Source organism: Yersinia massiliensis CCUG 53443, from assembly GCF_000312485.1.
GTDB classification, from domain to species: Bacteria; Pseudomonadota; Gammaproteobacteria; order Enterobacterales; family Enterobacteriaceae; genus Yersinia; species Yersinia massiliensis.
The window spans coordinates 1-57,671 of record NZ_HE997648.1; the positions used below are offsets into that span (position 1 = coordinate 1).

The following is a 57,671-nucleotide window of genomic DNA, read 5'->3' on the forward strand; positions in this document are numbered from 1 at the left end:
CCCAGTCAGTGGAGGCGCATTATAGGGAGTTCCTGACAGGCTGCAACCCTTAATTTCAAAAAAGTTTTCAACCGTGTTTTTTTTCAGCAATAATGAAGTAATAGGCGGGTTTTTAAACAATTATTACGCTAAACATTCAATCTATGAATGAAACAGTAGAGTAAAATAGAAGTATAAGAAGACAGATAGGACAAATCACCATGCAACTCAATACCCAACAACAAGCCGCCCAACGCAATCTTTCATATCTGTTGGCCGAAAAAATTGGTCAGCGCATTCTAATAGGTGAATATGAGGCCGGTAGCATCTTGCCTGGCGAAATAGAGTTGGGTGAACAGTTTGGTGTCAGTCGTACAGCAGTGCGTGAAGCGGTGAAAATGCTCGCAGCAAAAGGGATGTTATTACCACGCCCCCGTATTGGTACCCGAGTGATGCCCAAAACAAATTGGAACTACCTTGATCAGGAATTATTGACCTGGTGGATGAACAAAGAGAATTTCGATCAAGTGATGCAGCACTTCCTTATATTAAGGACATCACTTGAGCCGCAAGCTTGTTCACTCGCCGCAATAAATGCCAATGAGGAACAGCGCGTGCTGTTAGCTTCATTAATTGCAGAGATGCGGGCGCTACATAACCACTTTAACCGTGAGCGATGGATTCAGGTGGATGCTCAGTTTCATCAGTTAATCTATGAAGCCAGTGGTAATCCATTCTTGACGTCTTTCGCTAATTTGTTCAGTTCGGTATATCACAGTTATTTTCGTGCCATTACCGGCGATGAAGTGCTTCAGTTGCAACACCATCAGGATATTGTTGATGCCATTCTCGCCAGTGATAGCCAAGGAGCCTTATTAGCCTGCCAAGTGTTATTAAAAGAGAAAGATTAGCGGCGAGATGTTATTTATATCTCTATATAGAAAGAGGGTACTAAGGCTCACTCGATAAAATCAGGACGAACAATGATAAAATCTGCGCGTAGCATGGCGGGTCTTCCTTGGATAGCCGCCATGGCTTTCTTTATGCAGGCTTTGGATGCCACCATACTGAATACCGCTTTGCCATCAATCGCGGAAAGCCTCAACAGGTCACCATTGACCATGCAATCTGCCATTATCAGCTATACCCTAACCGTCGCCATGTTGATTCCTGTTAGTGGATGGTTGGCAGATCGTTTTGGCACTCGGCGGGTTTTTATTTTAGCGGTATCTCTCTTTACGCTGGGATCGCTTTTGTGCGCACTGTCAGACTCATTGCCATTTCTCGTTGCCTCACGCGTGATTCAAGGTGTCGGTGGGGCGATGATGATGCCCGTCGCTCGACTTGCACTTATTCGAGCCTATCCGCGTAGTGAACTGTTACCGGTACTCAATTTTGTCACGATTCCTGGATTAATTGGGCCAGTTTTGGGGCCGCTATTGGGCGGGCTACTGGTGACTTACGCCACTTGGCACTGGATTTTTATCCTTAATATCCCTATCGGCATATTAGGTATTATTTACGCACGTAAATTCATGCCTGACTTCACCATGCCTAAGCGCGCTTTTGATTTTATCGGCTTCCTGCTATTCGGTAGCAGTTTGGTGCTCATTTCCGTCAGTCTGGAGATTATGGGGCGACCCGACATTGCCAGTTACCTACCAGCCCTAACGCTAATTAGCGGTTTGTTGATGCTTCTCTTCTATATATTCCACGCCAAAGGCCACCCGAATCCATTAATTGGTTTGCCGCTATTCAAAACCAGAACCTTTTCGGTGGGTATTGCGGGGAACGTAGCCTCACGATTAGGGACTGGTTGCGTACCGTTCTTAATGCCACTGATGTTACAGGTTGGATTTGGTTACTCCGCTATTATTGCCGGTTGCATGATGGCACCCACGGCCATTGGTTCGATGATGGCGAAATCAGCCGTGACGCAGGTATTACGTTCGCTGGGTTATCGCAAAGTCTTAGTGAGTGTCACTGCCATTATCGGTGTGCTAATTGCATTATTTGCGTTGCAATCACCGGGCATGTCGCCTTGGTTGATGATCTTGCCGCTCTTTGTTTTGGGTATGGCGATGTCGACTCAGTTCACGGCCATGAATACCATCACCTTGGCAGACTTAACCGATAACAATGCCAGTTCAGGCAACAGTGTTCTGGCTGTCACTCAACAATTAGCTATCAGCTTTGGGGTTGCCATCAGTGCGGTGGTATTGCGGTTTTACGATGGGATGTCGTTTGGCGATAATGTCGATCACTTCCATTACACCTTTATTACCATGGGCGTGGTGACATTATTCTCCTCAGCGGTGTTCTTATTACTCAAACCCAAAGATGGCGACAACTTAATTCAGGGCCGCAATGTTAAAAAAGTCTCGCGCCCTGCAGAGAGTGAAATTTAACGAATAGCGACCGACCCACGCTCGATCAACTCGGGAGTGAGAATCAAGACTTGTGGTTCCGCTTCCGGGTTATTCAACCGATGAATTAGCGTATCAATGGCCAGTTCGCCAAGGTCATCTTTTGGCTGATGAATCGTGGTTAAAGGTGGGGTCATGTATTGTGCGATTTCAATATCATCGTAGCCGATAACCGCCATATCTTGCGGAATCGATAATCCAGCCTGATGCAAAGCCTGATAGACCCCAACAGCCATGGCATCATTACTGGTAAACACAGCGTCAGGTGGCTCCGGCAGTGCAAGTAACTGCTGCATGGCGGCCAAACCACCCCCAAATTCAAAATCACTGGCAACTTCATAGCCATTCGGCACCGGTAAACCCGCACGTGTCATGGCTTGACGGTAACCTTCCAAACGTTCTTTCGCTGGAGTTTTATCCTGCGGCCCGGCAATACAGGCGATTCGGGTATAGCCTCTGGCAATCAGATATGAGGTTGCCATTTCTCCGCCAAATAACGAGTTATCTTGAATGACATCGTTCACGCCCTCGAACGGTGCCCAGTCCATCATAATGATCGGTAACGAGGGATAACAACGCAGAATATCTTGGGAAGGGCGGTGACTTTCGGTACACATCAACAACAGACCATCGACCCGCTTTTGCATTAAGGTTTCAAGACTACGGCTCATGCGATCGATATCGCCTTCGGTATTACACAAAATCAAACTGTAACCGCGCTCATAACAACTGCGTTCTACACCACGAACCACTTCAGCATAAAAGGGGTTACTACTGGCGGTGACCAGCATGCCGATAGTCTGAGTTTGTTTCAGTTTTAGGCTACGGGCCAACGCAGAAGGGGCATAGTTGAGTTGACGAATAGCCGATTGCACTTTGTCGCGGATAGGGTCGCTGACAAAGCGATTTTTGTTAATCACATGGGAAACAGTCGATGTTGAGACGCCCGCTAAACGGGCGACATCTTTCATGGTGGCCAAAGTTATACCTGGCCTTGTAAGAAGCGGTCGATCTCAGCTCGCCATGGAATCGAGGGTTGCGCGCCAGCACGAGTCACCGCAATTGCAGCGGCTGCATGAGCAAAACGCACTGCGAGGCCCATTGTTTGGCCTTCTAATAATGCAGTGAGTAAAGCACCATTAAACGTATCACCAGCAGCAATGGTATCTACCGCATTCACTTTGAAACCCGCAACCAATTGACCTTTACCTTGTTCGCTGAGCCAGACGCCTCGGCTACCCAAAGTAATGATCACCGTTGCAATCCCTTTATCATGCAAAATTTGTGCGGCTTTCGCGGCATCATCATCCTGCTCAATATGAATACCGGTTAAACGCTCAGCTTCGGTTTCATTCGGGGTAATCATATCCACCAGCGTTAACAACTCATCGGGAAGCTTACGCGCAGGGGCCGGATTTAGAATCACCTTCGTCTGATGCTGCTTCGCCAATTTAGCCGCAGCAATCACTGTCTCGAGTGGGGATTCTAATTGCATGAGTAATGCTTCAGCATCAATAACTTGTTGCTGGTAACGGCTGAGGTATTCAGGTGTCACAGCAGCGTTAGCACCCGCGTTGATACCAATAACGTTCTCACCTTCACCATTGACGAAAATCAGTGCCACACCCGTAGTCGTTCCAACAACAGCCTCGATTGGGGTGGTATCAATCTCATCGCTGGCTAATTGCCGACGTACTCGTTCACCAATATCATCTTCACCCACACAGGCAATAAACGCGATATTCGCCCCACTACGGCCAGCGGCAACAGCCTGATTCGCGCCTTTGCCACCGAAAGCAACGTTATACTGCTTCCCGATCACCGTTTCACCCGGACGTGGAAACTGCTCAATGTTCAGAATATGGTCGGCATTGATACTGCCGAGGACCACCAGCTTACCTGTTTCCATCGTATTTATTCCTTTGTCCTTGAAGTTGCAGGATTGTTTCCTGCAACTTCAATTACCATGGGTATTTTAATTGATCTTTATTTGGTGACTAACTTCAAGTCAACAGGGATAACAGCCTGTACTTTTTCGCCTTTTAAGACTTTATCTGCTGTTTCAACGCCAATCACACCAATTTGGTCAGGGCGTTGAGCGATAGTTGCGCCCAGTTTACCGCTTTCAACCGCTTTAATCCCATCGTCGGTGCCGTCAAACCCTACCACTAACACATCTGTTTTGCCTGCGGTCTGCAAGGCACGTAATGCACCCAGTGCCATTTCATCGTTCTGAGCAAAAACAGCCTGCACGGTCGGATGCGCAGTCAGCAAGTTTTGCATGACGTTCAAGCCCTTAGTGCGGTCAAAATCAGCAGGCTGGCTGGCCAGCAATTGGAATTTGTTCTTTTCCATCGACTGTTTAAAGCCTTCACCACGTTCACGGGCCGCAGATGCTCCAGCGATCCCTTCTAACTGAATAACTTTGGCATCACTACCCAATTTCTTAGCAATAAAGTCACCGGCCATTTTGCCGCCAAAACGGTTATCAGATGCGACGTGGCTCACCACAGTGCCAGCGTTAGCCAGACGGTCAAGAGTGATAACCGGAATGTTCGCCTGATTTGCCATTTTCACTGCGTTACCGACAGCATCTGAGTCTGTTGGGTTAATCAGCAGAATTTTGGTGCCACGAACGGTTAAGTCCTGCACGTTCGCCAGCTCTTTCGCAGGGTTGTTTTGCGAATCCAAGACCACCAAGTTGTAACCCAGTTTGTCTGCTTCTTTTTGGGCACCCTCTTTCATTGAAACAAAGAACGGGTTATTCAGCGTGGAAACAACCAATGCGATAGTGTCTTTTGCCAGCGCGTTAGCACTGACGGTAGCGCTTAATGCAACAACTGAGATCAAGGTAGCCAGTTTCTTCATTTTCATGGTCACTATTCCTGTAGGGAGTTAGCAAATTCAACTTAGTAGGCATTATTGCTGCGTAAAATAGCCTACTGCTTTTTGTTATCTACCAACACCGCAAGCAAGATAACCACTGCTTTCACGATCATTTGGTAGTAAGAGGAGACGCCCAATAAATTCAAACCGTTATTCAAGAAACCGAGGATTAATGCCCCTATCAGGGTGCCGACGATCCGCCCTTTCCCGCCCGCAAGGCTTGTACCACCTAGAACGACGGCCGCAATGGCGTCCAGTTCATAACCTGTACCGGCAGTGGGTTGTGCAGACGACAAGCGGGCCACTTCGATAATCCCCGCCAATGCCGCTAATAATCCGCAGAGTGAATAAACAATAATTTTAACTTTGTCGACACTGATACCAGAGAGCCGTGTGGCAGACTCATTACCGCCTAACGCATAGATATAGCGACCTAAACGGGTGTGATGCAGCATGTACCAAGCGGCAATAAAGACGATAGCCATCAACCAGATAGGGGTTGGTATACCGAATGGACGACCAATACCGAACCAGCCAAAGGTGTCCGCTACATCGGTAAAACCGGTATTGATCGGGCTACCATTGGTGTAAACCATGGTCACGCCACGCAATAACAACATCATGACCAGTGTGGCGATAAACGCCTGTACTTTACCTTTGGCGACGATGACGCCAGTAATACCACCAATGAATGCCCCCAGCGCCAGTGCTGCGGCAACGGCTACCAAGGCATTAACTTCTAATCCGACAATCGAGGCGGCCACTGCACCGGTCAGTGCCAATAATGATCCCACAGACAGATCAATACCGGAAGTCAGGATAACCAGTGTCATCCCAACGGCCATAATGGCGTTGACAGATGTCTGCTGGAGAATGTTAAACAAGTTATTGACGGTAAAAAAGTTTGGGCTTAGTGACGAAACCACAGCAATCAGCACCAGCAGCGCAATCAGTGATTTTTGTTCTAATAACCATTCTTTACTGAACCAGCGTTTTGTCTGGATCGTTTGGGAACTCATATCTGGTTACTCCTGCTCTACGCGCTATGACCGATTAATAATCAGCGAATTGATGATCGACTGATGAATAATGGGCTTATTGATAATCTACTTATCAGTAAATTGTTTGCCGACGGCGGCTGCCATCAACACTTCTTGGGTAGCCTGTTCAATCGAGAACTCGCCGCTTAACTGGCCTTCATGCATTACAAGGATACGGTCACTCATACCGAGCACTTCTGGCATTTCTGAGGAAACAAGAATGATGCTCAACCCTTCTTCTTTGAATTGATTAATTAACTGGTAAATCTCTTTTTTAGCCCCGACGTCAACGCCACGCGTAGGCTCATCAAGGATCAACACCTTCGGACGAGTCATCAAACCGCGCGCAATCGCGACTTTCTGCTGATTACCACCGGATAACAAACCAATAGGCTGTTCCATGGAAGGTGTTTTGATATTAAATAAGCGAATGAAATCGGCGACTGCCTGCTGTTCGTCCGCATGTTTGAGTGAACCACCTGTGCGGCTGAAATAACGTAGTGCCGTCAAAGACATATTCTCTTTAACTGACATGCCAAGCACTAAGCCATCCCGCTTACGATCTTCAGAAATGTAAACGATGCCGTTTGCTAAACCATCCTGAGGTGAATGCGTAACCACTTCACGGCCATCCAACATAATAAATCCGGATTTACGTGGTAGTGCGCCATAGATGATTTTCATCAATTCCGTGCGACCCGCGCCCATCAAACCCGCCACGCCGAGGATCTCTCCACGATGCAAGGTAAAACTGACATTACTCACGCCTGGGCCACACAGCTGTTTGACCTGTAAGCGCTTTTCACCGCGGGGTAAATTCAGGCGTGGATATTGCTCTTCTAACTTGCGGCCAACCATCATCTCAATCAGTGTATTCTCGGTCAGCTCGCTAACCGGTTTTTCTGCGATAAACTGCCCATCACGGAAAACGGTAACGTCATCGCAAATTTCAAAGATTTCTTTTAGCCGATGAGAGATATAAACGATGCCACGGCCTTCAGCTTTCAACTCTTTAATGACGTTAAATAATGAAGCGGTTTCGGTATCAGTAAGGGCGTCAGTGGGTTCGTCCATAATGATGACTTTGGATTCAAAGCTCAGCACTTTGGCAATTTCCACCATTTGCTGATCACCGATGGACAATTCCCCCACCAGCCGGTGGCTGCTGTAATGAATATTGAGGCGTGCTAACAGTAAATCAGCTTCGGCATACATCTTTTTCCAATCGATGCCACCAAAGCGATTAACGAACTCGCGCCCTAAAAAGATGTTTTCTGCGATGGTTAACTGTGGGATCAGGTTAAGTTCCTGATGAATAATGCCAATGCCCGCTTCCTGCGAGTCTTTTGGGCCATTAAACACCACTTCTTTACCCATGAAATGCTGACTGCCGGCATCCTTACTGTAGATGCCAGTCAGCACTTTCATCATGGTCGATTTTCCAGCCCCATTTTCGCCCACCAGTGCCATCACCCTGCCAGGATAGACACTGAGCGCGGCACCGGAGAGTGCTTTGACGCCGGGAAAGGCTTTATCAATCCCTTTCAGTTGCAGCAAAGGTTGCATAAATGCCTCAGAAGGTTACGCCGGAGCAGAGAATGATGTTAGCAAAGGGGGAACATTCCCCGCTACGAATCACTGCCCGGCTTTGTTTAGTTTGTTCTTTAAAAGCTTCATGGCTGATATAGCGTAAAACTATTTGGTTTCCCTGGTGCTGCTCAAGTCGTGTTAACTGGGCGAGTAACGCTTCATGGAGTTGCGGATTATTTTTGACGATCTCCTGTGCAAGGTACGCAATCTCAACCTGCATTTCTTGTGTTACCACCTCAAGAACCTGTAGGAAACCAGGGACACCTTGCGTCAGTGCCAGATCGATACGTGTGGTGGTTGCCGGTATCGGCAGCCCCGCATCACCTATCACAAGCTGATCGGTATGACCCAAGCGGGAGATAACAGCAGAAATTTCAGAATTCAGTAATGCGCCTTTTTTCATTTTCAACTCCAACAGCGAAACGTTTCGCTGATACTGAGTTTAGGAAAAATAGCGCAGAAGGCAAATCTCATTTGATGAAATTGTGATCGCCATCGAAACGTTTCGCTGAATGAATAAATGAGAGGGAACATTGAAAAGAGAAAGGCCGCAATAATAAGCGGCCTCTTGGTTAAATCTCGACTTGCGTCCCGAGCTCAATCACTCGATTAGGGGGGATCTCAAACTGATCGGCAGCCCGCAGCGCATTGCGGCTAAGGGCAATAAACAATTTGCCTCTCAGGAATAGATACCAAGGTCGCCGAGTTAATATGAGCGATTCGTGGGACATAAAGAACGAAGTTTCCATCATCTGACACGGCAAGCCCTCTAGACCGCAGCGGTGGAAGATTTCCTCCACATTCGGTGTTTCACGCCAACCGTAGCTGGCAACCACTCGCCAGAAAGTCGGCGAGAGCTGCTCGATAGTCACCCGTTTTACGTTATGTACGTAAGGGGCATCTTCGGTTCGCAACGTCAGTAACACCACCCGCTCATGTAGCACTTTGTTATGTTTAAGGTTATGCAGTAACGCAAAAGGAATGACATTCATTGCCCGAGACATGTACACCGCAGTGCCTGTCACCCGTACTGGTGGTGATTTCTCTAAAGACGCAATCATTGCCTCCAGTGAATTACCGTGCTCGTGCATACGCCGTAGTAAGCTGAAACGCTCGCTCTTCCATGTAGTCATGATGATAAACATCACGAGACCGAGAGAAAGTGGCAACCAACCGCCCGAGAACAATTTCAATGCATTTGCTGAGAACATCGGAACATCGATAAGCAGCAAAACCACCAGCAGGCATCCGACAAAAGCACGGTTCCAGTGCCAGTTTTTCAGCGCCACCGTACAAAACAGAATACTGGTGATCACCATCGTTCCCGTTACGGCAATACCGTAAGCGGCAGCCAAATTGCTGGAGCGTTCGAAGCCGACAATCACCAGTACGACCGCCAGATACAGCGTCCAGTTAATGACTGGAATGTAAATCTGGCCAGACTCCATTTCGGAAGTATGGATAATGCGCATCGGCGGTAAGTAGCCTAAACGTACAGCCTGCCGAGTAAGCGAGAAAACGCCGGAAATAACAGCCTGTGAGGCAATCACTGTCGCCAGTGTCGCCAGCACTAACAGTGGGATTAATGCCCAATCAGGCGCTAACAGGAAGAAGGGGTTTTTGATGGCTTCAGGGTTTTTCAGTAATAGTGCACCCTGCCCAAAATAGTTCAGTACCAATGACGGTAACACCACGGTAAACCACGCCAACCGGATAGGGAATTTACCGAAATGCCCCATATCTGCATACAGCGCTTCCACCCCAGTTATCGCCAGTACCACTGCGCCAAGAGCATAAAATGAGACCGTTTTATATTCCGTAAAGAATGCTATCGCCCATTTTGGATTCAATGCCGATAAAACTTCGGGATTGGCGATAATACTGCGCAAACCCAGTAATGCCAGCGTTAGGAACCACACCAGCATGACGGGGGCAAAGAGTTTCCCGACGCTACCCGTGCCGTGTTTTTGAATCACAAAAAGCAGTGTTAATACCGCAATAGAGCAGGGGACAATATAAGGATCAAGCGCAGGCGCGGCGATTTCCAACCCTTCGATAGCTGACATGACCGATATTGCTGGCGTGATAACGACTTCACCATAGAAGAAGCTGCCGCCAATCAGCCCAAGAATGACCAGTATTGATGTGGTTCGGGAAGAGGTATTGCGCCCCGCTAAGGACATTAACGTTAAAATGCCCCCTTCACCGGCGTTATCCGCGCGCATCACGTAGGTGAGATATTTAACCGAGACGATCAGGATGAGCATCCAGAAAATCAGCGATAAAAAACCAAACACCACATCTGGGCGGACATCAAATCCATAATGACCAGAAAAGCACTCTCTCAAAGTATAGAGCGGGCTAGTCCCTATATCCCCGTAAACGACCCCAATTGCTGCTAAGGTTACCGCCGATAAAGACTGTTTATGGTCTGTGCTCATAGTTGATTTCTTTTTGCTAGAACGTCCATAGCCTGATGTGTGCGTTAAGAACCGCGAAACCCCGTTCTTTACCCCGTTCATTTTGATGATGGGTATAACTTGACGCCCACTAAAAGGCGCACAGTATGCACCATTTCAATAGATTGCCTACTCTTAAATAGTAATATGATGATGGTCAAAATGAGTCGGCGACAAATGTTCTGTAATATAAATATATTAGTAATCAAAGCGCTATCTTACTCAGAAAAAGAGGATTTATTTGCTCTTATCAGGTAAAAATCAATCAACTAACGGAACATGTAGAACAATTATGGCGCAATCATCGCAATTAGCTGAAAGAATCTCTCGCTTGAGCAGTGCCCTTGAAAGTGGTCTGTATGAAAGACAGGAAGCTATCCGCCTGTGCTTATTAGCTGCGCTCAGTGGTGAGAGTGTCTTCCTACTCGGTCCGCCGGGTATCGCTAAAAGCTTGATTGCTCGCCGCCTGAAATTTGCCTTCCGTCATGCCAGAGCATTTGAATATCTGATGACACGCTTTTCCACGCCAGAAGAGGTGTTTGGCCCACTGTCTATTCAGGCGCTAAAAGAAGAAGGGCGCTATCAACGCATGACCGGTGGTTACTTACCAGAAGCTGAAATCGTCTTCCTTGATGAGATTTGGAAAGCTGGCCCCGCTATCCTGAATACCTTGTTGACGGCCATTAACGAACGGCGTTTTCGTAATGGTGACCGAGAAGACAGTATCCCGATGCGATTACTGGTGACCGCGTCCAATGAGCTACCCGATGCTGACAGCAGCCTAGAAGCACTTTATGACCGAATGCTGATCCGCCTATGGCTAGATCGCGTACAAGAGAAGCAAAATTTCCGCTCACTGCTGCTCAGTCGACAAAACGAAAATCATAATCCGGTGGCAGAAAACCTCAGTATCAGCGATGAAGAGTTCCAACAGTGGCAGCCTTTAATCGACAAAATTGCCTTACCCGACCACTGTTTCGAGCTTATTTTTCAATTACGTCAGCAACTCAGTGCACAAGAACATGCGCCTTACGTCTCTGATCGCCGTTGGAAAAAAGCATTGCGCCTACTGCAAGCCAGCGCTTTTTTCAGTGGCCGAACTGAAGTTACCCCGATTGACTTAATTCTATTGAAAGATTGCCTGTGGCATGATCTCAGTTCCCTAAAACTGTTGCAACAACAGCTTGAGCAACTGTTAACGGAGCAGGGATATCAGCAGCACAGCTTATTAATGAAGTTACAAAACATTCATGGCCAATGGTTACAGCATCAACAACAACAAAGCGACCATCAAGCACTCATCGTAACGAAACAAAATGGTATGTTCAGCCGAAAACAGCAATATGTACTGCCAGAATCACTCACCGACAGTACGCTAACACTTTTGCTGCAAAAACCGCTTAACTTGCATGATATTCAGGTCAATCACTTACAAATTGAGAAAGATGCTCTCGCTCAATGGTTAAGTAAAGGGGGCGTTCTACGCGCGAAGTTAAATGGTATCGGTTATGCCCAATCCATCGATGCAGAAATTGATGATCAGCTACACATCACCGTATTAGATGTTAGTCGGCAGTCATCAATCCTCTCACAACCTGGCGCGGTGACTAACAGCGTGCCGCCAGAATTGCTGGTGGCATTAGCAGAATTGGAAAATAGTCTGAACGAGCAACGGCGGTTATTCAGCCAGCATCAACCCTGCTTGTTTACTCCCTCTGCGTGGCTGGCAAAAATAGAAGCGAGTCTGTTGCAGGTTGCGGAACAACTGAAGCAACAGCAACAAAAATTAAGTGGGCATTGATCTATGCTCAGCTTGGCAACACTCGATCTGCTGCTTTCCATCAGTGAAAGTGAGCTAATTGAAGAGGTGGTGGTGGGATTACTGGCATCACCGCAATTGGCGCTATTTTTGAAAAATTCCCGCGTATCAAACGTGCCTTGATGAAGGATATTCCCGGCTGGAAGCAAAACTTGCAGCAACGTATCCGTGAGGCGAAAGTTCCCCCAAGCCTAGCGAATGAATTTGTCTTATATCAACAGAGCCTATTGGAGAGCAGTCCGCAATTTTATGCTCACCTGCCAGAGATAGTAGCGCAGTTGCAACAGATGCATTCTCCCTTCGCAGCACAGGCGAATACATTGCTACAATCCGCTGATTTAGCAAGAAATCCACAAGTTGGCGATAGCCTACAAACGCTATTTTTGCAGCGTTGGCGCATCAGCCTCACGTTACAAACCATCACGATTCATCACCAACTGCTAGAGCAAGAACGAGAACAACTTTTAGCCGAATTACAGCAGCGGCTTGCATTGAGTGGCGCGCTGGAACCTATATTAGCCACTAATGATGGTGCAGCAGGGCGGCTTTGGGATATGAGTCAAAGCCATTTACAGCGCGGTGATTATCAATTACTGCTGCAATACGGTGATTTTTTACAGCATCAACCTGAATTGCAGCAACTTGCTGAGCAATTGGGCCGTAGCCGTTCAGCTAAAGCACAACCCACGCCCGATGCACGTTACGAGCCCTATACCCTAATGGTGCGTCAGCCCGATACCGTGCCAGAAGAAGTTAGTGGCATTCATCAAAGCAATGATATTTTGCGGCTACTACCAACAGAATTGGTGATGTTGGGGATGAGTGAACTGGAATTTGAGTTTTACCGCCGTTTACTGGAACGACGTTTGTTGACCTACCGCTTGCAGGGGGATAACTGGCAGGAAAAAACCTTACAACGACCCGTTAGCCTGACGAGTCACGATGAACAACCGCGCGGCCCTTTTATTGTTTGCGTGGATACTTCAGGCTCCATGGGAGGATTTAACGAACAGTGCGCCAAGGCATTTTGCTTGGCACTACTGCGTATTGCTTTGGCTGATAATCGCCGCTGTTACATCATGCTATTTGCTAGCGAAATCATTCACTACGAATTATCGTCAGCCAGCGGCATTGAACAAGCGATACGTTTTCTCAGCCAGCATTTTCATGGTGGTACTGATTTAGCGGCTTGCCTCGCCAGTACGTTAAACAAAATGGAGGAGAGAGAGTGGTATGACGCTGATGCAGTGATCATTTCAGACTTCATTGCCCAACGGCTACCCGATGAGTTGATCCGCAAGATAAAAATCCAGCAGCAAGCACACCAACACCGCTTCCATGCTGTGGCAATGTCGGCCTATGGCAAGCCCGGTATCATGCGTATTTTTGATCATATCTGGCGCTTTGATACTGGCTTAAAAAGCCGATTAATGCGCCGCTGGAAACGTTAATTCAATAAGCCTGCACCGACGTTAATCGATAGCCCTAATATCGTCATATTAAAAATAAAGGATAAGACAGACTGCAATAACACCACGCGGCGAATATCCGACGTCCCAGTCGAAACGTCCGCGGTTTGCGAAGCTACCCCAATCGTGAATGAGAAATAAAGAAAATCCCAATAGGAAGGGGTGGCAACCTCTTTAGGGAAAAGCAAAGGAAGAATGGTTTCTGACTTATCCCGAGGGAGATAAAATAAATGGGCGTAATGCATGGTAAATGCCGTCGGGAGTAATAACCACGACACCAACAGCGTCAGCCCCGTCAGGATTAAATGAAATGCTTTGGCTGAACCTGACAATTGGTTTGCCGTACTCAATTCAAACAAAATCACCAGAATACTGGCTAAACACGCCATACTGACGATCGTCAAAACCATGGTGGCACTTTCATCTTGCACCTTGGCTATTTTGCCGATTTGAGCAGGACTAGTACGTAACAGTTGCAACCATAGAAAGAGTAAATAGAGCCAAGCGGAAACATTCCAACTCACCATCAAGCGCAATAATAACGTGTAATGCGTAGGTAGCAGAAAATAAGCGATGACACCCGCGCCAACTGAAAACAACAATCTTGGGCGAGCATGTAAATAATGATGAAAGGGGTGAATTAGGGCCATAACGTCAGCGACCTTGCATGTAGTGATATAAAAAACATGATACGAGGCATGTCATTATGCCACCTACAGCATAGAGTAAAAAACGACTTATGTTAAAAAAACCCGCTATAGCTTATGCAGCGATAGCAGGTCGAAGGAGAAAATATCCCTAAAATACTTAACGTTGCAGCTAACCCCTCTGCGACGCCAAGTATGAAGCGTATTACAGCAGACCAGCAACTTTCTCGCTAATCTCAGGCCCCCACACACCACATTGAACTTGACCAATGTGTTGTTGTTGCAGCAATAACATCACTAAACGGGATTGACCGATACCGCCACCGATGGTTTGTGGCATTTCACCCTTGAGCAGTGATTGGTGCCATTCCAGCTTCAATCTATCTTCATCAGCCGTGAGGGCGAGTTGACGTTTAAGAGCCTCAGCATCGACGCGAATCCCCATCGACGAAATTTCGAAAGCATCTTCCAGCACAGGGTTCCAGACAATAATGTCACCGTTTAAGCCAGCAAAACCTTCTGCGCTTGGCGACGTCCAGTCATCATAATCGGGTGCTCGCACATCATGAGATTGACCATCGGCTAACTTACCACCGATACCGATGAGGAAAACTGCGCCCAACTCTTTAGCGATGGCACGTTCACGACCTTTCGCATCCAAATCAGGGAAGCGAGAACGCAGGGTTTCGCTGTGCACAAAATGAATCTGCTCTGGCAAGAATGGTTTAATACCAAATTCAGCGCTTGCAGCAGCTTCAGTTTCTTTTATAGCGGTATAAATCTTGTTGACGGTGGATTTCAGGTAGGCCAGGTTACGTTCGCCATCACCCATGACGCGCTCCCAATCCCACTGATCAACATACACTGAATGAATAGCACTCAGGCGATCTTCATCAGGACGTAATGCTTTCATATGGGTGTACAGACCTTGATCAGCACCAAAATCAAAACGCCCTAAGGTTTTTCGTTTCCACTTCGCCAATGAATGAACCACTTCAAAAGTGGCATCAGGTAAGGTTTTCACTTTGACCTGAACGGCTTTCTCAGAACCTGAAAGGTTATCTTGAGTACCATCGCCCACGCGGCTCAGAATGGGTGCCTGAACTTCAATCAGACCCAATTGCTGCTCCAATTGGCGAGAAAAGAAGGATTTTACGAAGCTGATTTGTTGTTGTTTTTGAATAAATTGTTTTTTCATTGCCGTCTTCTCAATTCGTGGTTGCGTGTTATGCAAATTTGGTTATGCCGTTTGGCTTGTCATCGATTAAGCAACAGAATGAGTGTTAAATTCAATATCCAACAATAAATATTACCGTTACAGTTTTAATCATTCATTTTTTTAGCGCTATAATTGAATAATCAATAAAAAAAGGGAGCTATTATGGGCGAAATTTATCAGATCGATAATCTCGATCGCGGCATCCTCAACGCATTAATGGAAAATGCACGTACACCCTATGCTGAATTAGCAAAAAATTTTGGTGTCAGTCCTGGCACCATTCATGTACGAGTAGAGAAGATGCGCCAGGCCGGCATCATCACCGCGGCTTGCGTGCATGTAAACCCAAAGCAACTGGGTTATGACGTGTGCTGTTTTATCGGCATTATTTTAAAAAGTGCCAAGGATTACCCTTCAGCACTGAAAAAACTAGAAAGTTTAGAGGAAGTCACGGAGGCTTATTACACAACAGGGCATTACAGCATCTTTATCAAAGTGATGTGTAAATCAATCGACGCCCTCCAACAAGTACTTATCAACAAGATCCAGACGATTGACGAGATCCAATCTACAGAGACGCTTATTTCCCTGCAAAACCCCATCATGCGGACCATCGTGCCGTAATGTCATAATAACTATACCCACATTATCCACAGGTAGATCCCAGCTGATTCACAGCGTACAATACCGGCTCATTACTTCGGTTGGGTTCTATATGGCTGACATTACTTTGATCAGTGGCAGTACACTTGGCAGTGCGGAATACGTTGCTGAACATTTAGCTGAGAAATTAGAAGAAGCGGGTTTCACCACAGAAACGCTTCATGGTCCGGAGTTAGATGAACTCACGCTCGGTGGTATGTGGCTAATTGTTACATCAACCCATGGCGCAGGTGATCTACCCGATAACCTACAACCATTATTAGAACAAATCGAACAACAGAAACCGGATCTGTCTCAGGTCAGTTTTGGGGCAGTTGGTTTGGGCAGTTCAGAATATGACACTTTCTGCGGTGCCGTAAGACGATTAGATCAACAGTTGATCGCTCAGGGAGCAAAAAGGTTGGGTGATATTTTAGAAATTGACGTCATTCAACACGAAATTCCTGAGGATCCAGCTGAGGTATGGGTTAAAAATTGGATTAATTTGCTCTAATTTGCTTAAAGATCACGCGAACGAATGTGTATAAGTATACTTAAAAGCAGGGTAAAACCAGTATATATCCACATAACAACCTTGTGACCTCAAAGTGCCTGTGCATAACAGGCTATTTAGATCCCAGCTTATACGCAATAGGATCACCGATCATTCACAGCAATAGATCGTCCTTAATCCTATGATCTTTCATGTGAATAATCACTTATCCACAGAGGATCATGATCCTAATAAGAGATCTAATAAAGAGATCTTTAAATAAAAAGATCTTCTTTTAATTAGAGGCGATCCTAAGCTACTTGGTCGATCGTCTAAACTTGAGTAGAATCCCCCACCCCAGGGCAAACACAAAAATTCGCATAACGGCGAGGTGCAGTACCATGTTTTATCCAGATCAATTTGACGTCATCATCATTGGTGGTGGCCATGCCGGCACGGAAGCTGCAATGGCAGCAGCACGCATGGGACGTCAGACCTTATTGCTGACGCATAACATCGACACACTGGGACAGATGTCTTGTAACCCAGCGATTGGCGGTATCGGTAAGGGACATTTGGTCAAAGAGATCGATGCTCTGGGTGGCTTAATGGCAAAAGCAACCGACCTTGCTGGGATTCAGTTTAGGATACTAAACGGCAGTAAAGGACCAGCGGTACGAGCGACTCGTGCACAAGCAGACCGAGTGCTATATCGACAAGCTGTCCGTACGGCACTAGAAAATCAGCCTAACCTGATGATCTTCCAGCAACCGGTAGAAGATCTCATCGTTGAGAATGATCGTGTTGTAGGTGCGGTCACTAAAATGGGCCTGAAATTCCGTGCTAAAGCGGTTGTCCTCACGGTTGGGACTTTCCTTGATGGCAAAATTCATATTGGGCTAGAAAATTACAGTGGTGGCCGAGCTGGTGATCCGCCGTCAATCTCACTGTCACAGCGCCTCAGAGAATTACCACTACGTGTTAATCGCCTGAAGACAGGTACGCCGCCACGTATTGATGCGCGAACAATCGATTTTAGCCAGTTGACTCCTCAGCTAGGTGATACACCTATTCCCGTATTTTCTTTCCTTGGTCATGCAGAACAGCACCCAGAACAGATGGCGTGCCACATCACTTATACCAATGAAAAAACACATGATGTGATCCGTAACAATCTCGATCGTAGCCCGATGTATGCAGGGATCATTGAAGGGATCGGGCCACGTTACTGCCCATCGATCGAAGACAAAGTCATGCGTTTTGCTGATCGTAACTCACATCAGATCTTCCTTGAACCTGAAGGCTTAACAAGTAACGAGATCTATCCGAATGGTATTTCAACCAGCTTGCCTTTCGATGTTCAAATGCAAATTGTCCGTTCGATGAAAGGGCTTGAAAACGCGCGTATTGTTCGGCCTGGCTATGCCATTGAGTATGATTTCTTCGATCCACGTGATCTGAAGCCAACGCTGGAAAGCAAATACATTCAAGGCTTGTTCTTTGCTGGGCAAATCAATGGAACAACCGGCTATGAAGAAGCGGCGGCTCAAGGGCTGCTTGCAGGGCTTAATGCGGGCCGTTTTGCGAACGATGAAGATGGATGGTCACCTCGTCGTGATGAAGCTTACCTTGGCGTGCTGGTGGACGATTTGAGCACCTTAGGCACCAAAGAGCCCTATCGCATGTTTACCTCACGTGCAGAATACCGTTTGATGCTACGTGAAGATAATGCCGATTTACGCCTGACTGAGATGGGCCGTAAGTTAGGATTGGTTGACGATGCGCGTTGGGCTCACTTTAGTCAGAAAATTGAGCAGATTGAAAAAGAGCGTCAGCGCTTGCGTGATATTTGGGTGCACCCTAACTCAGAGAACGTTAACGAGATCAATGCATTATTGAAAGCACCATTGTCAAAAGAAGCGAATGGGGAAGAACTACTACGTCGCCCTGAAATTGACTACCGTTTGTTGACGACTTTGCCTTCTTTTGGTCCAACGCTAACGGATCCTCAGGCTGCGGATCAAGTTGAAATCCAAGTAAAATATGAAGGCTATATCGCTCGTCAGCAGGAAGAGATTGAAAAGCAGTTACGCAATGAAAATACCTTATTGCCAGCCGATCTCGATTATCGTCAGGTCTCTGGCTTATCTAATGAAGTCATTGCTAAGCTTAATGACCACAAACCTAACTCGATTGGGCAGGCTTCACGCATTTCTGGTATCACACCAGCCGCTATCTCGATTTTGTTAGTCTGGTTAAAAAAACAGGGATTGTTGCGCCGCAGTGCATAACAATCAAATCTGGCTGTATCATGAGAGAATAATCAGTACAGCCAGATTGTGTTTAGCCTTTAAGCTAAACGAACGATACAAACCTTCACCAAGCTCGATTATCATTTCCGTATTGGCCCATTAGATACTGACTGAACGTTTTGTCAGGGGATATTGTTGTGTTAAAAAAATTAGATTCGCTGCTCAACTCGGCAGGTATTGAGTTACCCGATCAGCAAAAATTACAGCTCATCGGTTATGTCGAACTGCTGCATAAGTGGAACAAGGCTTATAATCTGACCTCGGTTCGTGATCCCATACAGATGCTGGTACGACATATTTTGGACAGTATTGTGGTTAATCCGTACTTACAAGGTCAGCGTTTTATCGATGTAGGGACAGGGCCCGGGCTTCCAGGGATCCCTTTAGCCATTGTGCGTCCTAATGCTCATTTTACGTTGCTTGATAGCTTGGGTAAGCGAGTACGGTTTTTGAGACAAGTACAGCATGAACTGGGTTTAAGTAATATTGAGCCAGTACAAAGTCGAGTTGAAGATTTCGTTGCTGAACCGCCATTTGATGGTGTGATAAGCCGTGCATTTGCATCACTACAAGATATGTTGTCTTGGTGCCACCATTTACCAGCTAAACCTGAAGGGCGATTTTATGCGCTTAAAGGGGTAAGGCCAGACGATGAATTATTGACCTTGCCAGAAGGCATCATTCTCGAGTCTGTTGTTCGTTTGCAAGTACCTGAGTTGGATGGTGAACGTCATTTGGTCATTCTTAAGTCAAACTAACTTTGCTATTTATCAAAAAAAGGTAATAAATTTTTGGGTGACTACGCTCACTTTACCTGGTCTATTGTTTTTACGTTTGATGAGTATTTATTCTTTTACTCTGCTTCTAAATGATTATATTTTACTTTTTGGTTACAAAACCGACGGTGACATGTGACATAACTATATCGGAATCGGGTGAATAATAACTTTGGTCATTATTTTTCCGATAATATGATGTTTTTTATGTATCTGAAGTGTTGCAAGAATATTATCTGAAATGTCAATGGGACGTTTTTACTAAGTAGACGAATTGTTTGATAATAGTTTTAATTTAACATTATGATTTATAGAAGTTTTTATTCGCTCTTTTCGTTAAAGACAAAGCGGGTCGTTATGGGCTATAAATTTATTCGTTTTAATTTTTGTGATCCAATACACGCTTTGTTGATAATAATTGGAATCATAGGACAATTAAAATGAGGTTATATTCCGAGAGCAATCTTGTGAAAAAAGCCTAAAAGTAAAAAAATTGAATAATTGTTCACCTTTTCGTTACTTATCGATTGAATTCGTTTGAGTGGCCCGTATAATTTGCACGTTTTTTGCTGCTTGACTCAATGGGGTAAAAAGCAGTTTTATACCCCACTCAGTACACCCTAAGTGTGGTTCAGAGAGAACAAACGTCATGCCTGTGTCCCTGTATAGTGGGAAAATCGCGCGAAAGTTACTGTTGTTGCAGTTAATGACTTTTGTTGTTCTCAGTGCTGCTTTTGGTTTGAAAAGCCTGGAATGGAGTGTATCTGCTCTGGCAGGTGGATTGGCAGCATGGTTACCTAATGCCGTGTTTATGTTGTTTGCTAGTCGTCATCAAGCAAAAACAGCTGCTCCAGGTCGTGTTGCATGGTCGTTCGCCATTGGTGAAGGGTTAAAAGTTATCGTGACGATAATTTTGCTGATTGTGGCGTTAGGGCTGCTTAAAGCAGCGTTTGCACCACTAGGCTTAACCTATTTAGCGGTGCTAATTGTGCAGATATTGGCACCGGCCGTGATAAGCGGCTACCGTACTTAACAGTTATCGTATTTAGCGGTTATCGCATTTAACTACAAAAGGGTAAGAGGCATCATGTCTGCATCAGGAGAAATCTCTACTCCAAGGGATTACATAGGACACCACCTGAATAACCTTCAGTTGGACCTGCGTACCTTTGAGTTGGTCAATCCCCACTCACCTGGCCCTGCAACGTTCTGGACGTTGAACATCGACTCTTTGTTCTTCTCTGTCGTGCTGGGGTTAGCTTTTCTGTTTATTTTCCGCAAAGTTGCGGCGGGTGCCACTAGTGGCGTACCGGGTAAATTGCAGACAGCAGTTGAGCTCATTATCGGATTTGTCGATAACAGCGTTCGGGATATGTACCACGGCAAAAGTAAAGTCATCGCACCATTAGCCCTGACCGTGTTTGTTTGGGTGTTATTGATGAACATGATGGACTTACTGCCAATCGATTTACTGCCTTACATCGGTGAACATGTCTTTGGGTTACCAGCACTGCGTGTGGTACCTACGGCTGATGTGAGTATTACCTTGTCCATGGCATTGGGTGTATTCATCCTGATCCTGTTCTATAGCATTAAAATGAAAGGTGTAGGCGGCTTCGTAAAAGAATTAACGATGCAGCCGTTCAATCACCCGATATTCATTCCAGTTAACTTAATTCTGGAAGGTGTCAGCCTGCTGTCCAAACCTGTTTCTCTCGGTCTGCGACTGTTCGGCAACATGTATGCGGGTGAGTTGATCTTCATCCTGATTGCTGGCCTGTTGCCGTGGTGGTCACAGTGGATGCTCAGTTTACCTTGGGCTATCTTCCACATACTGATCATTACGTTACAAGCCTTTATCTTCATGGTTCTGACGATTGTCTATCTATCGATGGCATCCGAAGAGCACTGATTTTCTTATAACACTACTGCGTTTTAACTGAAATAAACTGGAGACTGTCATGGAAAACCTGAATATGGATCTGCTGTACATGGCTGCCGCTATAATGATGGGTTTAGCGGCAATCGGTGCTGCGATCGGTATCGGCATCCTGGGTGGTAAATTTTTGGAAGGCGCTGCACGTCAGCCTGACCTGATTCCTCTGCTGCGTACACAGTTCTTTATCGTCATGGGTCTGGTTGACGCCATCCCAATGATCGCTGTTGGTCTGGGCCTGTACGTGATGTTTGCTGTCGCGTAAGTAGAGTTTTCTCTACTGTGAAACTACACCAAACTATTAACTTTGAAAGAGGCATTGTGCTGTGAATCTTAACGCAACAATCCTCGGCCAGGCCATCGCGTTTGTCCTGTTTGTCCTGTTCTGCATGAAGTACATATGGCCGCCGATTATGGCTGCCATAGAGAAGCGTCAAAAAGAAATTGCTGACGGTCTCTCTTCTGCAGAGCGTGCCAAAAAAGATTTGGACTTAGCGCAAGCCAATGCGACCGACCAACTGAAGAAAGCGAAAGCAGAAGCACAGGTGATCATTGAGCAGGCAAGTAAACGCAAAGCTCAGATCCTTGATGAAGCTAAAGCAGAAGCTGAACAGGAACGTAACAAAATCGTGGCGCAAGCGCAGGCAGAGATCGACGCCGAACGTAAGCGCGCTCGTGAAGAGTTGCGTAAGCAAGTCGCGATGTTGGCTATAGCTGGCGCCGAGAAGATCATCGAACGTTCCGTGGATGAAGCTGCTAACAGCGACATCGTTGATAAACTGGTCGCTGAACTGTAAGGAGGGAGGGGCTGATGTCTGAATTTGTAACTGTAGCTCGCCCCTACGCCAAAGCAGCTTTTGACTTTGCTGTTGAGCACCAAGCGGTGGATCGTTGGCAGAATATGCTAGCGTTTACTGCCCAAGTGACTTGCAATGAACAAATCGCTGAATTGCTTTCCGGTGCGGTAGCACCAGAAACAATGTCTAAGACGTTTATTGCAGTTTGTGGTGATCAGCTCGATGAACCCGCACAGAACTTCATTCGAGTTATGGCGGAGAATGGCCGTTTACTGGTTCTTCCTGAGGTGTTGCAGCAGTTTATTCAACTGCGTGCCTCGCTGGAGTCAACCGTCGACGTTGAAGTGAGCTCTGCGAGCCCACTGAATGACGAACAGCTGGCTAAAATTGCCGCTGCGATGGAAAAACGTCTGTCACGCAAAGTTAAGCTGAATTGCAAAATTGATAAGTCTGTAATGGCCGGCGTAGTAATACGTGCAGGCGATATGGTGATAGATGGCAGCGTTCGCGGTCGTCTAGAACGCCTGGCGGACGTCTTGCAGTCTTAAGGGGACTGGAGCATATGCAACTGAATTCCACCGAAATCAGCGAACTGATCAAGCAGCGCATTGCTCAGTTCAATGTAGTGAGCGAAGCTCACAATGAAGGTACTATTGTTTCCGTCAGTGACGGGATCATCCGCGTACACGGTCTGGCCGATGTTATGCAGGGCGAGATGATCGCACTGCCAGGCAACCGTTATGCAATCGCACTGAACTTGGAGCGCGACTCCGTTGGTGCAGTCGTTATGGGTCCGTACGCCGATCTTGCCGAAGGCATGAAGGTTAAATGTACTGGCCGTATCCTAGAAGTTCCAGTCGGTCGTGGCCTGTTGGGTCGCGTCGTCAATACTCTGGGTGAACCTGTTGATGGTAAAGGTCCGGTAGAAAACGACGGCTTCTCAGCTGTTGAAGCTATCGCACCAGGCGTTATTGAACGTCAGTCCGTTGATGAGCCTGTCCAGACTGGCTATAAGTCAGTCGATGCCATGATCCCAATTGGTCGTGGTCAGCGTGAACTGATCATCGGTGACCGCCAGACAGGTAAAACTGCACTGGCGATTGATGCGATCATCAATCAGCGCGATTCCGGCATCAAGTGTGTGTATGTTGCTATCGGTCAGAAAGCCTCTACAGTTTCCAACGTAGTACGTAAACTGGAAGAGCATGGCGCATTGGCTAACACCATTGTGGTTGTCGCGACGGCTTCTGAATCAGCAGCATTACAATACTTGGCACCGTACTCCGGTTGTGCCATGGGTGAATACTTCCGTGACCGTGGTGAAGATGCTCTGATTATTTATGACGACCTGTCTAAACAGGCTGTTGCATATCGTCAAATCTCCTTGCTGCTTCGTCGTCCACCAGGTCGTGAAGCTTATCCTGGCGACGTATTCTATCTCCACTCCCGTTTGCTGGAACGTGCTGCGCGTGTTAACGCTGAATACGTTGAAGCCTTTACCAAGGGTGAAGTGAAAGGTAAAACTGGTTCTTTGACCGCTCTGCCAATCATTGAAACTCAAGCAGGGGACGTTTCCGCGTTCGTTCCGACCAACGTAATTTCGATTACCGATGGTCAGATCTTCTTGGAATCTAGCTTGTTTAACGCCGGTATTCGTCCTGCGGTTAACCCAGGTATCTCCGTATCCCGTGTGGGTGGTGCAGCGCAAACCAAGATCATGAAAAAATTGTCCGGTGGTATTCGTACTGCTCTGGCACAGTATCGTGAACTTGCTGCGTTCTCCCAGTTCGCATCCGATTTGGATGATGCAACACGTAAACAGTTGAGCCATGGTCAGAAAGTGACCGAGCTTCTGAAACAGAAACAGTATGCGCCGATGTCTGTCGCGCAACAGTCTCTGGTTCTGTTCGCGGCTGAACGTGGTTATCTGGGTGATATCGAGTTGGCGAAGGTAGGTAGCTTTGAAGCTGCGCTGTTGGCATTTGCTGACCGCGAGCATGCCGAGCTTCTGCAACAAATCAACCAAACTGGCGCGTATAACGATGAGATCGAGGCCAAGCTGAAAGGCATCCTTGATACATTTAAGGCAACCCAGTCCTGGTAACGCTATGCGGCCCTGCTTTTCATTAGGAAAGCAGGCCGTCTGGCAATGAGGAGAAGCAGAAATGGCCGGCGCAAAAGAGATACGTTCCAAGATCGCCAGCGTGCAAAACACGCAAAAGATCACCAAAGCCATGGAGATGGTCGCCGCCTCCAAAATGCGTAAATCGCAGGAACGCATGGCGGCTAGCCGTCCTTATGCAGAAACTATGCGTAGTGTGATTGGTCACCTCGCGTTAGGTAATCTGGAATATAAACATCCGTACCTGGAAGAGCGCGACGTTAAGCGTGTCGGGTATCTGGTGGTTTCTACAGACCGTGGCTTGTGCGGTGGTTTGAACATTAACCTGTTCAAAAAACTGTTGTCTGAGATGAAAGGTTGGTCTGAAAAAGGCGTTGAATGTGATTTAGCGCTGATCGGGTCAAAAGCAGCCTCTTTCTTTGGTTCCGTGGGCGGCAAAATTGTTGCTCAGGTCACTGGCATGGGGGATAACCCCTCTCTGTCAGAACTTATCGGGCCGGTGAAAGTGATGTTGCAAGCCTATGACGAAGGTCGTCTGGATAAACTGTATATCGTTAATAACAAGTTTATCAATACGATGTCTCAAGAACCACGGATCATGCAGCTACTACCTCTTCCGCCAGCGGAAGACGGCGAGCTGAAAAAGAAATCCTGGGATTATCTGTATGAACCCGATCCTAAAGCGCTGCTGGATACCCTCCTGCGCCGCTATGTAGAATCGCAAGTTTATCAGGGCGTCGTTGAAAACCTGGCCAGCGAGCAGGCCGCGCGAATGGTAGCGATGAAAGCCGCCACCGATAACGGCGGTAGCCTGATCAAAGAGCTGCAGTTGGTTTACAACAAGGCTCGTCAGGCCAGCATCACTCAGGAACTCACCGAAATCGTCGGGGGAGCCTCCGCGGTTTAACCAGGTTATTACCCTAAATAGGTCAGATTGTAGCGTGGCAGTCGATGCTACAGCAGTTTGAAATATGAGGGGTAAACGTATTACGTAGAGGATTCAAGATGGCTACTGGAAAGATTATCCAGGTAATCGGCGCCGTAGTGGACGTCGAATTCCCCCAAGACGCTGTACCAAAAGTGTACAACGCCCTTGAGGTTGAAGGCACGGCTGAAAAGCTAGTGCTGGAAGTTCAGCAACAACTAGGCGGTGGTGTTGTTCGTTGTATCGCAATGGGCTCGTCCGATGGTTTGAGCCGTGGGTTGAAAGTCATCAACCTGGAACACCCAATTGAAGTGCCAGTTGGCAAATCAACACTGGGCCGTATCATGAACGTATTGGGTGACCCAATCGACATGAAAGGTCCAATCGGTGAAGAAGAGCGTTGGGCAATCCACCGTGAAGCGCCTTCTTACGAAGAGCTTGCCAGCTCGCAAGATCTGTTAGAAACCGGTATCAAGGTAATGGATCTGATTTGTCCGTTCGCTAAGGGCGGTAAAGTAGGTCTGTTCGGTGGTGCGGGTGTAGGTAAAACAGTAAACATGATGGAGCTGATTCGTAACATTGCGATTGAGCACTCAGGTTACTCTGTATTTGCCGGCGTGGGTGAACGTACTCGTGAGGGTAACGACTTCTACCACGAGATGACTGACTCCAACGTTTTGGACAAAGTATCCTTGGTTTATGGCCAGATGAATGAGCCACCAGGTAACCGTCTGCGCGTTGCACTGACTGGCTTGACCATGGCGGAGAAATTCCGTGATGAAGGCCGTGACGTACTGTTGTTCATCGATAACATCTATCGTTATACCTTGGCCGGTACAGAAGTATCTGCACTGCTGGGTCGTATGCCATCTGCGGTAGGCTATCAGCCAACGCTGGCAGAAGAGATGGGTGTGTTGCAGGAGCGTATTACGTCTACTAAGACGGGTTCAATCACTTCCGTACAGGCCGTTTACGTACCTGCGGATGACTTGACTGACCCATCACCAGCAACCACCTTTGCTCACTTGGATGCAACCGTTGTTCTGAGTCGTCAAATCGCCTCTTTAGGTATTTACCCAGCGGTTGACCCACTTGACTCTACTAGCCGTCAGCTCGATCCGCTGATTGTTGGTCAGGAGCACTACGATGTAGCGCGTGGCGTGCAGTCAATTCTGCAACGTTACCAAGAGCTGAAAGATATCATCGCGATCTTGGGTATGGACGAGTTGTCAGAAGATGACAAACTGGTTGTATCCCGTGCGCGTAAAATTCAGCGCTTCCTGTCTCAACCGTTCTTCGTGGCAGAAGTCTTTACCGGTTCACCGGGCAAGTTCGTTTCGCTGAAAGATACCATTCGTGGTTTCAAAGGCATCATGAACGGCGACTACGACCACTTGCCGGAGCAGGCGTTCTACATGGTTGGCACCATTGAAGAAGCAGTGGAAAAAGCCAAGAAACTGTAACGCTGTTGACTGGAGGGTGACATGGCTGCAATGACTTACCATCTGGATGTTGTGAGCGCAGAGAAGAAAATGTTCTCTGGCGTGGTACAAAAAATTCAGGTGACGGGTAGTGAAGGTGAACTGGGTATTTTCCCTGGTCATGCCCCACTACTCACTGCCATTAAGCCTGGCATGATACGTATCGTTAAACAGTTCGGTGAGGAAGAGTTTATTTATCTTTCTGGCGGCATCCTTGAGGTGCAACCGAGCGTTGTGATCGTATTGGCTGACACTGCTATTCGTGGGCAGGATTTGGACGAAGCTAAGGCGCTAGAATCTAAGCGCAAAGCAGAAGCCCATATCAGTAACTCTCATGGTGATGTCGACTATGCTCAGGCATCTGCTGAATTGGCGAAGGCGATTGCGAAATTACGCGTAATCGAGCTGACCAGAAAAGCGATGTAATTTTATATCATGTGGTTCTTTAGTGAATTCTAGTTGATAACGCATTGATTTATAAAATTATCTTAGATATGAAAATAGAATGCCAGTCAGTTTACCTGATTGGCATTTTTTTCATCATTACTTTGCCCTCGCGGTTGTGAATCCTCCGATCGATGACCTGATGATCTCCGCGCTATCACCAATGCTGTGATTAACAAATCCTAAGCTAAACTAAAACAGTTTCTTTCTGAAAATTCTTTTTTCTTCCCGTAAAATAAGTGGTTAATAGCCTGAATAAGTGAATGTATTTTGACTAAAATAGGTCTGAAAACGTCGCTGATCGCAGACACTTTTTAGCACATTTTTTCGTTACGGGGTCAGCCGCTACAACCCTTTAACCATGCGGGTTCAGCCCATTTTTCGCTGAGAAATATGTAGTAATTATTTCACCAAACAGGTTTACTTCCGTCTATTAAATTGGAGTTATCAGGTTGCTTATGTCTAACAGCTCAATGAGTGTAGTCATCCTTGCCGCAGGTAAGGGGACTCGTATGTATTCCGACCTTCCTAAGGTGTTACACCCATTGGCAGGCAAGCCGATGGTTCAGCATGTTATTGATGCCGCCATGAAGTTGGGGGCGAAAAATGTCCATTTAGTTTATGGGCATGGTGGTGATTTACTGAAAAACACGCTGACTGATCCATCCTTGAATTGGGTTTTACAGGCAGAGCAGCTTGGTACAGGGCATGCGATGCAACAGGCTGCGCCACATTTTGCTGACGATGAAGATGTGCTGATGCTTTACGGTGACGTGCCTTTGATCTCAGTTGATACCCTGCAACGACTGTTGGCTGCTAAGCCGCAAGGTGGGATTGGTTTGCTGACAGTGAAGCTGGATGACCCAAGTGGTTATGGCCGTATTGTGCGCGAACAGGGTGATGTGGTGGGGATTGTTGAGCATAAAGATGCCAGCGATGCACAGCGCGAGATAAATGAAATCAACACTGGGATACTGGTCGCGAACGGGCGTGATTTAAAACGTTGGTTGTCGCTGCTGGATAACAATAATGCACAGGGCGAGTTTTATATCACGGATATTATCGCGCTAGCCCATGCTGACGGTAAGAAGATTGCGACCGTGCACCCTACTCGTCTCAGTGAGGTTGAAGGGGTCAATAACCGTCTCCAGCTGGCGACTCTCGAGCGAGTATTTCAGTCCGAGCAAGCAGAAAGACTGTTGTTAGCCGGCGTCATGTTACTGGATCCTGCCCGCTTTGATTTGCGCGGAGAATTAACACATGGGCGCGATATTACTATCGATACCAATGTCATCATTGAAGGGCATGTGATTTTAGGTGATCGCGTACGTATTGGTACGGGATGTGTGCTGAAAAATTGTGTTATTGGCGATGATTCAGAAATCAGTCCCTACACGGTTGTAGAAGACTCCCGTTTGGATGCGGCTTGTACCGTTGGTCCATTTGCTCGCTTGCGTCCTGGTGCAGAGTTAGCAGAAGGCGCACATGTCGGTAACTTTGTCGAAATCAAGAAAACCCGCTTGGGCAAAGGCTCTAAGGCGGGTCACCTCTCCTATTTAGGCGATGCTGAAATTGGTTCTGGCGTAAATATTGGCGCAGGAACTATAACTTGCAACTATGATGGAGCTAATAAGTTTAAAACAATTATTGGCGATAATGTCTTTGTTGGCTCCGATACTCAACTGGTGGCTCCCGTCACGGTAGCTGATGGTGCCACTATTGCTGCAGGTACGACTGTGACCCGTGATATCGCTGAAGATGAGTTAGTGCTCAGCCGTATTAAGCAGGTCCACGTGCAGGGTTGGCAGCGGCCAGTAAAGAAAAAATAAGCGATTAAAATACGCCCCTTCAAGGTGATTGATGATGCTTTGAAGGGATGTTTTGCCCTGTATTTTTGGACTCAATATTTCAACCGAGAATACAGAACAAAACATAATAATCCCCAACTCTACAGGCTCGGGGAACCCGGAAAATCCGGATCAATCAGGTCACTGACATCGACAAGGTTCTAAAAGAACCTTACATAGGAATAAAACAGATGTGTGGAATAGTTGGCGCAGTAGCGCAACGTGATATCGCTGAGATTCTGATCGAAGGTTTACGTCGTCTTGAATACCGTGGCTATGACTCTGCGGGTTTAGCCGTGGTCGATGCTGAAGGTAACATGACTCGCCTACGTCGGGTGGGTAAGGTTCAGGCACTGTCTGACGCAGCTGAAAGTCAGGATTTGCACGGTGGTACTGGGATTGCACATACCCGCTGGGCGACCCATGGTGAGCCATCAGAGGCGAATGCGCACCCTCATGTTTCTGACTACATCTCCGTTGTTCACAACGGCATTATTGAAAACCACGAACCTTTGCGTGAATTATTGATTGGTCGTGGTTACCGTTTCAGCTCTGAAACTGATACTGAAGTTATCGCTCACCTCGTGCATTGGGAGCTACAACAAGGTGGTTCATTGCTGGAAGTGGTTAAGCGCGTGATCCCGCAATTGCGTGGTGCTTATGGCACTGTCGTGATGGACAGCCGTGACCCAAGCCGTTTAGTGGCAGCTCGTTCAGGCAGCCCATTGGTTATTGGTTGTGGTGTAGGTGAAAACTTTATTGCCTCAGACCAACTGGCACTACTGCCAGTAACCCGTCGCTTTATCTTCCTTGAAGAAGGGGATGTGGTTGAAGTGACTCGTCGTAGCGTTGAAATTTTTGATAAGCAGGGTAACGCCATCGAGCGCCCTGAAATTGAATCTCAAGTGCAATACGATGCTGGCGATAAAGGTGTTTACCGTCATTACATGCAGAAAGAGATTTACGAGCAGCCAATGGCGATTAAAAACACGCTGGAAGGCCGCTTAAATCATGGCGCGATTGATTTGTCTGAGCTTGGTCCAAAAGCCGATGCCTTGCTGGCTAACGTACAGCACATTCAAATCATTGCCTGTGGGACGTCTTACAACTCAGGCATGGTTTCGCGCTACTGGTTTGAATCTTTAGCTGGTGTACCTTGTGATGTGGAAATTGCGTCGGAATTCCGTTACCGCAAATCTGCTGTGCGCCCTAACAGTTTGCTGATTACTTTATCTCAATCGGGTGAAACTGCGGATACTCTGGCTGCGCTACGTTTATCCAAAGAGTTGGGATATTTAGGTTCGCTGGCAATTTGTAATGTGGCCGGCTCCTCATTGGTACGTGAGTCAGATTTAGCGTTAATGACCAAAGCGGGTACTGAAATTGGTGTGGCGTCCACCAAAGCGTTCACCACTCAGTTGACTGTTTTACTGATGCTGGTGGGACGTATTGGTAAGCTGAAAGGCGCTGATGATAGCTTGGAGCATGACATCGTTCATGCATTACAGGCATTGCCTGCGCGTATAGAGCAAATGTTGTCTCTGGATAAAACCATTGAAGCATTGGCTGAAGGTTTCTCTGATAAGCACAATGCATTGTTCCTTGGCCGTGGCGATCAATACCCGATTGCAATGGAAGGGGCGCTGAAGCTGAAAGAAATCTCTTATATTCATGCGGAAGCTTATGCTGCTGGTGAATTGAAGCATGGTCCGTTGGCACTGATTGATGCTGATATGCCGGTCATCGTTGTTGCGCCAAACAATGAATTGTTAGAAAAACTGAAATCTAACATTGAAGAAGTGCGTGCGCGTGGTGGCTTACTGTATGTGTTTGCCGATCAAGATGCCGGTTTTGCCGACAGTGAAGGCATGAAAATTATTCAGTTGCCGCATGTAGAAGAGATTATTGCCCCTATCTTCTACACCGTACCACTACAGTTATTGTCTTATCACGTCGCCTTGATTAAAGGCACTGACGTCGATCAGCCACGTAACTTGGCAAAATCTGTTACGGTTGAGTAAGCCGAAACTGAGCTCGCATCAATCTGACTAAGCCGGCAAATGCCGGCTTTTTTCTTAATTGCTTTGTAGTGAACTGTCATTTTTGGCTTAAAAATAAACAATGAATACAGCGTGATTGAGGTGATAAATGAAAGTTTTTGCGAATAAAAAGAGAAAAAAAACGGCCTAAAAGTGTATCAATTATATGATAAATAAACACTTTATTTATCGCTCAACACACTGTCATATAACTGTAATATTGCGTACATTTTTCTGTCATTAAACTGTCCTATTTTCCCTCCTGCACCATACTTAATCTGATGAAAACAATTTATACACTTTGTACTTTAAGCATCAGGATTGTTAGCTACGTTCACTCACCCGAATCACTTACATCAGTAAGCACATCGGGACTCGTTCGCTTGCTACCTGCTGCTCCAAGTTCTTCGGTATAGAGTTAATTCTAATATCCCATTAGGAGGGATTATGAAACTGATGCGTACCACCGTAGCCAGCATTGTGGCAGCGACTTTATCTATGACAACCGTGTCCGCGTTCGCTGCTGCAAGCCTGACAGGTGCAGGTGCGACATTCCCCGCGCCGGTGTATGCCAAGTGGGCAGATTCTTATCAGAAAGAAACAGGTAACAAAGTTAACTATCAGGGGATCGGTTCTTCAGGTGGCGTAAAACAAATTATCGCCAACACTGTTGATTTCGGTGCCTCTGATGCGCCTTTAGCAGACGAAAAACTGGCTGCTGACGGTTTGTTCCAATTCCCAACGGTGATTGGCGGCGTTGTCTTAGCCGTTAATATCCCCGGCATTAAATCTGGTGAACTGACGTTAGACGGTAAAACACTGGGTGATATTTATCTGGGCAATGTTAAAAAGTGGAATGATCCTGCGATTGTTAAATTGAACCCTGGTGTTAATTTACCGGATCAAAATATCGCAGTAGTGCGTCGTGCTGATGGTTCTGGCACATCATTCGTTTTCACCAGCTATCTGGCGAAAGTGAACGCAGAATGGAAAGAAAAGATCGGCGCTGGTTCAACAGTTAACTGGCCAACGGGTTTGGGCGGCAAAGGTAACGACGGCATCGCTGCATTTGTTCAACGTCTGCCGGGTTCAATTGGTTATGTAGAATACGCTTACGCCAAACAGAATAATCTGGCTTACACCAAACTGGTTTCTGCTGATGGCAAACCGGTTAGCCCAACTGAGCAGAGCTTTAGTGCTGCGGCTAAAGGTGTAGACTGGAGCAAAACATTCGCTCAAGATTTAACCAATCAAAAAGGTGATGATGTATGGCCAATTACATCAACAACCTTCATTTTGGTGCACAAAGAGCAGAAAGATGCAGCTAAAGGCACAGAAGTGTTGAAGTTCTTTGATTGGGCATACAAAAACGGCGCGCAACAAGCTAACGCACTGGATTATGCAACATTACCTGCAGAGGTTGTTGAGCAAATCCGTGCTGCTTGGAAAACTCAAGTTAAAGACAGTAGCGGTAAGCCACTGCTTTGATTTAAGACCATTGCGTTATAGCTTTTGCTCCAATAAGTGATTTATAAAAAATTGGTTGAGTAAATTACTCCCTCCCCCTGTTGGGGAGGGAAATAACACCCGGATGAGAAGAGAGTCTATGGCTGATTACAAGCCGACGATCAAAGCACCGAGTCAATACGGTGACATCATTTTCAGTGCGCTAGTTAAGCTGGCTGCGCTGATTACCCTATTTCTGTTGGGTGGCATCATCATCTCGCTGATTGTTGCTTCCTGGCCAAGCATTGAAAAATTTGGTTTTGCATTCTTGTGGACCAAAGAGTGGGATCCGCCGGCTGAGCAGTTTGGTGCTTTAGTGCCGATTTACGGCACCATCGTGACCTCAGTGATTGCGCTGCTGATTGCGGTACCCGTCAGTTTTGGTATCGCCTTGTTCTTAACCGAACTGGCCCCAAACTGGTTAAAACGCCCCTTAGGTGTTGCCATCGAGCTGCTCGCGGCTATCCCCAGTATCGTTTACGGTATGTGGGGCTTGTTCGTCTTCGCACCCTTGTTTGCTCGCTATTTCCAAGAACCCGTCGGCAATGTGATGTCTGGTATCCCGATTGTGGGTGTCCTGTTCTCGGGGCCGGTATTCGGTATCGGTATTTTGGCCGCGGGCATTATCTTAGCCATCATGATTATTCCTTACATCGCAGCAGTAATGCGTGATGTATTCGAACAAACCCCGGTGATGATGAAAGAGTCGGCATACGGCATTGGGTGTACCACGTGGGAAGTTATCTGGCGCATTGTGCTGCCTTATACCAAAAACGGTGTAATCGGTGGCGTGATGTTAGGGCTAGGTCGTGCCTTAGGGGAAACCATGGCGGTCACCTTTATCATCGGCAATACCTATCAGCTCGACAGCTTCTCGCTGTTTATGCCAGGCAACAGTATTACCTCCGCGTTGGCAAATGAATTTGCCGAAGCTGAGTCAGGCTTACATACCGCAGCATTGATGGAATTGGGCCTGATCTTGTTCGTCATTACCTTTATCGTGCTGGCTTTATCTAAGTTAATGATTTCGCGTCTGGCTAAGAAAGAGGGGCGTTAAGATGGCAACGATGGATATGCAAAGTGATGCGACGCTGATGGAAACCCGCCGTAAAAAGCAGGCATGGCGTCGCCAGAAGAACCGTCTTGCCTTAATACTGTCCATGGCAACGATGGTGTTTGGTTTGTTCTGGTTGGTGTGGATTTTGTTCTCCACGATAACCAAAGGTATTGATGGCATGTCGCTGGCGCTGTTTACCGAGATGACACCGCCACCGAATACGGCGGGCGGTGGTTTGGCGAATGCGATTGCCGGTAGCGGGTTATTAATCTTATGGGCGACCGTTATAGGCACGCCATTGGGCATTATGGCGGGGATTTATCTGGCCGAATATGGGCGTAAATCTTGGCTGGCAGAAGTCACCCGTTTTATAAATGACATTTTATTATCAGCGCCTTCTATTGTTGTGGGTCTGTTTGTTTACACCATCGTGGTAGCCAAGATGGAGCACTTCTCCGGTTGGGCTGGGGTGATTGCACTGGCGCTGTTACAAGTACCAATTGTGATTCGTACCACCGAAAACATGCTGAAATTGGTGCCTGATAGCTTGCGTGAAGCTGCCTATGCACTGGGAACACCAAAGTGGCGGATGATTTCGGCCATTACGCTGAAAGCCTCTATTTCTGGGATTTTGACGGGTATTTTGCTGGCAGTGGCGCGTATTGCAGGCGAAACAGCACCGCTGCTTTTCACCTCGCTCTCCAACCAATTCTGGAGTACCGACCTGAGCCAGCCGATTGCTAACTTGCCAGTCACCATCTTTAAGTTTGCCATGAGCCCGTTTGCCGAATGGCAACAACTGGCTTGGGCTGGGGTATTACTGATTACCCTGTGCGTACTGTTACTGAATATTCTGGCTCGCGTGATTTTCGCTAAGAAAAAGCACTGATAGGCTGCTAAAAACATCAGCCATTAGCAACGAAAATACCGATTCGCCAACAATGACCAAAATGCGGCTCAGGCGGCATTGGCTAAAAGAGAGACATCTTGATGAGTATGGCTACTGACACTAACAACAGCAAAATTCAGGTTCGTGATCTGAACTTCTACTACGGTAAATTCCATGCGTTGAAGAATATCTCGCTGGATATTGCTAAAAACCAGGTCACAGCATTCATCGGCCCATCAGGTTGTGGTAAATCGACATTATTGCGTACATTCAACAAAATGTATCAGTTGTACCCTGATCAGCGTGCCGAAGGCGATATCATTTTGGATGGTCAAAATATCCTGACCGATAAGCAAGATATTGCGTTGTTGCGGGCTAAAGTGGGTATGGTTTTCCAAAAACCGACACCGTTCCCAATGTCGATTTACGATAACATCGCTTTTGGCGTCAAGCTGTTTGAAAACCTATCTCGAGCGGATATGGATGAGCGCGTGCAATGGGCGTTAACCAAAGCAGCACTGTGGAATGAAACCAAAGATAAGCTGAACCAGAGCGGTTATAGCTTATCGGGTGGTCAGCAACAGCGTCTATGTATTGCGCGCGGTATCGCAATTCGCCCAGATGTCTTGCTGCTTGATGAGCCTTGCTCGGCGCTTGACCCTATCTCCACTGGTCGCATTGAAGAGCTTATCAGTGAATTGAAATCTGATTACACAGTGGTGATTGTGACGCACAACATGCAACAAGCTGCCCGTTGCTCTGATCACACTGCATTTATGTATTTGGGTGAATTAATTGAATTCAGTGATACCGATACGCTGTTTACCGCACCACAGCAGAAACAGACGGAAGATTATATTACTGGTCGCTATGGTTGATCACCTGGCTCACAACGCTACTACACTAATTTCGCCTACTGCTATCGGGATAGGCAATACGTACGGGAAGCAGCATGGATAACCTGAATCTAAACAAACACATTTCCGGCCAGTTTAATGCAGAACTTGAGCATATCCGCACCCAAGTTTTAACCATGGGTGGGCTGGTGGAACAACAATTATCTGACGCGATCACCGCCATGCATAATCAGGATGGTGAGTTAGCTAAACAGGTCATTGCGGGCGATAAAAATGTCAACATGATGGAAGTGGCCATTGATGAAGCTTGTGTGCGCATTATTGCCAAACGTCAGCCTACGGCCAGCGATTTACGTCTGGTGATGGCGATCATCAAAACCATTTCAGAATTGGAACGTATCGGTGATGTGGCGGATAAAATCTGCCGCACCGCATTGGAAAAGTTCTCTCATCAACATCAACCTTTATTGGTCAGCTTGGAATCTCTAGGCCGACATACGGTGCAGATGCTGCATGATGTGCTTGATGCCTTTGCGCGCATGGATTTGGATGAAGCGATCCGAATTTATCGTGAAGATAAGAAGGTTGATCAGGAATACGAAGGCATCGTCCGTCAATTAATGACCTATATGATGGAAGATCCGCGAACCATTCCAAGTGTGCTGACCGCGCTGTTCTGCGCCCGTTCCATTGAACGTATTGGTGACCGCTGCCAGAATATTTGCGAATTCATTTTCTATTTCGTTAAAGGGCAGGACTTCCGCCACCTTGGCGGTGATGATTTAGAAAAGTTGCTTTCCAGTAAGCCTGAAAAATAATATCTACCCTCAATCAAGTGGGTTAATTGTGCTTGATTGAGGGATATTTTTATTGAGAACCATTCCCCTTGTATTAGTCACCTATCAACTTAACTAATAGGTTGATGCCAAACTATTTTTATCAATAGAAGCAAACCCATCCCCTGAGATGAATTGGTTATAAATATATCATTTTATATTATTTCCTGACCTAACGATGAGTTGATAGCTTACACATATCGCAACATCTCAATCATCTTAGGAGCTTTCAATGAAGCAATCTTTATCCACCCCAAAAAGTGCACTGGCCTTAACACTGCTTGCTGGCTTAGCTACGCTTTCTAGCGCCGCTCACGCGGATAAATTGGATGATATCAAGCAAGCCGGTGTGGTGCGGATTGCTGTTTTTGATAGCAACCCTCCATTTGGGTATATCGACCCACAGACTAAAAAGTTGGTGGGTTATGACGTGGATGTGGCCAATGCCATTGCGAAGGATTTAGGCGTAAAAGTCGAACTGCGGGCAACCAATCCGGCAAACCGCATTCCATTGTTAACGTCGAAAAAAGTGGATTTGATTGCTGCTAACTTCACCATCACAGATGAACGCGCCAAAGAAGTTAATTTCAGCTTGCCGTATTTTGCGACAGGTCAGAAATTTATCGCCCATAAAGGGGTACTGAAAACGCCGGAAGACATCCGTAAATTACGGATTGGCGCGGATAAAGGCACCGTACAAGAGATCACCCTGCGTGAACATTATCCAACGGCAAAAGTGATTTCTTACGATGATACGCCACTGGCATTCACAGCCCTGCGTAATGGTAACGTTCAAGCTATCACTCAAGATGACGCGAAATTAGTCGGCCTGCTGGGTAACCTGCCTGCGGCACAAAAAGCTGATTTTGAGATTTCACCCTTCAGTATTACCAAAGAATACCAAGGCGTGGGCATTCCTAAAGGTGAAGACCGCTTAACGGCGACGGTGAATGAAACGCTGGTTAAATTGGAAAAAGACGGCCAAGCAGCCATCATTTATGACCGCTGGTTCGGGCCTGAAACCAATGCAGCTCAACCTCGTGGTGATTTTAAGTTTGCTCCTTTAGATCAACAGCCTAAAGCATAAAGTATCCCCTTGTCCTTGGCGTTGCAGGCAGGTTTATTGACTTGCTGCCTGTAACACCAAGGGCTTTGAGGATGGCGTCATAAGACACCGTCAATCGAGACGTAGAAATAAGATGGATTTTATTGTGCACCTAAAAACTCATAGGGTTAGGGCATCAGGAAGAGATAGGTATAAAACGTGATGAATCTACATCATCTCACTGATTGGCTGCTGGCTCCGCAATATCTCGGCTGGCTGTGGGACGGTTTTCTGCTCACCTTGTGGATATCCGCTTGCACGGTCGTGGCCTCCACACTGTTGGGTTTTTTGTTGGCTGCGGCCAGAGATAGTGAAAACAAAGTACTACAGTGGTTTGCCATGGGTTATAGCACGGTATTTCGTAATACACCGCTGTTGATCCAACTGTTTTTTTGGTACTTTGCGGCGAGCCAAATTTTACCCGCCTCTTGGATCCCCTGGCTCAATACCCCCCATGAAATCACCGCGTTTGGCGTCACACTGAATTGGCCCTCATTCGAATTTTTAGCTGGTTTTATCGGGTTAACCCTTTATTCCACCGCTTTTATTGCAGAAGAGTTGCGATCGGGTATCAGTGGCGTGGCTAAGGGGCAAAAATATGCTGCGCATGCGTTGGGGTTAACGGGATGGCAATCAATGCGCTATGTCGTGCTGCCACAAGCGTTGAAAATCGCGATGCCGCCTTTGTTAGGCCAATACATGAATATTATTAAAAACTCATCGTTAGCGATGGCGATTGGTGTTGCCGAGCTTTCTTATGCTTCCCGCCAAGTTGAAACCGAGACATTGCGGACGTTTCAGGCATTCGGTGTGGCAACCGTGTTGTATATCGCCATTATTGCGCTGATCGAGGCATGGGGCATGTGGCGTCAACAACGAACTGCAGTCAGGGGGCATTAAGATGGATTTCACTATTATTGCCGATAACTGGACTTACCTACTGTGGGGAACTTTTCCTGATGGGCCGCTGGGTGGGGCCGCATTAACCCTATTGATCAGCCTTATTGCAGGGGTTGCATCCGCTGTTTTAGGGACGATTTTAGGCGTTGCACTGGCGATGTCTCGGGGTGTGTGGGCGGGAGTTTTAGCGGCTGTTTTAGGCTTTTTCCGCGCCATTCCAGTCATTATGTTGATTTTTTGGACCTATTTCCTACTGCCCATTGTGTTCGGGGTGGATATTCCAGAAATCACTACCGTCGTTTGTGCGCTCGCCCTGATTGCATCTGCTTATCTGGCTCATGCGGTAAAAGCAGGGATTGTCGCGATCGGCGCTGGGCAGTGGCAGGCCGGTTTATCGCTCGGTTTTAACCGTTGGCAAGTTTTATGGTTTGTGGTGTTACCACAGGCGTTGCGCATGATGGTGCCATCATTTATTAATCAATGGATTTCATTGATTAAAGATACATCACTCGCGTACATCGTTGGAGTGAATGAGCTGACATTTTTGGCAACTCAGGTCAACAACCGCAGCATGGTTTACCCGATGGAAGTCTTCCTGTTTGTGGCGCTGGTTTACTTTGTTTTATGTCTGGCATTGGACCTGCTGGCAAATGGCCTCAACCGCCGTTTCAGTCCGCAACATGCCATCGAGAAGCAAAGCGCCATTAAGCGATCATGGCGCTGGTGGCGTAATAAAGTGGCATTACCTGCCACTAGTCGCGGGTGATACGCCAGCCTCTTTCACGCCATAAGTCCGGCAATTGCTGCATATCATCGAACATGGTCACCAGTGGGTGATGTATCGGCTGGTTATGGGGGTCTGCGCAGTAGTAAAAGACCTGAATGCCCGCCGCGATACCGGCGTGTGTTCCGGCAGCAGAGTCCTCCACCAAAATGCAGCGTTCAGCGGCAACTTGCATCTCCTCTGCTGCATGGTAAATCAACGCGGGATCTGGCTTCCAACGTTGAATGTCGTAGCCGCTGTAGAGCCGGTCTTCAAAAAACGGCCGTAAGCCTGTTAGGCCAAGAGAGTGCTGCATTTTACTGACCGGCCCGTTGGAGACCACGCAAACCGGTAGGGTAATTTGCTCCAACAGCGCTCTTGCACCCGCAATCGGTTGTAATTCGGCATCAAATAAGCGCGCAACTTCGGCGCGATACAGCTTTTCTAGCGTTTCAATCGGTTGGTCCAGGCCGTTCTCTTTGCTCACTAATGCCACGATTTCATTCAGCTTTACGCCTTTAAAGCGTTTAATCACTTCTTCCAATGATAAATGAATATCGTAGTGAGCAAACATGACAACGTAAGCTTGGCAGCACAGTACTTCGCTATCGACCAAGGTACCATCGCAATCGAACATGACGCATTCTATCTGGTTCACTCCATCTCCTTATCTTCCAAGCGTATTTTTCTCGATGAGTTATCCTCTTACTCTAATCATCTAGGTTTAGAATGCGACACCTATTCTCCTACAATCGATATTTCTCATATCAAATGAATAAAATTCAACAAGTTGAATATTACGCGCTAACATCATCATTAAGTTGCGCAACAAAGGCGATAAAAAACCCGTAAAAAAGAGTGTGATCCCGCTCAAAACAAGGGTTTTTTGTTATAGGATGTTCCCAACTATCACTCCCTTCTGCGGAACGCCATAAATGAGTACACCAAACCTTGATACTGAGCAGGGGCTGCTCGAACGTGTTTTTAAACTAAAGCAACATGGCACCACGGCACGTACCGAGCTGATCGCCGGTATCACCACGTTTCTGACCATGGTCTATATCGTATTCGTTAACCCGCAAATCTTAGGGGTGGCGGGTATGGATGTGCAGGCCGTTTTCGTCACCACGTGTTTGATCGCCGCTTTTGGCAGCATCTTTATGGGTCTATTGGCGAACTTACCCGTAGCACTGGCTCCGGCCATGGGGCTAAATGCTTTCTTCGCGTTTGTGGTCGTTGGCGCGATGGGTATTTCATGGCAGGTTGGCATGGGTGCGATTTTCTGGGGCGCAATCGGTTTCCTTTTGCTCACTATTTTCCGCATTCGTTATTGGATGATAGCCAACATTCCGTTGAGTCTGCGTGTGGGGATCACCAGCGGTATTGGTCTGTTTATCGCCATGATGGGGCTGAAAAACGCCGGTATCGTGGTCGCCAATCCAGATACCTTGGTGGCTGTCGGTAATTTGACCTCACATAGCGTGCTGCTGGGCGCTTTGGGCTTCTTTATTATTGCGGTGTTAGCATCGCGCAATATCCATGCTGCGGTACTGGTTTCTATCGTCGTGACCACCTTGATCGGTTGGGCGCTGGGCGATGTACACTACACTGGCCTCTTCTCTATGCCACCAAGTGTGACTTCAGTCGTCGGGCAAGTTGATCTGGCAGGGGCATTGAACATTGGTATGGCGGGGATTATTTTCTCCTTCATGCTGGTTAACTTGTTCGACTCATCCGGCACATTGATCGGCGTAACAGATAAAGCCGGGTTAACCGATAATAAAGGCAAGTTTCCTCGCATGAAACAAGCGCTGTACGTCGACAGTATCAGCTCTGTCGCTGGTGCGTTTATCGGTACCTCGTCAGTCACTGCTTATATCGAAAGCTCATCGGGTGTTTCAGTCGGTGGTCGTACGGGCTTAACGGCTGTTGTCGTGGGCATCCTGTTCCTGTTGGTGATGTTTATTTCACCATTGGCAGGGATGGTGCCTGCCTATGCGGCTGCTGGTGCACTGATTTATGTGGGTGTATTGATGACGTCGAGCTTATCCCGCGTTAAATGGGATGATTTGACCGAAGCTGTTCCTGCCTTTGTGACCGCAGTGATGATGCCGTTTAGCTTCTCCATTACGGAAGGTATCGCGCTGGGCTTTATCTCTTATTGCTTGATGAAGTTGGGGACGGGGCGCTGGCGTGAAATCAGCCCATGCGTGGTGGTGGTTGCGCTGCTGTTTGTGCTGAAAATAGCTTTTGTTGATCATTAATTATCAGTGATTAGCCAATGACTGTTGGGATTAACCATTGATTGAAAACGCCCCCATTGTAGACACTGAGGGTGGGGGCGTTTTGGCATTGTTTTAGGCTTTCAATAGATTGTTTTAGGCTTTCAATTGAGCGCTGATTTGTTCCAGTGCTTTAGTGGCACATTGTGCATCCAAATGCCCACCCGGCGCACCAGCAACACCTACCGCACCGACAACTTCATCGCCCGCTTTCACTGGCACACCGCCACCTAACAGCAAGAAGCCTGGGATATCTTTCAGGTTGTTGGCTGCTGGCGTTTTTTGGCTGTTTTCCATTACTTGCCCGCTTGGCGTTTTAGTGGATAGTGCCGTAAATGCTTTTTGTTCGCTGGCTTTAACGGTATGTGGGCCTGCATTGTCACCACGCAGTACGGTTTTAATGATACCCGCACGATCAACCACAGTGACGGAGACGTTGTAGCCATCAGCCTGACAAACCGCGAGGGTACGGCTCGCTAAATCGCTGGCCAGCGCCAAAGAAATATTACGTTCAGTGTTTAGACCCGCCGCAGAAGCTTGTGTTAACAGGCCGATGAATAAGGCAGAAGTGAGGGCAATAGGCTTGATCATAGAGAATCCTTATTGTTAGCAACGTGATTTCATCACAATGTCATCATCCTACGATGATAGGTGGTGAAAAAACATTCGGCTAATTACCCGTTTTGATCCGTAGATCTACCTAGTTCTCGACTCTCGACGTGACTTAACGTCCTGTGAGGATATGGCCATTATATTAATGGCGCGTAATGATGTATGAGCAATGCCAGCGAGTTAACGTCCAGTTTTGCAAAGATATTGGCGCGATGGGCTTCCACAGTTCGAGGTGAAAGGGACAATACATTTGCAATTTGCTTGCTGGTTTCACCCTGAATAATCAGGGCAGCAACTTCTCTTTCACGGGCGGTCAGTTGGCTAAATAACTGCTGATAACCTTTCTGTTGGCGATGAGCGGCTAGCGCTTGTTCATGTTGCTCCAATGCTAAACTGATGGTTTCGATCAACACATCGGCATCAATCGGTTTGGTCAGAAACTCCAGCGCGCCACCTTTGAAGGCGCGGCGACACAATTCAATATTGCCATGCCCCGTCATTATGATGACCGGAAGCGTACTATCACGAGCTTGAATGGCTTCCAATACGGCCATACCACTTTTGCCGGGCATTCTGATATCCACTAGCACGCAACTGGGGTGGGTAACTGCTAAAGTATCGAGGAACGCCTGCCCATTACTGAAGGCTTTGACTTCCCAGCCCATGGTCGCGAGCAATACGGTGAGCGCGGCGCGTACACCTTCATCGTCATCAATCAGATAAATGTGTTTAGTCATGCGTACTCCCTGTGGTTGTGATGGGGAAAGTCAGCGTAAAGCAGGCACCGCCCTGTTCACTGTTCCCTGCTTTTATGTCACCGCCCATGCGTTGTACCAATGTTTCGCACAGCGTTAACCCCAGCCCTAATCCGCTCTCCCGAGTGGTGTAGAACGGGGTAAACAGGTTATCCAACTGTTCATTGCTAAGCCCCGGCCCATTATCTTCAATCTGGATTATCCATTGTTTGTGTTGAACAGTTTGCTGGGGTTGAACAGTCACGGTGAAATAAATCTTGGGCGTGGGGGTATGTTGCAGGACATGAATTGCGTTACTGAGTAAATTATGAAGAACTTGCTCCAGCCACAGTGGGTCACTTTGTAGCGGTGGTAAATGTGCGGGGATATTGCTACGAACCGTCACATTGGCGGCAATAATCTCTTGGTTTAACAGCATATTCACTCGCCGCCAGATATCGGCCACGATAACCGGTTGTAGGTTTATTTGCCCACGACTCAGTAGGGTTCGCAGGCGGTCGAGCAGCGCGGCAATCCGCTTGATTTGCTCAACGGAGGCGGTCAGCAGGGGCGCGACTTTTTCATCCTGTGGCGGCAACAATCGCAGTGCTGTCTGGTTATAAGTCAGTGTGGCAGTCAGGGGCTGGTTTAGCTCATGGGCGATACCCGTTGCAATCTCCCCCATGGCATTAAGTCTGGCTTGGTCGGCGAATTTAGCCCGTTGCTCAGCATGTAGGCGGTGTTGTGCCAGTTGTTGCCACCGATGCCAGCCATACAGCGCTGCACCTGTTAGCAGTGAAAGTAACAATGCGGTTAACCAAGGTAAATTGCGCCAAATCGGAGTGGCATGCCCAATTAGGGTAAATGACTGTGCTCCTTCCCCTAATGGTTTTTGCCACTGCCAGAAGCTTTTGGCAGCAGAGTGGCCCAGCTCTGCGAGTTGATGCTGTTGATAGCGCAATACCACACTGTCAAAATTGGCGGGTAACCCCACAACCTCGAGTAAACGCATCCCATTCACTTTCAAACCGCTGCCGCTATAGGAATTAGAGAGCCAATAATCGTCACCCTCAATTTTCAGGGTAAGCCGGCCTGCTTTTGAGCGGTCTACTGTCATTTGTTCGATGGCGGTCAATTGCGGGAAATGGCGTTGCAGTTGCGTGAGTTGATTCGGTTCAAGTGTCAAAAAAAGCAGCGCCTGCTGTTGAGCCAATTGCTGGCTCAGTTCACGATGCGTAGTGCGAAAATCAGCTTCACGTTCAGCTTGTTGTGTGTTCAGCCCATACCACCCTAACCAGAGTGAGTAGATCAGGGTCAGCACCAGCCAAAGTGTGATTTTTATGGCCATCGGTCAGCAGTATCCGCAAATAGAGTGGTCAGAGTGGGGACAAAATAACTCCCCAATGCCCATAAGGGGATGGGGAGCTTCAGCGTTGTCTCGATAAAAATTTACTTCACGCGAACGCGATCGATGTAAGTCGCAAAAGCGGCAAGTTGACCGGTCAGAAAATCTAATGTTCCTTGCTCGACCAGTTCTTTGGCCTGTTCATCCACTTTAGTTTGAATCACTCCGCCCATAAATTCAGGCTTATTCATCACCATCGCATCGAGGAAAACCAAAATTTGGCGCAGGTGATACTGGCAACGTGCACCGCCAATCGGCCCCATAGAGCTGGTTTGGATTGCAACCGGTTTACCCGCTAGCGGCTGATTCGGTAAACGGGAAAGCCAGTCGATAGCATTCTTCAATCCGCCGGGTACGGAATAGTTATATTCCGGCGTCACAATAATCACACCATCCGCTTGGCGTATTTGGTCAGCAATGGCCTGAACTGCTGCAGGAATACCCTCTTCTTGCTGGACATCAGCATCATAAAGCGGAATGTCGCGAATAGAGGGCAGTGCTTCAATAGTGACACCCGCAGGGGCTAATTTTGGCAGCGCACGGGCCACCATCGCGTTGTAAGAACCACTGCGCAAGCTACCCAACAGGGTAACAATTTTAAGGGATTGCTGTGACATGACTTACTCCCATTTAGTAAATGAATAACACTATTTCACACTCAGAGTAGGACAAATTTGCGCGATATAACAATGACTATCTGCCGTGTTACCCCTATAAATTTCACTTAAGCGATCACGGCTTGCGTGTTAATTACACAGAAATTGTGATCGCCGGAGAGAAACAGAAAAATCGTTTCAATCCGTTATCAAGTCTCTGCGTGAAATGCCGTTAATAGATCTGGAGCTATCCAGCTCTCTGACATTGAGCGACACGATAATGCTAAAAACCACTCAAGCCCGATTCACCTTACTCGTTAGTGCCTTTTTCATTCTTTTGCTAATAATCACTGTTGTGGTTATTCAGCTTTTTGTGACACCACAACTCAAACAATCTGAGAGCACCATTGTAGGTAACAGTGTTGACCAAATCGCGACGGCCATTACGGCGCAGATGAATAAAGTGGAAGCACAAGCCCGCAGTATTACTCAGGCTGTTGCTATTATGGACAGCAATACCATCGACTCATTATTACCGGGGTTGGTGGATCAATATGGCGATAGTAATGTCTTCGGTGGTGGTATTTGGCCATTGCCGAATAAACGCGAGCAAGGGGTGACGAAATTCAGCACCTTTTTTGCCCGTAATGGGGAAAATAAGTTAACTGTTAACACCCATTGGAACTCGCCGGAATCACAGAATTATTTTGAACAGCCGTGGTACAAAGATGGCTTAAATGCGCCCAAAGGCTTCTGTGCTTGGGCTAAAGCTTATCAGGATGATGCCAGCCCGCAGCCGAGAACTAACTGCGCCATGGCTATCTATAAAGGCAATGAGGTATATGGCGTTTCAACCATTGATGTCACTTTAGGTTTCTTTAACCGCTTAGTGAAAGAGATGGAGCAGAAAGTGGACGGTACCATCTTAATTGTTGAAGCGGATGGCAAGATTGTCGGGAGTAGCGCGTTAGCAGATGGTAAGGCAGAACTAAAAAATCTGTCTGACTTTACTGGCAGTTTGCCAATGGCGGCAGAAACGCAGCGGTTGTTACCGCAAATGAAAGATCTCACCTCGCTGGAAAGCGAGTATGACGTCGATGGCACCTCTCACACCCTGTTTATTCGCCCAATCGCCAATAGCCCTTGGTATTTGGTTACTGACCTGCCCACCAGCTTATTGGTTAAGCAAAGTCATAGCATCCTGATGCATTTGGGGTTAGTGCAGATCCCTATTATGTTGTTATTGCTGCTATTCCTTGTGTTCTCTATCCGCGTCTTTATGAAGCGTTTAGCGAATCTAAACGAAAATATCACCGCATTGTCTGCGGGCGGGGCTGATTTAACTCAGCGTTTGCCAGAAAGCAGTAGTCCGGAGTTCAATGCCATTAATCAGAGTTTCAACGCATTTATCGACTATTTGCAGCAAATGATGCGTCAGGTTGGTGAAAGCAGTCTGGCTATTGCCTCGGCGTCGCGCCAAATCGCCAGCGGTAATCTGGATTTATCTGCCCGTACTGAAGATCAAGCCAGCTCCATTGAAGAGACGGCTGCGTCGATGGATGAACTCACCAGTACCGTTAAGCAAAATGCGGATAATGCCAGCCACGCCAACCAACTGGCAATGGACGCATCGACTGTCGCCGTGAAAGGCAGCACCGTGGTGAAACAAGTGGTGGATACCATGGGTTCTATCAATCATTCCTCGAAGAAAATTGTCGATATCATTAGTGTGATTGACAGTATTGCCTTCCAAACCAACATTTTGGCGCTGAATGCGGCAGTCGAGGCCGCCAGAGCGGGGGAACAAGGTCGTGGTTTTGCCGTCGTGGCATCAGAGGTGCGTAATTTGGCGCAACGTTCAGCCACTTCTGCCCGCGAGATTAAAAAGCTGATTGAAGACTCGGTGGCTGATATTGCCATTGGTACTGGGTTAGTGGCTGATGCGGGGTCGACCATGGATGACCTGATGAGCGGCGTTTCCAATGTGGCGGCACTGATGAATGAAATCATGTCGTCCAGTCAGGAGCAAAGTTTGGGTATCGAACAGGTTAATTTGGCGATTAATCAGCTGGATAACTCGACTCAGCAAAATGCGGCGCTGGTGGAACAAGTGGCCGCAGCTGCTCAGGCGATGCAGGATCAAACTTTGCAGCTAGAAAGTGTGATTAGCGGTTTTAAAGTCTAAGTTTTGTTATTGAGTTAGATGAATCAAGAAGATAGCTGAAAAAGTACCCTTTGCGGAGAGGGCAAGCAGATCGTAAAGACGCCGTAAAATCATCCTTGATGGCTCGAGCCGCGCCATCCTTGGCGCGGACGCTTTACTCTTCTGCCTGTCCTCACCGTTCCAGATCGCGTCATCGGTGTTTGTTAGCAGCCTGAAAGAGGCCGATCAGATTTGGCCCCTTTCATTATTCACGGCGGATTTTACGCGCAAATAAGTTGCCCAGCGATTGGATGAGTTGCACGGTGATAATTAAAACAATGGCCGTCGTCACCGTCACAAAAGTATCAAAGCGTTGATAACCGTAGGTAATGGCTAAATCACCTATACCGCCTCCGCCCACCGTTCCCGCCATCGCGGTTGCACCAATGAGGCCAATAGTAGCTGTGGTGAGCGCTAATATTAACGATGAGGAGGCCTCAGGTAATAGAAAATACCAAATTGCCTGCAATGGGGTCGCACCCATCGATTTTGCTGCTTCCAAAATGCCAGGATTCACATCCAGTAATGAGTTCTCAACCAATCGGCCAATATAGGGTGCGATAAAAATAATCAGTGGCACAATCGCCCCTGGCGTTCCTATTGTGGTATTCACGATGAGGCGTGTTAAAGGAATAATGGCGACCATCAGAATAATAAACGGCAGTGATCGAATGATATTGATCACTGGATTGAGAATATTATAAAAGGCTCGATGATTAATTAAGCCCCCTGGCCGCGTCACAACCAATAAAATACCCAACGGGATACCAATTAGAGAACCGATCACCAATGAAATACTGACCATCACCAGTGTGTCGTGGAGCGCTTGAATAAATTGGTCCAATGTAATGGCCGTTTCTATCATCAACTTATTTCCTGTATATCAATACCGGTGCCTGACAGATAACTGACAGCATCATCTATGGTGTGATTCTCGCCGGTTAATAACAACACCATATGGCCAAGCGTGGTGCTTTGTATCTCTGACATGTTGGCAAAGAGAATATTCACACCAATGTCATATTGCCTGATGAGCTGATTGATCACGGGTTGTGTGGCTATCGGCCCCATAAATGCCAATCGGAATTGTCGGCCAGCATGGCTGTTATTCAATAGCTTCTTCACGCTATCCGGTAAGCTATCTTTGATGACGGTGCGGACAAAATTGGCAGTGGTTGGGTGTGTTGGGTGGCCAAATACGGTTAAGACCGATCCTTGCTCAATAATTTGGCCACTCTCCATCACTGCGACTTTATTGCATATTTTTTGAATCACTGACATTTCATGGGTGATCAGCAAAACCGTAATATTGTATTGCTGATTAATTTTCTTCAGTAATAACAATATTTGCGCAGTCGTCTGCGGATCCAATGAGGAGGTGGCCTCATCACAAAGTAGAATTGATGGATTGGTTGCCAGTGCGCGCGCAATACCAACACGCTGTTTCTGTCCACCCGATAATTCGTTTGGAAAGCTCTGGCTTTTATCATCTAACCCCACAAAATCAAGCAGTTCAGCGACACGCTCCTGAATGAATGTTTTATTTTTCCCCAATAATATGAGCGGCATCGCGACATTTTTAAAAACGGTCTTTGATTCCAGTAAATTAAAGTTTTGGAAAATCATACCAATGTTTTTTTTCAGCAGTCTGAGCTGCTCTTGGCTAAAATCACGCAGATTTTTACCATCAATGATCACATTACCCAATGTCGGGCTTTCTAGCGAATTAACCATCCGTAATAGGGTGCTTTTCCCTGCACCGCTATAACCGATGATGCCAAATATATCGCCATCTTCGACGGTTAAACTGACATTGTTTAGCGCTTGTAGTTTGATCCCTTTGCGCTCAAATGTTTTAGAAATATGCTGAAGCTCAATCATCAGATTATTCCATTAGTTCAGATAATCAGGCAGCATATAACCCGTATATTTATCATTTTCTAAAATGTACTTTTTGAATTCAGGGGAGTGATATCCGGCAATAATATCTTTCGCAAACTCCGCGTCTTTATTCTTACCTGCAACCGTCACCACATTGACAAATTGTGTCGTTGGTTTTTCAAGTTGCAAAGCAGAGGTGAGTTTTATGCCATTAGAAACGGCGAAATTACCTTGAATAGCGCCAAAATCAACATCCGGTAGCGCCCTGACTTGCTGGGCATTATCCATCTCTTTGATCACCAAATGATAAGGGTTCTCTGCGATATCTTTTTGTGAGAATGTTGCTGGGTCGATTTTCTCTTTCAGCTTTATCCAGCCAATAGATTGCAGCAAGAGAGCGGCTCGGTATTCATTGGAAGGTTGATTCGGGACTGAAACCCATGCGCCATCTTTGGGCTTATCTTCTTTTTGGTGTTTATTTGAATAGAGTCCCATTGGCGGAGTGGGGACTTGAACAATACCGGTATTATCAATACGCAGTCGGTCATTTATTGCTTGCAGGTAAATGGGGTGCTGCATGATATTGCCATCTATTTCCCCCGTGCTGACAGCATTGTTGACCTGAATACCATCATTGAAGTCTTTATATTCAATGCGGTAGCCTTTTTTTATCAAATAAGGCGCTACGCCTTTCTCGAATTGTTCTTTATAAGGGCCGGGGTTAAACCCTAACTTAATTAATTTCTTCTCATCACTGTGCGCGTTCAGCGAAGTTAAAATCATTAAGCTAAAAAGGGGTATTGCCAGTGAACGCGTTTTCATCATTATTTTCCTGTGGAATCAAGATTAATGCAGTGCCTAAAGGCGAGTTGATTCACAAGGTTGCAGGCGATCGCGTTGTCCGTAAACGAAGAATATAGACTTAGCTTATGCAATATAAAGATATAGCGCTGATGGGGAGTATAAGGGGAAGTGGCATGAGAATATGATTAACCCGCTGCGCCGTGATATTACAGCGCAACGGGTTTTATCGCGACAAACCTGAGTTTAGCCCTGAATCAGATTAGGGATTTTTACATCAGGATTCACGTCGGCGTCATAGTCAACACCGTCGATGGAGAAGCCAAACAGATTAAGGAACTCTGTCTTATAGCCAACAAAATCAGTCAGTTGATAGATATTGTCGTTGGTGACTTGGTCCCACAGTTGCTGTACTTCATTTTGAACCGCAGGATCCAGCTCTTTATAGTCAGCACGCAGGCGACCTTCTTGGTCCATATGCGGCGTGTTGCCACACAGACTGTCTTTATATAGCGAATAGACCTGCTCGATACAACCTTCGTGCGTGCCTTTCTCCTTCATCACTTTGAATAACAGTGACAAATACAGTGGCATCATTGGAATGGCCGAGCTAGCTTGGGTGACAACCGCTTTCAGTACTGATACGCGAGCATCGCCGCCGCCGTGGGCTGACAAGCTATTACGGATAGCCAGAACCTTTTGGTCCAGATCCTTTTTGGCTGCGCCAATAGAACCGTTCCAGTAGATATCATGGGTGATTTTTTCGCCCAAGTAGGTGAACGCGGTTGTTTGTGCGCCTTCAGCCAGTACACCCGCTTCCAGTAATGCATCCATCCACATCTGCCAGTCTTCGCCGCCCATGACCGCAACCGTGTTGTCGATCTCTTCTTGGGTGGCAGGTTGCAGTACGGCTTCTTTGATCACTTCTTTATCGGTATCAAGGCCACGGAACTTAACTTCATGACCAATCGGTTTTAGTGTGGAGTTAAACACTTCACCGGTTTTTGGGTGTGTACGACGTGGCGAAGCCAAGCTGTAAATGACCTGATCCACCTGACCTAAGTCTTGTTTGATCGTTTCGATGGTCAATTGCTTAATCTTATCGGAGAAAGCATCGCCATTGATGCTCTTCGCGTACAGACCTTTTTGCTCAGCAAATTTATGGAATGCTGCGCTATTGTACCAACCAGACGTACCAGGTTTGCCCTCTTCGCCAGCACGCTCGAAGAAAACACCCAACGTATCGGCACCACAACCAAATGCTGCTGTAATGCGAGCGGCCAGTCCGTATCCAGTCGATGCACCAATGACTAATACTCTTTTTGGGCCGTTAGCAATTGCGCCTTCTGCGGTGACATAGTCGATTTGCTTTTTGACGTTAGCTTCGCAGCCGGTCGGGTGAGCAGTCACACAGATAAAGCCGCGTACACGTGGTTTTATAATCATGGATACCTCAAATTTATGGATACAGTTAAGTGTTCGAGCCACTGGCATTACCGGTTTTCATCACTCAGGTAAACTGCACAGTTCAGACACATAGAGCAAGATTATCAAAATTAGCGGCAATCTGCTCCAGCGCGATGGCACCACACTCATTTTCCGATACAAAAACTGGAGAAAATGCGCCCCAGTAAGTCATCTGAGCTAAATTCACCGGTAATCTCACTCAATGACTGTTGTGCTAAACGTAATTCTTCTGCCAATAGCTCACCAGCGTAAGCACTTACTAACTGTTCATGGCCCTGTACCAAATGCTGTGCGGCAGTTTCCAATGCCTGCAAATGGCGACGGCGTGCCAGAAAACCGCCTTCGGTGTTACTGGTAAAGCCCATACTCTGTTTCAAATGGTCACGTAACAGGTCAATGCCTTCACCTGTGCGTGCCGATAAGCGAATAAGTGAGTGACCATTCACTTCTGTTAGCCCCAGCGTCTCGCCGGTGACATCGGCTTTATTGCGCACGACAGTAATCGGGAGTGATGAGGGCAAGCGCGCCATAAATTCAGGCCAAATCGCCGCCGGCTCAGTCGCCTCTGTTGTGGTGCCATCGACCATAAACAGCACTCGGTCAGCTTGTTCTATCTCATTCCAAGCACGTTCAATACCAATGCGCTCAACTTCGTCACTGGCTTCACGTAAACCTGCGGTATCGATGATATGCAGTGGCATCCCATCGATATGAATATGTTCGCGTAGTACATCACGGGTGGTCCCAGCGATATCGGTAACAATCGCCGCTTCACGGCCAGCTAACGCATTGAGTAAACTGGATTTACCGGCATTAGGTCGGCCCGCAATCACCACTTTCATCCCTTCACGCAGCAAGCTGCCTTGGCGAGCTTCAGTACGCACCTGTTCTAAGTCAGCCATTACACCGTTCAACTGGCCTTCAATCTTGCCATCAGAAAGGAAGTCGATTTCCTCATCAGGGAAGTCGATGGCTGCTTCGACGTAGATTCGCAGGTGAGTAAGTGCTTCCACCAATTGGTGGATACGCGTTGAAAATGCACCCTGTAATGAGTTTACTGCCGAACGCGCAGCTTGCTCTGAACTGGCATCGATCAGGTCAGCAATGGCCTCTGCTTGTGCCAAATCCAGTTTATCGTTGAGGAATGCGCGCTCAGAGAACTCCCCCGGACGGGCAATACGCAGCCCTGGCAGGGCCAGAATGCGTTTTAATAGCAAATCGAGTATGACTGGGCCGCCGTGGCCTTGCAGCTCCAGCACATCCTCGCCCGTGAAAGAATTCGGACCAGGGAAGTAGAGAGCAATGCCTTGATCCAACGTACTGCCATCGACATCTTTAAACGGCAGATAGTCGGCATAACGTGGTTTGGGCAATTTTCCTAAAATCGCTTGCGCAACGGCCGCTGCGGCACGACCTGAAACACGTAAAATACCCACGCCACCACGGCCTGGCGGCGTTGCTTGTGCGACGATAGTATCAGTGGCGCTCATGGTCATATCTCTCTTTAACTTATTGTTTTTGCACAAGCCTGAAACACGAAAATCAGGCTTCTGTAAAAAGAATAAGGCGGTCATATTGACCGCCTCTATACCCGCCTTACTTGACGTTACCGCGTTGCGAGTTGCCTCTCACTCAAATCAGTTTTCGACCGATTTGTCGCTGATTGGCAACCTAACGGCAACGCCAATAAATTTGGGTACTCATCCTATTAAGACTGTTTTTTCTTATCGCGGCTGTGTAAGCCACGTTTTTCCAGACCACGATAAATCAACTGTTGTTGCAGGATGGTCACCAAGTTACTGACGATATAGTACAGTACCAGACCAGCCGGGAACCACAGGAAGAACACAGTGAAGATAACTGGCATGAATGTCATGATCTTCTGCTGCATCGGGTCAGTCACCGTTGTTGGTGACATCTTCTGAATGAAGTACATGGTGATACCCATCAGAATTGGCAGAATGTAGTACGGATCTTGTGCTGACAGGTCATGGATCCACAAGATGAATGGCGCATGACGCAATTCAACCGAGCTCATCAACATGTAGTACAACGCCAAGAAGATAGGCATCTGAATGATCAGCGGTAAGCAGCCACCCAGCGGATTCACTTTCTCAGCTTTGTACAGCGCCATCATTTCCTGACTCATACGCTGCTTATCGTCACCGATACGCTCACGCATGGCGGCCAGTTTAGGCTGCAGTAAACGCATTTTCGCCATCGAGGTATATTGCGCCTTCGTCAGCGGGTACATGATACCGCGCACGATAAAGGTGATAACAATGATGGAGAAGCCCCAGTTACCGACAAAGCTGTGAATGAATTTCAGCAGTTTGAACAGTGGCTGAGAAATAAACCATAACCAACCATAATCAACAGTCAGGTCCAAATGTGGCGCGATAGCCGCCATTTTGTCCTGAATTTCTGGACCCACCCACAAGGTGGCACTCAGTTGTTTCTGCTCACCCGGTTGAATAACGACTGGCGCACCCTTGAAGCCGATAGCCGCTAAACCATTACCTAAATCAGCAGAGTAGAAGGTGTTAGTTTCGTTAGCCGTTGGAATCCACGCTGTTGCGAAATACTGTTGCAACATCGCCACCCAACCACCTTTAGTGCTGACATCTAGGTTTTTATCTTCGATATCACTAAAGCTGTATTTCTTGTATTTAGTTTCATCAGAAGAGTAAGCCGCGCCACGGTAAGTATGCAGCGCAAAGTTATTGCTGCCGGTATCACGGTGTTTAGGCAGATTGATGCTTTGTTTTAATTGGCCAAACAGCGTCAGCTCCAGCGGGGCAGCAGAGGCGTTCTTAACGTGATAATCCACGCCAATGGCGTAGTCATTACGTTTCAGCACAAAAGTTTTGATGAAAACAGAGCCGTCTTTACCGGTAAAGGTCAATGGAATACGCAGTTCGTCCTGACCATCTGCTAATACAAAGCTGGTCTGTGGCGCTTCAAACAGTGGGCGCTCACCATTAGCTGGATTATCTGGGCCGTTTTTACCTGTCAGGCCACTTTGCGCCTGATAAATGAACGCGGGGGTCGTTTCCAGTAATTCAAAAGTTTTATCTGAACCCAGAGCATCCGGGTAAGCCAGCAGGTTAGCCTGCTCGATGTCACCACCACGGGTATTAATGGTCAGAGACAGGACATCTGTTTTTACCGTGATCAGTTGACCCTGACCACTGGCTGGCACAGCCTGGCTTGCTTTATCACCGGTTGCAGTATTCGTCGTCTGTTGCGTGGTCTGGGCTGTTGGTTGTGGATTGTTATCCACTTGCCAAGCTTGCCAGATCATGAAAGACACGAACAGCAGAGCGATGAGGAGAAGATTGCGTTGCGAATCCATCGTTAGTGTTCTCTGTTATCGTCGGGTTTCGGCGGCACGGGATCATCGCCACCTGGGTTCAAGGGGTGGCATTTTAATACGCGTTTCAGTGTTAACCAACTGCCTTTTATCATGCCAAACCGGTGCAATGCCTCAATTCCGTAATGAGAGCACGTGGGATGGAAACGACAACGCGGCCCCAACAGCGGACTTATCACGAGCTGATAGCCCCTGATTAGCCCGATCAGGATGCGGGAGCCTGGCGACAGTGGCGACGCCATAATTTTTCCAAAGCTTCCGTCAACGCACGGTTATCGAGGTCAGCCACACCTTTTTTCACCAAAACGACAAAATCCATAGACGGCAACGTGTGCTGATGCAAACGGAAGCTTTCGCGAGTGAGGCGTTTTATCCGATTACGTTCGTGGGCACGTTTGACATGTTTTTTGGCGACGGTAAGACCGATGCGGGGATGCCCCAGCTCGTTCAGGCGGCCGAGGATGGTGATTTGCGGCGTGCCAGCCCGTAGTGGTTGCTGGAAGACGAAAGTGAAATGACTGGGAGTTAACAAACGTAACTCCCTAGGAAATGCTAGCTTAACCATTGAGATGGTTAGCTTTTATTACTTAGAAACAGTCAGACGAGAACGGCTTTTCGCACGACGGCGAGCCAGAACTAGACGACCATTTTTGGTGGCCATACGAGCACGGAAACCGTGGCTACGGTTGCGCTTCAATACGGACGGTTGGAAAGTGCGTTTCATAGCGATTTCTACCTAAACTTAAAATAATTACTGATTCAGTAAACGCGTTTGGCTGCTCGGAGTGAAGACACCGACGCCTCAATCGCAACATATAAAGAAGCGGGATTGTAATAATTGTACAGTCCTGAGTCAATTGACATTGCGCACGCCCGCGCAGAAGTTTTCTGTTCGGGAGTTTACCAAGAGCCTGTCCGTGTTTACTGCTGGTATCTTTTTGACCAAGGCCATCGAGAAAACAGTCATCACACGTAGGGCTGAGGATTATACGGACTCCCACATAAATCGCAAGGATCGCCGTGAGATCCTTAGTGGAATAATAAGGATCAGTTGCCGGAAAAGGGGAAGGTAATACCAGTATAATCCGAAATATTTCGGGATCGTTGATGATGAGGGGCACGAAAAGCTGTGCGCTGGGTTACACTCTGAGGAGAAGTTATGGCCTGTGGATAAAAAGGATCTAATCTGTGAGGAAGGGGAGGATCTATTGCTCCTTTTGCGCTATGATCCGCCATTCCGATCGCATCTATTGCTCTGGGATCACTACTCCAGGATCTCGGGGAGATGTAAGTCGCAAAAACAACCGAAAAACGGTTCGCATGTCATCCTGGCTTGCTACAGGTCTGATTGGCGTGTGTCAAAAACGATGAGTTGCAAAAAATTCTGATTTCTTTCTTTTATTGATCTTGTTCGAGTGGAGTCCGCCGTGTCACTTTCGCTTTGGCAGCAGTGTCTTGCCCGATTGCAGGATGAGTTACCTGCCACAGAATTTAGTATGTGGATACGCCCATTGCAGGCGGAACTGAGTGACAATACTCTGGCGCTTTACGCACCTAATCGCTTTGTGTTGGACTGGGTCCGCGATAAGTACTTAAACAACATCAATGGCTTACTCAATGATTTTTGTGGTAGCGAGGTTCCCTTACTGCGTTTTGAAGTGGGGAGTAAACCGGCAGTAAGAGCGACACAGAGTCATCCAGTCACAGCCAGCGTTAGTGCGCCTGTTGCACCCGTTACCCGTAGCGCACCTGTGCGCCCGAGTTGGGACAGCTCGCCCGCGCAACCTGAACATTCTTATCGTTCGAATGTTAACCCGAAGCACACATTTGATAACTTCGTTGAGGGTAAATCGAACCAGTTGGCCCGTGCAGCAGCACGTCAGGTGGCGGATAATCCGGGCGGAGCCTATAACCCGTTGTTCCTTTATGGTGGGACAGGCTTGGGTAAAACTCACCTGTTACATGCTGTGGGGAATGGCATCATGGCCCGTAAAGCCAATGCCAAAGTGGTGTACATGCATTCAGAGCGTTTTGTGCAAGATATGGTTAAAGCCTTGCAGAACAACGCGATAGAAGAGTTTAAGCGCTATTATCGTTCGGTTGATGCATTATTAATCGATGATATTCAGTTCTTTGCCAATAAAGAACGTTCTCAGGAAGAATTTTTCCACACGTTTAATGCCTTGCTGGAAGGTAATCAGCAAATCATCCTGACGTCAGATCGCTACCCAAAAGAGATCAATGGCGTAGAAGATCGTCTTAAATCGCGGTTTGGTTGGGGCCTGACGGTCGCTATTGAGCCACCAGAACTGGAAACCCGCGTCGCGATCCTGATGAAGAAAGCGGATGAAAATGACATTCGTTTACCGGGTGAGGTGGCGTTCTTTATTGCCAAGCGTCTGCGTTCTAACGTGCGTGAGCTGGAAGGGGCATTGAATCGTGTGATCGCGAATGCCAATTTTACCGGCCGAGCCATCACCATTGATTTTGTTCGTGAAGCGCTACGTGACTTGCTGGCATTACAGGAAAAGCTCGTTACTATCGATAATATTCAAAAGACTGTCGCTGAATATTATAAAATTAAGGTCGCTGACCTGCTCTCCAAACGGCGTTCACGTTCGGTCGCCCGCCCGCGCCAAATGGCGATGGCGTTGGCAAAAGAGCTAACCAACCATAGCCTACCAGAAATCGGCGATGCGTTTGGGGGCCGCGACCATACCACGGTGTTGCACGCTTGCCGCAAGATTGAGCAATTGCGTGAAGAAAGTCACGACATCAAAGAAGATTACTCTAACCTAATCAGAACATTATCCTCCTAGCGCTATGAAATTTATCATTGAACGTGAGCATCTGTTAAAACCGCTGCAACAGGTCAGTAGCCCGCTGGGTGGACGCCCTACGTTGCCTATTTTAGGTAACTTGTTGCTGCAAGTGACGCAAGGCGCTTTGCGCCTAACTGGGACCGATCTGGAGATGGAGATGGTGGCCTGTGTCGCGCTGTCTCAACCCCATGAGCAGGGTGCGACCACGGTGCCCGCACGGAAGTTTCTTGATAT

At 47.3% G+C, this 57,671-nt stretch carries 53 protein-coding genes and 1 pseudogene (1 of these 54 running past the window's edge); 31 read left to right on the forward strand and 23 right to left on the reverse strand.

Annotation, left to right across the window (positions count from 1 at the left end; translation table 11 throughout):
* Window positions 1-200: 200 nt before the first annotated feature.
* On the forward strand, window positions 201-890 hold the full coding sequence (locus BN68_RS18165) for a FadR/GntR family transcriptional regulator (RefSeq protein ID WP_019212609.1): 690 nt from the start codon (window positions 201-203) through the stop codon (window positions 888-890).
* A 72-nt stretch (window positions 891-962) separates the two neighbouring features.
* Window positions 963-2,387 (forward strand): multidrug transporter subunit MdtD, encoded by a 1,425-nt coding sequence (mdtD, locus tag BN68_RS18170; RefSeq protein WP_042806965.1) that lies wholly within the window; start codon window positions 963-965, stop codon window positions 2,385-2,387.
* On the opposite strand, the gene rbsR is transcribed toward mdtD, so the two are convergent.
* The 7 genes from rbsR to kup all read right to left on the reverse strand — a co-directional run bounded on the left by rbsR (window position 2,384) and on the right by kup (window position 10,362).
* The gene (gene rbsR, locus BN68_RS18175; protein ID WP_019212611.1) at window positions 2,384-3,385 is read right to left on the reverse strand and encodes a ribose operon transcriptional repressor RbsR; all 1,002 of its coding nucleotides are present in this window, start codon (window positions 3,383-3,385) and stop codon (window positions 2,384-2,386) included. The two genes, mdtD and rbsR, sit on opposite strands and share 4 nt — an antisense overlap.
* A gap of 2 nt (window positions 3,386-3,387) precedes the next feature.
* On the reverse strand, window positions 3,388-4,314 hold the full coding sequence (rbsK, locus tag BN68_RS18180) for a ribokinase (protein ID WP_019212612.1): 927 nt from the start codon (window positions 4,312-4,314) through the stop codon (window positions 3,388-3,390).
* 77 nt (window positions 4,315-4,391) lie between these two features.
* Entirely contained in the window at window positions 4,392-5,279 is an 888-nt protein-coding gene (gene rbsB / locus BN68_RS18185) for a ribose ABC transporter substrate-binding protein RbsB (RefSeq protein ID WP_019212613.1), read from the reverse strand.
* 65 nt (window positions 5,280-5,344) lie between these two features.
* On the reverse strand, window positions 5,345-6,310 hold the full coding sequence (gene rbsC, locus BN68_RS18190; RefSeq protein ID WP_019212614.1) for a ribose ABC transporter permease: 966 nt from the start codon (window positions 6,308-6,310) through the stop codon (window positions 5,345-5,347).
* An 87-nt stretch (window positions 6,311-6,397) separates the two neighbouring features.
* A complete protein-coding gene (gene rbsA, locus BN68_RS18195) occupies window positions 6,398-7,897 on the reverse strand; it encodes a ribose ABC transporter ATP-binding protein RbsA (protein ID WP_019212615.1) in 1,500 nt (499 codons plus the stop codon).
* A 7-nt stretch (window positions 7,898-7,904) separates the two neighbouring features.
* Window positions 7,905-8,324: a D-ribose pyranase gene (rbsD, locus tag BN68_RS18200; protein ID WP_019212616.1), complete on the reverse strand. Its 420-nt coding sequence runs from the start codon at window positions 8,322-8,324 to the stop codon at window positions 7,905-7,907.
* A 169-nt stretch (window positions 8,325-8,493) separates the two neighbouring features.
* Window positions 8,494-10,362, reverse strand: a complete 1,869-nt coding sequence (kup, locus tag BN68_RS18205) for a low affinity potassium transporter Kup (RefSeq protein ID WP_019212617.1) — start codon at window positions 10,360-10,362, stop codon at window positions 8,494-8,496.
* A 310-nt stretch (window positions 10,363-10,672) separates the two neighbouring features.
* Between kup and ravA the strand changes: the two genes are divergently transcribed.
* Together ravA and viaA are read left to right on the forward strand one after the other, a co-directional pair.
* Window positions 10,673-12,181: an ATPase RavA gene (gene ravA, locus BN68_RS18210; RefSeq protein WP_019212618.1), complete on the forward strand. Its 1,509-nt coding sequence runs from the start codon at window positions 10,673-10,675 to the stop codon at window positions 12,179-12,181.
* Window positions 12,182-12,184: 3 nt separating this feature from the next.
* Window positions 12,185-13,650: pseudogene (gene viaA / locus BN68_RS18215) on the forward strand (ATPase RavA stimulator ViaA).
* Here viaA and BN68_RS18220 read toward each other — a convergent pair.
* A complete protein-coding gene (locus BN68_RS18220) occupies window positions 13,647-14,318 on the reverse strand; it encodes a DUF1345 domain-containing protein (protein ID WP_019212619.1) in 672 nt (223 codons plus the stop codon). The pseudogene viaA and the gene BN68_RS18220 overlap by 4 nt on opposite strands.
* A 202-nt stretch (window positions 14,319-14,520) precedes the next feature.
* Entirely contained in the window at window positions 14,521-15,513 is a 993-nt protein-coding gene (asnA, locus tag BN68_RS18225) for an aspartate--ammonia ligase (RefSeq protein WP_019212620.1), read from the reverse strand.
* A gap of 183 nt (window positions 15,514-15,696) precedes the next feature.
* Here asnA and asnC point away from each other — a divergent pair, with 183 nt between their 5' ends.
* The 23 genes from asnC to BN68_RS18340 all read left to right on the forward strand — a co-directional run bounded on the left by asnC (window position 15,697) and on the right by BN68_RS18340 (window position 39,264).
* A complete protein-coding gene (gene asnC, locus BN68_RS18230; protein WP_019212621.1) occupies window positions 15,697-16,158 on the forward strand; it encodes a transcriptional regulator AsnC in 462 nt (153 codons plus the stop codon).
* A 91-nt stretch (window positions 16,159-16,249) separates the two neighbouring features.
* Window positions 16,250-16,690: an FMN-binding protein MioC gene (gene mioC / locus BN68_RS18235; protein WP_019212622.1), complete on the forward strand. Its 441-nt coding sequence runs from the start codon at window positions 16,250-16,252 to the stop codon at window positions 16,688-16,690.
* A 380-nt stretch (window positions 16,691-17,070) separates the two neighbouring features.
* Window positions 17,071-18,960: a tRNA uridine-5-carboxymethylaminomethyl(34) synthesis enzyme MnmG gene (mnmG, locus tag BN68_RS18240; RefSeq protein WP_019212623.1), complete on the forward strand. Its 1,890-nt coding sequence runs from the start codon at window positions 17,071-17,073 to the stop codon at window positions 18,958-18,960.
* Between the two features lie 158 nt (window positions 18,961-19,118).
* Entirely contained in the window at window positions 19,119-19,739 is a 621-nt protein-coding gene (gene rsmG / locus BN68_RS18245; protein WP_019212624.1) for a 16S rRNA (guanine(527)-N(7))-methyltransferase RsmG, read from the forward strand.
* 667 nt (window positions 19,740-20,406) lie between these two features.
* Window positions 20,407-20,790, forward strand: a complete 384-nt coding sequence (gene atpI / locus BN68_RS18250) for a F0F1 ATP synthase subunit I (protein ID WP_019212625.1) — start codon at window positions 20,407-20,409, stop codon at window positions 20,788-20,790.
* A gap of 54 nt (window positions 20,791-20,844) precedes the next feature.
* Window positions 20,845-21,669 carry a F0F1 ATP synthase subunit A gene (gene atpB / locus BN68_RS18255; RefSeq protein ID WP_042806967.1) on the forward strand — a complete coding sequence of 275 codons (825 nt, stop codon included), beginning with the start codon at window positions 20,845-20,847 and terminating at the stop codon, window positions 21,667-21,669.
* A gap of 49 nt (window positions 21,670-21,718) precedes the next feature.
* Window positions 21,719-21,958 (forward strand): F0F1 ATP synthase subunit C, encoded by a 240-nt coding sequence (atpE, locus tag BN68_RS18260; protein ID WP_004393045.1) that lies wholly within the window; start codon window positions 21,719-21,721, stop codon window positions 21,956-21,958.
* Between the two features lie 61 nt (window positions 21,959-22,019).
* A complete protein-coding gene (atpF, locus tag BN68_RS18265; RefSeq protein ID WP_004393038.1) occupies window positions 22,020-22,490 on the forward strand; it encodes a F0F1 ATP synthase subunit B in 471 nt (156 codons plus the stop codon).
* 14 nt (window positions 22,491-22,504) lie between these two features.
* Complete coding sequence (gene atpH / locus BN68_RS18270; protein ID WP_019212627.1) at window positions 22,505-23,038, forward strand: F0F1 ATP synthase subunit delta; 534 nt, start codon at window positions 22,505-22,507, stop codon at window positions 23,036-23,038.
* Window positions 23,039-23,052: 14 nt separating this feature from the next.
* Window positions 23,053-24,594: a F0F1 ATP synthase subunit alpha gene (gene atpA / locus BN68_RS18275; RefSeq protein WP_019212628.1), complete on the forward strand. Its 1,542-nt coding sequence runs from the start codon at window positions 23,053-23,055 to the stop codon at window positions 24,592-24,594.
* 61 nt (window positions 24,595-24,655) lie between these two features.
* Window positions 24,656-25,519: a F0F1 ATP synthase subunit gamma gene (gene atpG, locus BN68_RS18280; protein WP_019212629.1), complete on the forward strand. Its 864-nt coding sequence runs from the start codon at window positions 24,656-24,658 to the stop codon at window positions 25,517-25,519.
* A gap of 98 nt (window positions 25,520-25,617) precedes the next feature.
* Window positions 25,618-27,000, forward strand: a complete 1,383-nt coding sequence (atpD, locus tag BN68_RS18285; RefSeq protein WP_019212630.1) for a F0F1 ATP synthase subunit beta — start codon at window positions 25,618-25,620, stop codon at window positions 26,998-27,000.
* 21 nt (window positions 27,001-27,021) lie between these two features.
* Window positions 27,022-27,444: a F0F1 ATP synthase subunit epsilon gene (locus BN68_RS18290; protein WP_019212631.1), complete on the forward strand. Its 423-nt coding sequence runs from the start codon at window positions 27,022-27,024 to the stop codon at window positions 27,442-27,444.
* A gap of 476 nt (window positions 27,445-27,920) precedes the next feature.
* Window positions 27,921-29,291, forward strand: coding sequence for a bifunctional UDP-N-acetylglucosamine diphosphorylase/glucosamine-1-phosphate N-acetyltransferase GlmU (gene glmU / locus BN68_RS18295; RefSeq protein ID WP_019212633.1), 1,371 nt, complete (start codon window positions 27,921-27,923; stop codon window positions 29,289-29,291).
* Window positions 29,292-29,500: 209 nt separating this feature from the next.
* The gene (glmS, locus tag BN68_RS18300; RefSeq protein WP_019212634.1) at window positions 29,501-31,330 is read left to right on the forward strand and encodes a glutamine--fructose-6-phosphate transaminase (isomerizing); all 1,830 of its coding nucleotides are present in this window, start codon (window positions 29,501-29,503) and stop codon (window positions 31,328-31,330) included.
* 465 nt (window positions 31,331-31,795) lie between these two features.
* Entirely contained in the window at window positions 31,796-32,836 is a 1,041-nt protein-coding gene (gene pstS, locus BN68_RS18305) for a phosphate ABC transporter substrate-binding protein PstS (protein ID WP_019212635.1), read from the forward strand.
* 118 nt (window positions 32,837-32,954) lie between these two features.
* Window positions 32,955-33,911: a phosphate ABC transporter permease PstC gene (gene pstC, locus BN68_RS18310; RefSeq protein WP_019212636.1), complete on the forward strand. Its 957-nt coding sequence runs from the start codon at window positions 32,955-32,957 to the stop codon at window positions 33,909-33,911.
* Between the two features lies 1 nt (window position 33,912).
* The gene (gene pstA, locus BN68_RS18315) at window positions 33,913-34,800 is read left to right on the forward strand and encodes a phosphate ABC transporter permease PstA (protein WP_019212637.1); all 888 of its coding nucleotides are present in this window, start codon (window positions 33,913-33,915) and stop codon (window positions 34,798-34,800) included.
* A 101-nt stretch (window positions 34,801-34,901) separates the two neighbouring features.
* Window positions 34,902-35,678, forward strand: a complete 777-nt coding sequence (gene pstB, locus BN68_RS18320; protein WP_019212638.1) for a phosphate ABC transporter ATP-binding protein PstB — start codon at window positions 34,902-34,904, stop codon at window positions 35,676-35,678.
* Between the two features lie 74 nt (window positions 35,679-35,752).
* Window positions 35,753-36,475 carry a phosphate signaling complex protein PhoU gene (phoU, locus tag BN68_RS18325; protein ID WP_019212639.1) on the forward strand — a complete coding sequence of 241 codons (723 nt, stop codon included), beginning with the start codon at window positions 35,753-35,755 and terminating at the stop codon, window positions 36,473-36,475.
* A 250-nt stretch (window positions 36,476-36,725) separates the two neighbouring features.
* Complete coding sequence (locus BN68_RS18330) at window positions 36,726-37,580, forward strand: ABC transporter substrate-binding protein (protein WP_019212640.1); 855 nt, start codon at window positions 36,726-36,728, stop codon at window positions 37,578-37,580.
* A gap of 180 nt (window positions 37,581-37,760) precedes the next feature.
* Window positions 37,761-38,498 (forward strand): amino acid ABC transporter permease, encoded by a 738-nt coding sequence (locus BN68_RS18335; RefSeq protein WP_019212641.1) that lies wholly within the window; start codon window positions 37,761-37,763, stop codon window positions 38,496-38,498.
* A gap of 1 nt (window position 38,499) precedes the next feature.
* The gene (locus BN68_RS18340) at window positions 38,500-39,264 is read left to right on the forward strand and encodes an amino acid ABC transporter permease (RefSeq protein ID WP_019212642.1); all 765 of its coding nucleotides are present in this window, start codon (window positions 38,500-38,502) and stop codon (window positions 39,262-39,264) included.
* Here the strand turns inward: BN68_RS18340 and yieH are convergent.
* Entirely contained in the window at window positions 39,251-39,919 is a 669-nt protein-coding gene (gene yieH, locus BN68_RS18345) for a 6-phosphogluconate phosphatase (RefSeq protein WP_042806969.1), read from the reverse strand. The two genes, BN68_RS18340 and yieH, sit on opposite strands and share 14 nt — an antisense overlap.
* Before the next feature lie 277 nt (window positions 39,920-40,196).
* On the opposite strand from yieH, the gene BN68_RS18350 reads away from it, so the two are divergent.
* The gene (locus BN68_RS18350) at window positions 40,197-41,525 is read left to right on the forward strand and encodes an NCS2 family permease (RefSeq protein ID WP_019212644.1); all 1,329 of its coding nucleotides are present in this window, start codon (window positions 40,197-40,199) and stop codon (window positions 41,523-41,525) included.
* 114 nt (window positions 41,526-41,639) lie between these two features.
* Here the strand turns inward: BN68_RS18350 and BN68_RS18355 are convergent, their stop codons facing one another.
* The 4 genes from BN68_RS18355 to BN68_RS18370 all read right to left on the reverse strand — a co-directional run bounded on the left by BN68_RS18355 (window position 41,640) and on the right by BN68_RS18370 (window position 44,911).
* A complete protein-coding gene (locus BN68_RS18355) occupies window positions 41,640-42,134 on the reverse strand; it encodes a GlcG/HbpS family heme-binding protein (protein WP_019212645.1) in 495 nt (164 codons plus the stop codon).
* Window positions 42,135-42,292: 158 nt separating this feature from the next.
* Window positions 42,293-42,892 (reverse strand): response regulator transcription factor, encoded by a 600-nt coding sequence (locus BN68_RS18360; RefSeq protein WP_019212646.1) that lies wholly within the window; start codon window positions 42,890-42,892, stop codon window positions 42,293-42,295.
* On the reverse strand, window positions 42,885-44,237 hold the full coding sequence (locus BN68_RS18365; protein WP_042806970.1) for a sensor histidine kinase: 1,353 nt from the start codon (window positions 44,235-44,237) through the stop codon (window positions 42,885-42,887). Before BN68_RS18365 ends, BN68_RS18360 begins: the two co-directional genes overlap by 8 nt.
* A 101-nt stretch (window positions 44,238-44,338) precedes the next feature.
* Window positions 44,339-44,911, reverse strand: a complete 573-nt coding sequence (locus BN68_RS18370; protein WP_019212647.1) for an NADPH-dependent FMN reductase — start codon at window positions 44,909-44,911, stop codon at window positions 44,339-44,341.
* Between the two features lie 259 nt (window positions 44,912-45,170).
* Here BN68_RS18370 and BN68_RS18375 point away from each other — a divergent pair, with 259 nt between their 5' ends.
* Window positions 45,171-47,075, forward strand: coding sequence for a methyl-accepting chemotaxis protein (locus tag BN68_RS18375; protein WP_019212648.1), 1,905 nt, complete (start codon window positions 45,171-45,173; stop codon window positions 47,073-47,075).
* A gap of 223 nt (window positions 47,076-47,298) precedes the next feature.
* Here BN68_RS18375 and BN68_RS18380 read toward each other — a convergent pair whose 3' ends face one another.
* The 9 genes from BN68_RS18380 to rpmH all read right to left on the reverse strand — a co-directional run bounded on the left by BN68_RS18380 (window position 47,299) and on the right by rpmH (window position 55,339).
* Window positions 47,299-47,958, reverse strand: coding sequence for a methionine ABC transporter permease (locus BN68_RS18380; RefSeq protein ID WP_019212649.1), 660 nt, complete (start codon window positions 47,956-47,958; stop codon window positions 47,299-47,301).
* The gene (locus BN68_RS18385) at window positions 47,958-48,974 is read right to left on the reverse strand and encodes a methionine ABC transporter ATP-binding protein (RefSeq protein WP_019212650.1); all 1,017 of its coding nucleotides are present in this window, start codon (window positions 48,972-48,974) and stop codon (window positions 47,958-47,960) included. The genes BN68_RS18380 and BN68_RS18385 overlap by 1 nt, the downstream gene beginning before the upstream one ends.
* Before the next feature lie 12 nt (window positions 48,975-48,986).
* On the reverse strand, window positions 48,987-49,796 hold the full coding sequence (locus BN68_RS18390; protein WP_019212651.1) for a MetQ/NlpA family ABC transporter substrate-binding protein: 810 nt from the start codon (window positions 49,794-49,796) through the stop codon (window positions 48,987-48,989).
* Between the two features lie 225 nt (window positions 49,797-50,021).
* Window positions 50,022-51,221 (reverse strand): enoyl-ACP reductase FabV, encoded by a 1,200-nt coding sequence (fabV, locus tag BN68_RS18395; protein WP_042806971.1) that lies wholly within the window; start codon window positions 51,219-51,221, stop codon window positions 50,022-50,024.
* A gap of 146 nt (window positions 51,222-51,367) precedes the next feature.
* On the reverse strand, window positions 51,368-52,732 hold the full coding sequence (mnmE, locus tag BN68_RS18400; protein WP_042806987.1) for a tRNA uridine-5-carboxymethylaminomethyl(34) synthesis GTPase MnmE: 1,365 nt from the start codon (window positions 52,730-52,732) through the stop codon (window positions 51,368-51,370).
* A gap of 218 nt (window positions 52,733-52,950) precedes the next feature.
* Window positions 52,951-54,597 carry a membrane protein insertase YidC gene (gene yidC, locus BN68_RS18405; RefSeq protein WP_019212654.1) on the reverse strand — a complete coding sequence of 549 codons (1,647 nt, stop codon included), beginning with the start codon at window positions 54,595-54,597 and terminating at the stop codon, window positions 52,951-52,953.
* A 2-nt stretch (window positions 54,598-54,599) separates the two neighbouring features.
* Window positions 54,600-54,857 carry a membrane protein insertion efficiency factor YidD gene (gene yidD / locus BN68_RS23465; RefSeq protein WP_071822482.1) on the reverse strand — a complete coding sequence of 86 codons (258 nt, stop codon included), beginning with the start codon at window positions 54,855-54,857 and terminating at the stop codon, window positions 54,600-54,602.
* Complete coding sequence (rnpA, locus tag BN68_RS18410; protein WP_032814795.1) at window positions 54,821-55,180, reverse strand: ribonuclease P protein component; 360 nt, start codon at window positions 55,178-55,180, stop codon at window positions 54,821-54,823. The genes yidD and rnpA overlap by 37 nt, the downstream gene beginning before the upstream one ends.
* A gap of 18 nt (window positions 55,181-55,198) precedes the next feature.
* A complete protein-coding gene (gene rpmH, locus BN68_RS18415) occupies window positions 55,199-55,339 on the reverse strand; it encodes a 50S ribosomal protein L34 (RefSeq protein WP_019212655.1) in 141 nt (46 codons plus the stop codon).
* A 703-nt stretch (window positions 55,340-56,042) separates the two neighbouring features.
* Between rpmH and dnaA the strand changes: the two genes are divergently transcribed.
* Window positions 56,043-57,434 (forward strand): chromosomal replication initiator protein DnaA, encoded by a 1,392-nt coding sequence (gene dnaA, locus BN68_RS18420; protein ID WP_019212656.1) that lies wholly within the window; start codon window positions 56,043-56,045, stop codon window positions 57,432-57,434.
* Between the two features lie 4 nt (window positions 57,435-57,438).
* Window positions 57,439-57,671, forward strand: partial view of a DNA polymerase III subunit beta gene (gene dnaN, locus BN68_RS18425; RefSeq protein ID WP_019212657.1) — the beginning only. The gene runs 868 nt beyond the window's last position; 233 of the gene's 1,101 nt are visible here — the first part of the coding sequence; the start codon lies at window positions 57,439-57,441; its stop codon lies beyond the right edge, outside the window.

What these genes read in the sequence shown, in the direction of transcription:
- BN68_RS18335 (WP_019212641.1), top strand. Translation starts at nt 37,761, where the DNA reads ATGAATCTACATCATCTCACTGATTGGCTGCTGGCTCCGCAATATCTC.
- glmU (WP_019212633.1), top strand. Translation starts at nt 27,921, where the DNA reads ATGTCTAACAGCTCAATGAGTGTAGTCATCCTTGCCGCAGGTAAGGGG.
- BN68_RS18350 (WP_019212644.1), top strand. Translation starts at nt 40,197, where the DNA reads ATGAGTACACCAAACCTTGATACTGAGCAGGGGCTGCTCGAACGTGTT.
- atpI (WP_019212625.1), top strand. Translation starts at nt 20,407, where the DNA reads ATGCCTGTGTCCCTGTATAGTGGGAAAATCGCGCGAAAGTTACTGTTG.
- atpH (WP_019212627.1), top strand. Translation starts at nt 22,505, where the DNA reads ATGTCTGAATTTGTAACTGTAGCTCGCCCCTACGCCAAAGCAGCTTTT.
- ravA (WP_019212618.1), top strand. Translation starts at nt 10,673, where the DNA reads ATGGCGCAATCATCGCAATTAGCTGAAAGAATCTCTCGCTTGAGCAGT.
- BN68_RS18375 (WP_019212648.1), top strand. Translation starts at nt 45,171, where the DNA reads ATGCTAAAAACCACTCAAGCCCGATTCACCTTACTCGTTAGTGCCTTT.
- pstB (WP_019212638.1), top strand. Translation starts at nt 34,902, where the DNA reads ATGAGTATGGCTACTGACACTAACAACAGCAAAATTCAGGTTCGTGAT.
- atpG (WP_019212629.1), top strand. Translation starts at nt 24,656, where the DNA reads ATGGCCGGCGCAAAAGAGATACGTTCCAAGATCGCCAGCGTGCAAAAC.
- rbsB (WP_019212613.1), bottom strand. Translation starts at nt 5,279, where the DNA reads ATGAAAATGAAGAAACTGGCTACCTTGATCTCAGTTGTTGCATTAAGC.
- rpmH (WP_019212655.1), bottom strand. Translation starts at nt 55,339, where the DNA reads ATGAAACGCACTTTCCAACCGTCCGTATTGAAGCGCAACCGTAGCCAC.
- mnmE (WP_042806987.1), bottom strand. Translation starts at nt 52,732, where the DNA reads ATGAGCGCCACTGATACTATCGTCGCACAAGCAACGCCGCCAGGCCGT.
- glmS (WP_019212634.1), top strand. Translation starts at nt 29,501, where the DNA reads ATGTGTGGAATAGTTGGCGCAGTAGCGCAACGTGATATCGCTGAGATT.
- BN68_RS18385 (WP_019212650.1), bottom strand. Translation starts at nt 48,974, where the DNA reads ATGATTGAGCTTCAGCATATTTCTAAAACATTTGAGCGCAAAGGGATC.
- pstC (WP_019212636.1), top strand. Translation starts at nt 32,955, where the DNA reads ATGGCTGATTACAAGCCGACGATCAAAGCACCGAGTCAATACGGTGAC.
- asnA (WP_019212620.1), bottom strand. Translation starts at nt 15,513, where the DNA reads ATGAAAAAACAATTTATTCAAAAACAACAACAAATCAGCTTCGTAAAA.
- rbsC (WP_019212614.1), bottom strand. Translation starts at nt 6,310, where the DNA reads ATGAGTTCCCAAACGATCCAGACAAAACGCTGGTTCAGTAAAGAATGG.
- atpD (WP_019212630.1), top strand. Translation starts at nt 25,618, where the DNA reads ATGGCTACTGGAAAGATTATCCAGGTAATCGGCGCCGTAGTGGACGTC.
- atpE (WP_004393045.1), top strand. Translation starts at nt 21,719, where the DNA reads ATGGAAAACCTGAATATGGATCTGCTGTACATGGCTGCCGCTATAATG.
- BN68_RS18290 (WP_019212631.1), top strand. Translation starts at nt 27,022, where the DNA reads ATGGCTGCAATGACTTACCATCTGGATGTTGTGAGCGCAGAGAAGAAA.
- asnC (WP_019212621.1), top strand. Translation starts at nt 15,697, where the DNA reads ATGGGCGAAATTTATCAGATCGATAATCTCGATCGCGGCATCCTCAAC.
- BN68_RS18390 (WP_019212651.1), bottom strand. Translation starts at nt 49,796, where the DNA reads ATGAAAACGCGTTCACTGGCAATACCCCTTTTTAGCTTAATGATTTTA.
- kup (WP_019212617.1), bottom strand. Translation starts at nt 10,362, where the DNA reads ATGAGCACAGACCATAAACAGTCTTTATCGGCGGTAACCTTAGCAGCA.
- BN68_RS18340 (WP_019212642.1), top strand. Translation starts at nt 38,500, where the DNA reads ATGGATTTCACTATTATTGCCGATAACTGGACTTACCTACTGTGGGGA.
- BN68_RS18330 (WP_019212640.1), top strand. Translation starts at nt 36,726, where the DNA reads ATGAAGCAATCTTTATCCACCCCAAAAAGTGCACTGGCCTTAACACTG.
- rbsA (WP_019212615.1), bottom strand. Translation starts at nt 7,897, where the DNA reads ATGCAACCTTTGCTGCAACTGAAAGGGATTGATAAAGCCTTTCCCGGC.
- BN68_RS18355 (WP_019212645.1), bottom strand. Translation starts at nt 42,134, where the DNA reads ATGATCAAGCCTATTGCCCTCACTTCTGCCTTATTCATCGGCCTGTTA.
- BN68_RS18370 (WP_019212647.1), bottom strand. Translation starts at nt 44,911, where the DNA reads ATGTCACAGCAATCCCTTAAAATTGTTACCCTGTTGGGTAGCTTGCGC.
- rbsK (WP_019212612.1), bottom strand. Translation starts at nt 4,314, where the DNA reads ATGGAAACAGGTAAGCTGGTGGTCCTCGGCAGTATCAATGCCGACCAT.
- atpA (WP_019212628.1), top strand. Translation starts at nt 23,053, where the DNA reads ATGCAACTGAATTCCACCGAAATCAGCGAACTGATCAAGCAGCGCATT.
- BN68_RS18220 (WP_019212619.1), bottom strand. Translation starts at nt 14,318, where the DNA reads ATGGCCCTAATTCACCCCTTTCATCATTATTTACATGCTCGCCCAAGA.
- BN68_RS18360 (WP_019212646.1), bottom strand. Translation starts at nt 42,892, where the DNA reads ATGACTAAACACATTTATCTGATTGATGACGATGAAGGTGTACGCGCC.
- pstA (WP_019212637.1), top strand. Translation starts at nt 33,913, where the DNA reads ATGGCAACGATGGATATGCAAAGTGATGCGACGCTGATGGAAACCCGC.
- fabV (WP_042806971.1), bottom strand. Translation starts at nt 51,221, where the DNA reads ATGATTATAAAACCACGTGTACGCGGCTTTATCTGTGTGACTGCTCAC.
- mdtD (WP_042806965.1), top strand. Translation starts at nt 963, where the DNA reads ATGATAAAATCTGCGCGTAGCATGGCGGGTCTTCCTTGGATAGCCGCC.
- rbsD (WP_019212616.1), bottom strand. Translation starts at nt 8,324, where the DNA reads ATGAAAAAAGGCGCATTACTGAATTCTGAAATTTCTGCTGTTATCTCC.
- pstS (WP_019212635.1), top strand. Translation starts at nt 31,796, where the DNA reads ATGAAACTGATGCGTACCACCGTAGCCAGCATTGTGGCAGCGACTTTA.
- BN68_RS18365 (WP_042806970.1), bottom strand. Translation starts at nt 44,237, where the DNA reads ATGGCCATAAAAATCACACTTTGGCTGGTGCTGACCCTGATCTACTCA.
- mnmG (WP_019212623.1), top strand. Translation starts at nt 17,071, where the DNA reads ATGTTTTATCCAGATCAATTTGACGTCATCATCATTGGTGGTGGCCAT.
- rnpA (WP_032814795.1), bottom strand. Translation starts at nt 55,180, where the DNA reads ATGGTTAAGCTAGCATTTCCTAGGGAGTTACGTTTGTTAACTCCCAGT.
- yidC (WP_019212654.1), bottom strand. Translation starts at nt 54,597, where the DNA reads ATGGATTCGCAACGCAATCTTCTCCTCATCGCTCTGCTGTTCGTGTCT.
- BN68_RS18165 (WP_019212609.1), top strand. Translation starts at nt 201, where the DNA reads ATGCAACTCAATACCCAACAACAAGCCGCCCAACGCAATCTTTCATAT.
- BN68_RS18380 (WP_019212649.1), bottom strand. Translation starts at nt 47,958, where the DNA reads ATGATAGAAACGGCCATTACATTGGACCAATTTATTCAAGCGCTCCAC.
- phoU (WP_019212639.1), top strand. Translation starts at nt 35,753, where the DNA reads ATGGATAACCTGAATCTAAACAAACACATTTCCGGCCAGTTTAATGCA.
- atpB (WP_042806967.1), top strand. Translation starts at nt 20,845, where the DNA reads ATGTCTGCATCAGGAGAAATCTCTACTCCAAGGGATTACATAGGACAC.
- mioC (WP_019212622.1), top strand. Translation starts at nt 16,250, where the DNA reads ATGGCTGACATTACTTTGATCAGTGGCAGTACACTTGGCAGTGCGGAA.
- yidD (WP_071822482.1), bottom strand. Translation starts at nt 54,857, where the DNA reads ATGGCGTCGCCACTGTCGCCAGGCTCCCGCATCCTGATCGGGCTAATC.